Source organism: Pseudoclavibacter helvolus (assembly GCF_049707175.1).
Taxonomy (GTDB): domain Bacteria; phylum Actinomycetota; class Actinomycetes; order Actinomycetales; family Microbacteriaceae; genus Pseudoclavibacter; species Pseudoclavibacter helvolus_A.
Window position 1 is genome coordinate 1 of record NZ_JBNAFM010000016.1, and the last position, 56,037, is coordinate 56,037.

The following is a 56,037-nucleotide window of genomic DNA, read 5'->3' on the forward strand; positions in this document are numbered from 1 at the left end:
ACCCTCAACAGATCGGTCCGGCCCTCAAGAAGCGCATCCACAACCGCCGTCTCACGAGACGAACCCCTGAATGACTCTGATGCCACGATGACCTCCCCCAAGATCACCACCAGCCTACCACTGGAGCGCACCTCAAACCAGGTTTTGACCAGGATTTTTCAATGAATATCGAAACTAGTTTCGAAACAATTCCTGGCCGACGAAAACTCCCGGTGGGCAGAGCAAATCGAGACGGTTCATCGCCCAGACAGGCCTCGTGACCTGATGAGGAAGGTCGCGCAGGACACCTCGCGGCATCGTCGACCACCACAGCAACCACTGGTGACGTTCCTGATGCCGCGCACCTCCAGGCTGAAGTGGTGGCCGGCGAGCAAACATCCCCGCACGACCCGAGCCAACACCCAGGGCCCGGGCGCGCGCCGCAGGACCCGGGCGCCAGCCGCCAGCCGCAGCCGCCAGACCCGGGGCGCCACCCACCAACCACAGGTCCCAGACGCCAAATGCAGGCCCCCAGACGCCACCGCCAAGCGCCAAACGCCCGGCCCCGGGCGCGCACCGCAGGCCCCGGGCACCAGCCGCCGGCCGCCAGACCCGGGCGTCACCCACCAACCCACAGGCCCCAGACACCAAACGCCAGGCCCCCAGACGCCACCGTCAAGCGCCAAACGCCAGGCCCCCAGACGCCGGACCCAGATCCCCAGACACCAGGCCCAGGCCCCAAGCCCCCGGGCGCCAGACGTCACATGTCAGACGACAGACCCCAACCCCAACCCCAACCCCAACCCCAAGCCCCAACCCGCAAACGCCCAGCCCCAGGCCGAGCCCCAGGCCCAGGCCAGCCCAGCCCGCCCCGCGCGCCTATTCCCCGTTCCAGTGCCGGTCGCTGCGGTCGAGGAGCACGTAGACCGTGCGGATGAACGCCACGAACGCACCAACGGCACACGCCCCGCTGACGATCGCGGCTGCCCAGAACACCGCCTGTAGCGCCTCTTGCTGCTCGGTGCCCGCGGCGAGCTGCAAGGTGGCGAGCGAGACGACGATGCCGCTCAGCACGCCGATCAGCAGGAAGACCACCCACCACATGAACGCGGTCGCGGACGACCCGTCTGCGGCGGACCGGAACGTGCGCTGAGGCTGCGAGGTCATGCATCCAGTCTGCCGATCTGGCATACGCGTCGAATCCCCGGAGAGCGCCGCGGTCCCCGGGTCTCGCGCACGCGCCGCCTGCTCGCGCGTGCGAGGATGACCGCATGTCGCGCACCCCGACCGAGCTCCTGAGTCCTGCAGATCAGGAGCGTCGTCGCAGCCTTCGCGTGATGAAGGCCGTGGCGCTCGGAGCCCTGCTGTTCATGGCGGTCGTGTTTGTGGTCGCGTTTGCGTTGCAGCGCGAGGTGCCGGCGTTCGCGTATGTGCGCGCTGCCGCAGAGGGAGGAATGGTCGGCGCCCTTGCCGACTGGTTTGCGGTGACGGCCCTGTTCCGGCATCCGCTGGGCATTCCGATTCCGCACACGGCGATCATCCCGAAACGCAAGGACGAGATCGGCCGAACCCTTGGCGATTTTGTTGAGACCGAGTTCCTGCGCGGCGACGTGGTGCGCACCAAGCTGCAGGCCACGTCGATCGCGTCGCGCCTCGGCGAGTGGATCGAGCAGCCGGAGCATGCCGAGCGCATCGCGTCGGAGGCGTCTGTCATGGCGTCCGGCGTGCTTGAAGCCCTGAGCGACGACGACGTCCAGGGCCTCATCGCGGATCTTGCGCGCGAGCATCTCGTGGAGCCCGAGTGGGCGCCGCCGCTCGGCGAGTGGATGTCGCGGGTCGTCGCGACTGGCGCGCATCGCGGGGCTGTGGATCTCGCCGCGGACAGCGCGGCCGCGTGGCTCGCGGCGAATCAGAGCGCGTTCGACGGCCTCGTCTCGAGGCGCCTGCCGTCGTGGGTTCCGTCGGTCGCGACTCGGCTCGTCGACAACACCGCGTACAACGAGGCCGTCAAGTTCGTGGCGGCCGTTCGAGCGGACGACGCGCATCCGGCCCGCGCCGCCATCGACGGCTACCTGGTTCGCCTCGCCGACCAGTTGCAGCATGACCCCGAGCTCATCGCTCGCTTCGAGGGCGCGAAGGGCAACATCTTCGACAGCCCCCGCATGCGGGAGCTTGCGGCTGAGGCGTGGAACGCCGCGAAGACGGGCCTGCTCCGTTCGCTCGCAGACCCCGGGAGCGCGCTGCGCACGCGGGTCACGGCGGCTCTCGTCGACATCGGCCAGCGGTTGACGACGGATGCGCAGCTGCAGCAGCGCGTGGACACATGGGTCACGGACGCGGCCGTGTTCCTCGTCGACCGGTACCGTCACGAGATCGCGTCGATCATCTCGGATACCGTCGCCAGCTGGGACGCTGCCGAGACGAGCGAGAAGATCGAGCTCATGGTGGGCCGCGACCTGCAGTACATCCGCCTGAACGGCACGATCGTGGGCGCCCTCGCCGGGGTCACGATCTTCACGATCGCCCACGCGTTCCTCGGCTAGGGCGACGCCGCCTGGTCCGCGCGCTCAACCGTAGAGCTGGCGGTACCGTCGTTGTGCCGCGGGGTGCAGCGCGATCGGGGACGTGTCGATGAGGTTGGACGCCGTCAGGTACTGCACCCCCAGCGATCCTTCGGGGACGAGCTGGGCCGCGTCCCCGATGAGCACGTCGACGAGCGCTTCCGCGACGTCGTCGGGGAGGTCGGGACGCGCGAGCAGGTAGTTGGAGACGCCGATGGCGCGCACCGATTCGGCGCTGCCGTAGGTGCTCGCGGGCACGGCGGCGAGCGTGTACATGCCCGGGTGGTCGACTTCAAGAGCTGGCAGGGCGCTGGTGAGGTCGACGAGCTCGACTTCGGTCTCGAGGCTCTGCACGGCAGGCAGTGGCAGGCCGCCCGACCAGAAGATCGCGTCGACCGCGTTGGTCTCGAGCGCGGTCATGGCCTCGTCGAGGTAGAGCTCTGACACCTCGACGGCGTCGGCTCCGTCGAGCAGGCCGAGCGCGGTGAGCACTCGGCGGGCGGTGAGGGCGGCACCGGACTGGGGTGCGCCGATCGAGATGCGCCGCCCGGGGAAGTCCTCAAGGCCGCCGATCGGGCCGCCTCTGCGGACGAAGCACTGCAGGTAGTTCTGGTAGACGCGGCCGATGGCCACTTTGTTCTGCGCGTCGGTGGCGGCCGCGTCGGCGAGCACGATCGCGAGTTCGGCGTCGCGGTGCTTCAGCAGCTCCAGGTTGGCGACGCTGCCGCCCGTCGTCACCACTTCGAGGCCGGTCGTGCCAGCCCTGGTGAGGGCGTCGCGCAGCAGCTCGCCGAATTGCACGTAGGTGCCGCCCTGCTCACCGCAGGCCATGCGGATGCGCGTGGGAGCTTGCCCGAGCGAGCAGCCGCCGAGGGCGAGGGCAGCGGCCGCGGCTGCACTGGTTCCGACGCCGAGCAGCAGGCTGCGACGTGTGACGCTCACCATGCGCGCAGGAGACTCACGCGGGCGCGGAGCCCGCCTTCGGGCGCGAGGTCGTAGCCGACGCTCGCTCGGTTCGCTCTGGCCAGTTCACCGACGATCGCGAGGCCGAGCCCGGTCCCGGGCTTGCCGCGGTGCGCCGGCGACCGCCAGAACCGGGTGCCGAGCTGCGCGAGCTCGTCGTCGCCCACCCCTGCCCCGTCGTCGCTGATCTCGAGCACCGCCCTGCCCGCCACGACCTCGTACGCCAACTCGTTCTCCGACCCGGTCTCGCGCTCGTCCTCACGCTTCTCCCTCGCGAGGCCGTCCGGTCCTTTGCCGCCGTGCTGGCCGGATGCTCGCGCGCCGTCCGCCGAATACGGCCCGTCTTCGACCACGAAGCCGACCGAGACCGTCGCCCCTCGTCCCGCGTACTTCCTGGCGTTGTCGAGCAGCGTCTCCACGATCTCCTCCAGGTCGCTCTTGCGGCAGGCGACGCGAAGCTCGTCGTCGCCGACAACGCGCAGCCGCATCCCCTCCTCCGCGAAGCGCTCCTCGTGCGGCGCCGCGAGCATGGCAGCCGAGGTGACGTGCGCGCGGGCGCCCCCGTCGGCGAACCCGGTGCGCCGACCGCTCGCCTCGGCCGTCGCTCGATGCTCCGCGTCGGCGAGCACCAGCATCCGATCGACGACGTGCTCGAGCCGGTCGAGGTCGCTGCCGACGGCCTCGAGTTCGGCCTCGTCAGCCTCGTCGCGAGGGAGCGCATCGATGCGAAGACGGATCGCGGCGAGCGGATTGCGCAGTTGATGTGACGCCTCGGCGACGAAGCCCCGCTGCTGCTCGAGCGCGTCCTCGACCCCGCGTGACATGCGGGCGAACGACGAGGAGAGGCGTCGCAGCTCGAGCGGCCCGGTCGCTGCCGCCAGGTCGGGTTCGCGCTGCTCCGCGAGGGCGTTCGCCGCGGCGTCGAGGGCGCGGACGGGGCGCAGCACCCAGCTGGTCCAGAACTGCGACGCCGCGAAGAGCGCAAACAGGAGCAGCGCCCCCGCGAGCGCGACAAGAACCCACCAACCGGTGATCTGCGCCTTCGCCGCAGCCTGGTTCACCTCGAGCACGACGGCACCGGATGCGGCGCTCGAGCCGGTCGAGAACGGCTCGGCGACGAGGTGCGTGTCGTCGCTCCACGGGTAGATCGTCGGAATGGACCGCTGGGGCACCGTGCGGGAGGCGGCGAGCACGAGCGACGCGACCCTGGCATCCAACTCGACGCCGCCCACCGACGACACGACCTGCCCCTCGCCGTCGACGACAATCGCCGACTCGCCGTACGTGTCGGCGAACCGCTCGAGGTAGCGGTCGAGGCCCGTCGCGTCGCCGCTCGCGGCCGCGGTCTCGGCGCGGTGCACAATCTGGTCCATGGAGGTCGCCCGCTGCAGGGTCAGCTGCTGGGTGCGATTGACAGCGATGCCCTCGCTCGCCGGGACGATGATGGCGATCACGGTGAGCAGCCCGAACAGCATGAGGGGAAGCAGCACCTGCAGCTTCATCGCGTCGGCTTCGTCTCGAGCCGGTAGCCGAAGCCGCGGATCGTGGTGATCGCAACGGCAGGAAGCTTCTGCCGCAGCTGCGCGAGGTGCACGTCAAAGGACCGTGAGGTCGCCGCGTACGCGTCACCCCACACCTGATCGAGCAGCTCCTGCCGGCTGACCGCGCGGCCCACGCGCTTGGCGAGCACCGACAGCAGCTCGAACTCCGTCGGTGTGAGCGCGACCTCGTCGTCGCCCACCGCAACCCGACGCGAGAGCAGCTCGATGCGCGCATCCCCGACCTGCACCACCTCAGGCTCGGCCGCCGGCGCCCGGCGCCTGGCCACCGCGTCAATCCGTGCGAGCAGCTCGTGCATCCTGACGGGCTTCACGAGGTAGTCATCGGCCCCGAGACCGAGCGCGCGCACCGTCGACCGCTCGTCGCCGCGGGCCGTGACCACGATCACCGGAACCTGGCTCACCTGGCGGAGCCGCCGCAGCACCTCGAGCCCGTCGAGGTCCTCGAGCCCGAGATCGAGCAGCACGAGGTCGACGTCGCGGTGCTGCAGCAGCACGTCGCTGCCGCGGGCGACCTGAAGACAGGCGTGATCAGCGCGCCCGAGCACGGCCGCGAGGGCGGCGGAGACGGACGCGTCATCCTCAGCGACGAGCACACGCATGCCCCAATGGTAGGCGCGGGCGGGCTGGCGGTCACTCACGGCATCGCGCATCCGCTACCACCGCGCTCGCGCATCCGCCCCCCACGTAAAGGGAATGTAAGGATCCGCGCGCGCCCCTGGCGCACTGCCGAGAGTTGTCCAGTACACCAACACCGCGGCGGGGTCAGGCCTCGCCAGGCGGCAGACGCAGATCAACGACGATGGAGAAGTCAATGACGACGACACAAGTGCCGGGCAGCCTGCGCCGCTCGGTTTCCAACACGCTGAAGGGCTCGGCCGGCAACCTCGTCGAGTGGTACGACGTCTACGTCTACTCGGTCTTCGCCTCCTACTTCGAGTTCCAGTTCTTCGACTCCGAAGATAAGAACTCGCAGATCTACATCTGGGCCATCTTCGCCGTCACGTTCCTCATGCGGCCCATCGGCGCCTGGTTCTTCGGGCGGTTCGCCGACCGGCACGGGCGCCGACTCGCGCTCACCGTCTCGGTGTCGATCATGGCCGGATGCTCGTTCATCATCGCGCTGACCCCGTCGGCCGAGGTCATCGGCGCGGGCGCCGCGATCATCCTCATCATGTGCCGACTCGTGCAGGGCTTCGCGACGGGCGGCGAGTACGGCACGAGCGCGACCTACATGTCCGAGGCCGCGATCCAGGGACGCCGCGGCTTCCTGTCGTCGTTCCACTACGTGACCCTCGTTGGCGGCCACGTGCTCGCGCAGGCGACGCTCCTCATCATGGTGCTTCTCATGCCGACCGAAGCGATCTCAGAGTGGGGCTGGCGCATCGCGTTCGGCATCGGCGGCGTCGCCGCCATCGTCGTCTTCTACCTGCGCCGCACCATGGACGAGTCGCTCAGCGAGTCGGCCATCGAGTCGGTCAAGGACGGCACGTCGCGTTCCTCCGGCTCGATGAAGGAGCTCATCTTGCACCAGTGGCGCCCGCTGCTGCTCTGCTTCCTCATCACGATGGGCGGCACGGTCGCGTTCTACACCTACTCGGTGACGGGCCCGGGCATCGTCAAGAAGGCCTTCGCGGGTGACGACGTCGTGAACGGCACGATCCTCAACCTCATCGCGCTCACCGTGCTCATGCTGCTGCAGCCCATCGGCGGCTGGCTCTCCGACATCGTCGGCCGCAAGACCCTGCTCGTGTTCTTCGGCGTCGGCGGCGTGCTCTACACCTGGTTCCTGCTCACCTACCTGCCGCAGCAGACCAACGAGCTCGCGGCGTTCGCGATCCTCGTCGGCGGCTTCGTGATCCTCACCGGGTACACGTCGATCAACGCCGTCGTGAAGGCGGAGCTGTTCCCGACGCACATCCGCGCGCTCGGCGTCGGCTTCGGCTACGCCATGGCCAACTCGCTGTTCGGCGGCACGGCGCCCCTCCTCTACACGGCGGCCGGCGAGGCGCAGCAGGTGCCGCTCTTCATCGTGTACGTCACCATCGCGATCGCCGCGTCGCTCGTCGTGTACGTCTTCTTCCTCAACAACAAGGGAGTGAACTGGCTCGACGACGAGAAGGGCATGCGCGCGAAGATCGCCGCGCGCGACGAGCAGCGAAACGACCGCGAGGCCGCAGCCGTCCGCTAACCCGCCCAGGGAGGCTCTGCCTGGCCTCGGGCCAGGGGCATCCACACGAGTCGTGCAGGTTCGTTCACAAACGAGCCTGCACGACTCGTGTGCTTGCGGCCGAGAAGGGGCGGGGTGGCGGATGCGCGGGGCGAGCGGATGCGCGGCCGAGCGACGGCAGGAGCCCAGCGAACGCAGGAGCCCAGCGACGGCTGCGGCCCGCTCAGACCAGCGTCGGTCGCCGTGTGCTCTCAGCCCCGCCGTCGGCGTAGATGACCTGGCCAGTGACGTAGCCGTTGTCTTCGCTCGTGAGCCACGCGAGGAGGTTCGCGACGTGGCTTGCGTCTCCGCGCAGCTCGCCGGGATGCGACGCCTCGTCGCGCAGCAGCGCGGACGCACTCTCCTCGGTCTCGAGCGCGCCGGCCGTCATCGACATGAACGAGCGGCCCGGCGCGACGACGTTGAGCGCGATGCCCTGCCCGCCCCAGTCCGGTTGCGTCGCGGCGTGCCGCGCCCACCGGGCGACCGACTGCTTGGAGGTCGTGAAGAGCACCGACGAGCCGATGGGGGCCGCAGCCGAGGCGACCGTGTCGGCGTAGGCGAGCGCCGCCGCCTCATCGCCGGCTTCGATCAGCTCCAGCAGGCGCGCATCCACTTCCTCGAGCGCCACGAGCGTCGCGACCACCGCCGCCCGAGGCGCCTCGGAGAGCGACAGCAGCGGGCGGAGCCCCTCGAGCGTCGCGACGGCACCGAAGTGGTTGACGGCGACGGTCTCCGACGAGGGGCGCATGCGATCGGCGATGGCGAGCGCGCCGTCGAGGATGCCACCGCTCAGCTCGGTCGCCTGCGCGACGAGCTCGTCTCGGCCCTCCGCGCTGGTGAGATCGACGTTGATGTCGGCCCCGGCGAGGTCGACGCCGATGACTCGGTGCCCGTCCTCTCTGAGCTTGAGGGCGGCGGCTTTGCCGATGCCGGTTGCGGAACCTGTGACGACGTATGTTCGGGACATGGCTGAGGTCCTTTGACTCTGGGAGGAAGCTTCACGCGCTGACTGGGGAGTCTCGACCGACCACGGCGGACCATGCTGGGGACTGTGGTTCGCAGCGATCGGGTGTGAGGTGTCGAGGGGACACGATCAGCCTAGAACTGGCGCCCGCTCGTCCCCGGTTTTTAGTCCATGGCCGTAGGCCGACTGGCGCGCTGCGTGGGCGAGCGTGGCGGGGCGCGCACGCAGGCTTCCTCCGGGCGCCCGGACGTACATTGGCCAGATGACCTCCCGCCTGCCTTCGCTCCGCTTCGGAGACCAGACCGTGCTCGTCACGGGCGCGAGCTCTGGCCTCGGCGCCGAGTTCGCCCGTCAGCTCGCCGCCCGTGGCAGCGACCTCGCCCTCGTCGCGCGCCGGCTCGAACGGCTCGATGCGCTCGCCGGCGAGCTGCGTGACCGCTACGGGGTGACCGTGACAACGATCGCCGCCGACCTCGGCCAACCGGGCGCCGCCGCGGCGCTGGTCGCGGAGCTCGAGCGCCGAGAGGTGCGGGTGACGAGCCTCATCAACAACGCCGGGTTCGGCTCGAGCGGTGCCTTCCACGAGGAGGACCCGGACAGGGTGCGCGCCGAGATCGCCCTCAACGTCGCGGCCCTCGTAGACCTCACGCAGGCCTTCATCGGCCAGCTCCGCGCAGGCCAGGGCTTCCTCGTGAACGTCGCGAGCGTCGCCGGCTACCAGCCGACGCCTGGCTTCGCGATCTACGGGGCAACCAAGGCCTTCGTGCGCAGCTTCACGGAGGCGCTCTGGGCCGAGTCGGCCGACACGGCGCTGCGGGTCGTTGCTCTGGCCCCCGGCCCCACCTCGACGGAGTTCTTCGACGTCGCGGGTGAGGATATCGGCTCTGGCCTCCCCCGTATGAGTGCCCGCCGGGTTGTGGCGATCACCCTGCGCGAGCTCAAGAAGCCGAAGCCTGGCCCGTCCGTGGTGCCGGGACGCGCCAACACGCTGCTGACGGTCGCGTCGAAGCTCGCACCTCGCAAGCTCCTGCTGAAGGGCATGAGCCGCGCGGTGCGCGCTCGGTAGCTGGCCGCCCTCGAGGGGCCCCGCACCTACCGCAGCAGCCGGCCGATGCTCTCGAAGTGCGTGCTGTAGCCCTCGACGAGGCTACGGGCGACCCCGACGGAGTCGACGAGCGGATGCGCCGCGAAGCCACGCCAGGCGAGCTCGCGCGACCCCCGCGTGGCAGCTTCGATGATCAGGCGCTCTGACGCCTTCACCTGCGTCATGAGCCCCAGCATCTCGCCGCTGACCGGGGCGATCGGCCAGGGGTGAACGCCGTCGGCGTCCACGATGCATCCGACCTCGACCACCGCGTCCTCCGGGAGCTGGGGCACGAGGGCGCCGTTCGCCACGTTGAGGATCATCGTCGCCTCGGCGCCAGACGAGAGCGCCGACATGAGGTCGAGCGCGACGCTCTCGTAGCCACCGCCCGCGACATCCTCCACATCGCGCTCCTCCCCCTCCTCCCGGCTCTCCGCCATGTAGCTCGCCTCACGCTCGTGGCGCGTGCGCAGCCAGGATGCGTAGGGGTCGGCGCCCGGGTTCGCGAAGAATTCGCCCTGCTGTGCGTCGAGGTACTCGCCCCTCGTCGAGGCGGCGGCTCGGATGCTCTCGGTCGCCTCGCGCGTGAAAGAGTAGTAGTACAGGTACTCGTTGGGGAGCGCGCCGAGCGCACGAACCCAGTCGAACCCGAGGAGCCGCGCCTCCTCGATGCGCTGCAGCGCGGCATCTGAGGCGAGCAGCTCCGGCAGGCGGTCGACGCCGTCGACCTGCAGCGAGCGCAGCCAGCCGAGGTGGTTGAGCCCGACGTAGTCGAACGCGACGCGCGGGGCACCGCCGGAGTTGCGCTGGCTCGACGCGCCCGCCACCGCGGCCGCGCGACGCAGGAGCCCGATGGGGGTGTCGCAGATACCAACGACACGGTCGCCGAGCACGCGGCGCATGGCTTCGGTGACAACGCCGGCCGGGTTGGTGAAGTTGATGACCCACGCGTCGGGCGCCACCCGTCGGATCGTCTCGGCGAGCGACACCATGAACGGGATGGTGCGCAGCGCGTAGGCGAGCCCGCCAGGGCCGACCGTCTCCTGACCGAGCACGCCGAGGTCGAGCGCGACCCGCTCATCCGCAACCCGCCCCGCCGTGCCGCCGACCCGCACCGCGCTGAACACGAAGTCAGCGCCGCGCAGCGCCTCCTCGAGGTCCGTCGTGACGGTGATGCGAGGAGCGAAGCGCTTCTCGCTCGCGATGCGCTCGACGATGGCGCCGATGATCGCGAGCCGCTCGCGCGAGACGTCGTAGAGGGCGAGCTCGTCGATGCGCACCGGGGCATCGTCGGACGCGACCGCCTCGAACACCTGGGGCACGCGGAACCCTCCGCCACCGATGATCGCGAGCTTCACGAGCACATCACCTCAATCTCTGCATCGACGACCACCGCGTCCGTGCATGAGGGCGCGATGCACCACTGATCGAACATACTTGAAGCCAAGACACTGCCGCACGGCGCGAAAGGAACCGCGATGCCTTCGCCATACCCAGAGACTCCCACCCCGAACGCGCCCGCCGGGCCGCGCTTCGACGTGGTGCTCGCCGGCTCGGTGTTCTTCGACATCGTGTTCACCGACCTGCACGGCGTGCCGAGCGCCGGCACCGAGGTGTGGGCTGAGGGCATGGGATCGACGCCCGGCGGCATCGCCAACCTGGCCGTCGCGGCGAGTCGACTCGGGCTGACCACCTCGCTCGCCTCCGTCTTCGGCGACGACGTGTACGGCCGCTGGTGCTGGGAGCTGCTCGAGGACCACGAGGGCATCGATCTCAGCCAGTCCCGCCGCCTCGAAAACTGGCACACCGCGGTCACCGTCTCGGTCGCCCAGCACGGCGATCGCAGCATGATCACCCACGGGCACCCGAGCCCCATCTCCAGCGACGCGCTCCTCAGCGACGGCGTCTCGAGCCGCACCGCGCTTACCGAACTCGGCGTCATGTCGAGCCTCGAGCAGGAGCCGTGGTGGATCCGCGCGGCAAAGCAGGGCACCAAGATCTTCGCCGACGTCGGATGGGACGACACCGGCGTCTGGGACCGCGCGGTCCTTGAGCCGCTCGCCTCCTGCTACGCGTTCCTCCCCAACGAGCGAGAGGCAGTCGAGTACACGCGCACCGACTCCCCGATCGCCGCGGCGCGGGCGCTCGCCGCCCACGTGCCGCTCGTCGTGGTGACCTGCGGCAAGGACGGCGCCATCGGCATCGACGCCGCAACCGGCGAGGAGGTGCGCGTCCCGGCCGTCCCCGTTCGGGCGTACGACGCGACCGGGGCCGGGGACGTGTTCGGCGCATCCTTCGTGCTCGGAACGCTCCGCGACTGGCCGCTGCAGCAGCGCCTCGAGTTCTCGGCCCTCTGCTCCGCGCTCGCCGTGCAGCAGTTCGGCGGTTCGCTCGCCGCACCCGGCTGGGGCGACATCGCCGATTGGTGGGACGCGACTCGCGCATCCGGCGACACCCAGCTCATCGACCGCTACCGATTCCTGCAAGAGGTGCTCCCGCCGGAGCGTGCCGGAGCCGTGCGACGGGCAGAGGCGACGTTCCATCTCGTCGACCACTTCCCGACGGCCTGACCGCCGCGTCCTCCGTACCCGAGACCCAACACCCAACACCCAAGACCCAAGACCCAAGACCCCAGCGATATCTTTACCCCCTGCTCCCCCGCAGCCCGCAAGAGAAGGAAGCCGAACATGAACGAGAAGCACCGGAGAACCGCGGCGGCCGCCGGAGGACTGGCGTTGATCCTCGCGCTGGCGGGATGCGCGCCTGGCACGGGCCAGACGGATGCGCCCGCAGCCTCGGGCGGCGAGATCAGCACTGACATCTCGCAGGTCGGCGAGGTCACGCTCACCGTCTGGGACCAGGAGGTGCGCGGCGGGCAGAACGAGCAGATTGAGCAGCTGAACGCGGCCTTTGAGGAGAAGTACCCGAACGTCACCATCGAACGGAACTCGCAGGCGTTTGACGACCTCGCGACGACGCTCCGTCTGGCGCTCACCGACGAGAACGCCCCGGATGTGGTGCAGGCAAACAACGGCCGCAACACGATGGGCGCGTTTGTCGAGGCCGGGCAGTTGCGTCCGCTCGACGACTACGCGAAGGCGTACGGCTGGTTCGACCGCTACCAGGAGTCGATCCTGCAGTACTCGACCTACAGCGAGGACGCGAAGGTCTTCGGCGAAGGCCAGCTGTACGGGCTGCCACAGGTCGGCGAGGTCGTCGGCATCTTCTACTCGAAGGCGAAGCTCGAGCAGCTTGGCCTCGAAGTGCCTGGCACCTGGACCGAGTTCGACTCGGCGCTCGCGACAGCCAAGGCCGCCGGCGAGACGCCCATGCAGCTCGGCAACATCGAGCAATGGCCGGCGGGGCACGTCTTCGGGCCGCTGCAGGGCGAGTATGTGGACGCGGAGACCGTCACGAACCTCGGTCTCGGCAACCCCGGCGCGAGCTGGACCACGCCAGAGAACGTCGAGGCCGCGACGGAACTCAAGAGCTGGGTCGACGACGGCTACTTCAACAGCGGCGTGAACGGCACCGACTACGACGCGGCCTGGCAGGCGCTTGCCGACGGCAACGGCGTCTTCCTCATCGGCGGTTCCTGGCTGGCCGCCGACCTCGAGGCGAGCATGGGCGACGACCTCGGCTTCTTCGTGCCGAAGACCAGCGAAGGCGCCCTGGCGACGACCGGCGGCACGGGCCTGCCGTTCGCGATGACGTCCGCCGCCGACAACACCGACGTCGCGGCCGCCTACATCGACTTCCTCACCAGCGACGAGGCCATGCAGATCCTCGCCGACACGGGCAACCTGCCCGTCAACAACTCGGCTGAGCTCGCCCCGGAGTCCGGCGTCTTCGCCGACATCTACGGCGCCTTCGGCGAGGTCACCGAGTCGGGCAGCGTCCTCCCCTACCTGGACTACGCGACGCCGACCTTCGGCGAGACCATCGGGCAATCCCTGCAGGGGCTCATCGACGGGCAACTGACCCCCGAGCAGTTCACGGAGGCGCTCGAGACCGACTACGCCGCCTTCATCGCAGACAATGCGTAGCCGGGGCGTGCCGACGCATGTCTGACCCGAGCGCGACGGTTCGCGAACGCCGCCCGGCGCGGGCTGCCCGCCGGGGCACCCCAGCCTGGGTGCCGTTCGCGTACCTCGCGCCGGCGTTCCTCCTCTACGGAACGTTCCTGCTGTTCCCGCTCGGCCGGGCCGTGCAGTTCTCGTTCTACGAGTGGGACGGGCTCGGCGCATCCACGTTCGTCGGCTTCGACAACTACGTGCAGATCGTGCAGGACGAGCGGTTGCGGGAGGCGTTCGGGCACGCGTTCGTGCTCATCTTCTTCTACTCGATCCTGCCGCTCGCGGTCGGCCTCATGCTCGCGGCAATCCTCACTCGCGCGCAGGTGCGTGGGCTCGGATTCTTCCGGACGCTCATCTTCCTTCCGCAGGTCATCGCGATGGTCGTCGTCGCCGTGACGTGGCGTCAGATCTACGCGCCCGACGGCCCCCTCAACGGACTCCTGCGACTCGTTGGGCTCGAGAGTTGGACGCGCGCGTGGCTCGGCGACTACACGTTCACGCTCCCGGCCGTCGGCCTCATCGGCTCCTGGGTGTCGCTGGGTCTGGTGACCGTGCTGCTCATGGCGGGCATGAGCCGCGTGCCGAAGGAGCTGTACGAGGCCGCTCGGCTCGACGGGGCCGGCGCCGTGCGCGAGTTCTTCTCGATCACACTCCCGTCGGTGCGGGGCGAGATCACGGTGGCGCTGACGCTCACGATCGTCGCGGCGCTCAAAACCTTCGACCTCATCTACGTGACCACGAGCGGCGGCCCCGGCACGTCGACGACGGTGCCGAGCTTCGAGGTGTACCGGCGCGCGTTCGAGCTCGGTGAGGTCGGTGCGGCGACGGCGGTCGGGGCTGTGCTGACCCTCATCGTGTTCGCCATCAACTTCGTCGTGAACCGGGTCGGGGACCGCGCATGAGGGTCTCCGCGTTCGAGAAGGTCGCCAACTATCTGATCCTCGGCGTCTTCGGGCTCGTCATCCTCGGGCCGATCAGCGTCATCATCACGCTCGCGTTCGGTCCGGAGAATGCGACCGTCGCGCAGGAGGGGCGAGTCTTCCACTGGGAAAATTTCCCCACCGCGTGGGAGGTGGCGCGGTTCGGGCAGTACATGCTGACCTCGGTCGTCGTCGCGGTCATCGTGGTGGTTGTCGCTGTGCTCGCGTCGATCCTCGCGGGTTACGCACTCGGCACCATGAAGTTCCGCGGCGCGACCCCCATCTTCTACCTGTTCCTGCTCGGCATCATGGTGCCGACCGAGGCGTTCATTGTGCCCCTCTACTTCGACCTGCGTACCGTGGGACTCACGAACACGGTCTGGGGTGTCGCGTTCCCGCAGATCGCCATGTCGATCGCCTTCGGCACGTTCTGGATGCGCACCTACTTCCGTTCGTCGAGCCAGGCGCTCATCGACGCGGCCAAGCTCGACGGCGCGGGCTCCATGCGCATCCTCTGGCAGGTGCTCGTGCCGATCGGCCGCCCCGCGATCCTGACGCTCGTGCTGCTCACGTTCATGTGGACGTGGAACGAGTTCCTCATCCCCCTCGTCATGTCGCCGAACGGCAGCGTGCGCACGGCTCCCCTCGGCCTCGCGTTCTTCCAGGGGCAGTACACGCAGGGCACCGCACTGCTCGCGGCGGGGGCCATCATGGTCGCGCTCCCCGTGGTCGTGCTCTACGTGTTCCTGCAGCGACACTTCATCCAGGGCATGCTCGAGGGGGCCGTGCGGGAGTAGGCGCGGTGGGCCCTCGCTGGCCGTCGCGCGCTGTCCCGGCCTCAACCCTCGCCTGGCACATCCCGAGTGTGCTCCCCCGTGTAGTCGGCGAGGAGCGGTGGCGGGAGCGGGCCCTTGATGCGGCCGCCAGCCTGCTTCTCCTCCCACGCGTGGGCGAGGATGCCGACCGACCGCGAGAGCACGAACAGTCCGCGGGCGAGCTCTGGCTCCACGCCGAGCTCCGCGTAGACGATCGCGGAGATGCCGTCGATGTTCATGGGGATGCGCCGCTCGCCTCGCTCGAGCGCGGCCTCGACCGCGAGGCCCGCGGCGAGGTACCTGCCCGAGATGTCGCCGGCGGCGACCGCCGCTTCGACCAGGGCCAGAAGCGGGTCCCTGCGAGGGTCGCGCGGGTGGAAGCGGTGGCCGAACCCGGGAACGAATCGGCCGTGGCGCTTGTGCTCGCCGATCGCCGCACGGGCCAGGTCGTCGAGCGCCGCTCCGGTGGCCTCGTGCTCGGCGACCAGATCGTTCAGCAACTGCACGCACTGCTGCCCGGCTCCCCCGTGCGTGTCCCCGAGCACGTTCACTCCGTTCGCGATCGCGGAGTTCAGCCCGACGCCACACGTCGCTGCCATGCGTGCACTCGCGATCGAGGGCGCCTGCGGTCCGTGGTCGACGCTCGCGACGAGCGTCGCTTCCAGCAGCCTCGACACGGCGGGTGTCGGCAGCGAGCCCTTTGTGAGCAGCCAGATGGTGCTCACGAAGCCCACGTTGCCGATGACCTGCTCGATGGGGTAGCCGCGGAGCTCGATCTCGCCGGGTGCGATGCGGGTGACGCTCGTGCTCCACCACGCGGTCGCGTCGTCGAGGGTCGGTTGTGGCTTGGCGTTGCTGCCGGTGTCGCTCATACGGCTCCCTCGTCGTGCAGTGCGTGGATCTGGGCGGCGTCGTAGCCGAGCTCGCTCAGGACCTCGTCGGTGTGCTGGCCAAGCACGGGGGGCGGCGCCGTCGGGGCGCTCGCGCGGTCGTCGAGGCGGATGCCGTTGCCAAGCACGCGGAGCGTCTCGCCCGAGCGGCCCGGGAACGGCAGGTCGTGGACCAGCTCCCGTTCGACGATCTGCGGGCTCTCGAGCATCTCGGGCACCGTGAGCACGGCCGCGGCAGGGACCCCGGCCGCCGAGAGTCGCTCCTCCCAGTGCGCGGTGTCGTGCTCGCTGAGGGCCCTCTCGATCTCCGCGGTGAGCTCCGCCCTGAACCGCTTGCGGTCCTCGCGGTCGCGGAACCGCGCATCCTGTGCCAACTCGGGACGGCCGATGACGCTGGTGAGCGCTTCGAACTGCTCCTGCTTGTTGGCCGCGATGTTGAGGGCGCCGCTCGCGGTCTGGAAGGTGCCGGACGGGGCCGCTGTGCCGTTGTCGTTGCCGAGCGCCCGGGGCTCCTGGCCCGCGACGAGGTGGTTGGAGACGACCCACCCCATGGCGGTGACGGCGGTCTCAAGCATCGAGACGTCGATGTGGGACCCCTCGCCGGTGCGGTCTCTGCCGTGCAGCGCCGAGCTGATCGCGAAGGCAGCGGCCAGGCCCCCCAGCGTGTCGGCGATCGGATAGCCGGCCCGGAGCGGCGACGTGCCCGCGGTGCCGGTGACGCTCATCATCCCGGAGCCGCCCTGGATGATCTGGTCGTACGCCGGCTTCGACCGAAGCGGCCCCGTCTGCCCGAAGCCCGAGATGGCGCAGTAGACGAGCCTGGGGTTGATGCCTCGCAGCGTCTCCCAGTCGAAGCCGAGCCGTGCAAGGACTCCGGGTCGGAAGTTCTCGCAGAGCACGTCGGCCTCAGCGACGAGCCGCCGCATGACGGCTCGACCGCCCTCCGTCTTGAGGTCGAGCGTGATCGAGCGCTTCTGGGCGTTCTGCGCGAGGAACGAGACCCCCATCAGGTCGCCGTTGAGCTGCGCGTCCGACCCGAGCCTGCGTGCGAGGTCTCCCCCGTTGGGCACCTCGACCTTGGTGACCTCCGCTCCCATGAGGGCGAGCTGGTAGCAGGCGTAGGGGCCGGCGAGCACGTTGGTCATGTCGAGCACTCGCACTCCCGCGAGCGGACCTGATGGGGTCTCGGTCATGCCTTGACTTCCTTTCTCGCGCTCGCCTTGGCGCGGATCACGCGCACGATGACGAACGCCACGGTGATGGCGAGGACGGAGTAGAGCGTGATCGTGATGGGGCTGTCGATGAGGACGCCCGGGTCGCCCTCGCTGACGGCCATCGCGCGACGGAACTCGGTCTCGGCGAGCGGGCCGAGGATGATCGCGATCAGCATCGGAGCCACCGGGAGCCCGTAGCGGCGCATGGTGAAGCCGATGAGCCCAGTCACCACGACGAGCACGAGGTCGAGGATCTTGCCGCTCGTCGCGTAGACGCCGAGCATCGCGAAGAGCGTGATGCTCGCGTAGAGGTAGTGGCGTGGGATCTTGAGGAGCTTCGCCCAGAGCGGCGCGAACGGCAGGTTCAGGATGAGCAGCACGACCATGCCGATGAAGAAGCTCGCGAGCAGTGCCCAGACGAGCTCGCTCGAGCGCTCGAAGAGGAGCGGTCCCGGCTGCAGGCCGTACTGGCGGAACGCGGCGAGGAGAATCGCGGCGGTCGCCGAGGTGGGAAGCCCGAGCGCGAGGAGTGCGCCCATGGCGGTGCCGGCGGTCGCGTTCCCTGCCGCCTCCGGGCCCGCGACGCCCTGGATGGCGCCGAAGCCGAACATGGGCTTCTTGCGGCGCTTGTCGAGCCGACGCTCGGCACCGTAGGAGAGGAACGTCGGCACCTCGGCGCCGCCGACGGGGATGATGCCGAACGGCACGCCGATCGCGGTTCCGCGCAGCCAGGCCGGCAGGGCTTGGCGGAGCTCGCTGAGCGACAGCCAGAGGCGCCCCTTCGACTGGATGAGACCGGTGTCGTCGGAGTACCCGCGGCGACCGGCGACCGCGAAGACCTCGCCGAGCGCGAGCAGGCCGACCGTGATGACGACGATGTCGATGCCGTCGAAGAGTTCGGGGATGCCAGCCGTGAACCGCGAGGTGCCCGAGATCGAGTCGATACCGACGACGGAGATCGCGAGGCCGAGCACGAGGGCGGCGAGGCCGCGGATGATGGACTGCGTCACGACCGCCGAGATCGCGATGAACGCGAAGATGGCGAGCGCCAGATACTCGGCCGGGCCGAAGAGCGTCGCGAGTTCGGCGAGGCGTGGCGCGAAGAAGACGACGAGGATCGACGCGAGGATGCCGCCGATGAAGGCGCCGATGGCCGAGGTGGCGAGCGCCTGCGCCGCCCGCCCGTTCTTGGCCATGGCGTGGCCTTCGATCGATCCGGCGATCGCCGTGCTGTTGCCAGGTGTGTTCATGAGGATGCCGGCGATGGAGTCGCCGAAGAGCCCACCGAAGAGCACCCCGGCGAACATGATGAAGGCACCGATGGGGTCGAGCGAGAACGTGACGGGGAGCAGGAGCGCGACGGCCATCGCCGACCCGAGACCGGGGAGGACGCCGACGGCCGTGCCGAGCACGGCGCCGATGAGCACCCAGAGCATGTTGATGGGGGTGAGGACCGTGAGGAACCCTTCCCCGAGATTTGCAAGCGTATCCATCAGAGGACTCCTACGAAGATGCCGGGAGGGAGGTTGAGGCCGAGTCCGATCGAGAACGCGATCTGCACGATGGAAGACATCGCGAGCGCGAGGAAGATGTCGAACACGGGTCGGCGGCTGCCGAGCGCCCTGGAGATGCCCCAGAACAGGAACGCGCCGGAGAGCAGCCAGCCGAGCGGGGTGAGCGCGGCGATGAAGACGATCGTCGTGCCGAGCGCGCCCAGGAGGGAGCGGATGTTGGTGCGCGGCCTGATGTGCTCGGCCGCGAGCTCCTTGTCCTGCACGATCGCGAGTTCGTCGCGGTCGAAGTCGGAGAGCTCATCGGCCTCTTGGTCGACGACCTTCTTCTCGCCTCGCAGCTCCGCCAGGTCCGGCTCCGCCACTCGCTCCGGTTCGGGATTGCGGATGACGTCGATGGCCAGGAAGGCCGCGACGATGAAGATCGCGACGGAGATGATGGCCGGGAACACCTGCGGGCCTGGCTGCGAGACGTTGCTCGGCACGGCCATCGTGACGGTGCCGATGACCAGGCCGATCCCCACGAGGGTGAGGATTCCGGGCACGACGAGGCCCGTGCGGCGTCGCCACCAGCCGGGTCTCGCGGTGGTGTCGTGCTGTGTCCACGCTGAGGTGGGGATGACGCCGGTCATAGTCCGAGCTCCTCGATGATCTGGTCGACTCTCGCCTGGTCTTCTTCGATGAAGGCGGCGAAGTCGTCGCCCGTGAGCACTGCTGGCTCCCAGTTGTTGCGTTCGAGCGTGTCCTGCCACTCGGGGGTGGCGACCATCTCCTCGAAGATCGCGACGAGCTGGTCGCGTTCTGCATCCGTGATGCCGGGCGGGGCGACGATGCCGCGCCAGTTGGGGAGGTGCACGTCGACGCCCTGGTCCATGAGGGAGGGGATGTCAATGCCCTCGACGGGTTCTTCCGCAGACACGGCCAGCGCGCGGAGGTTGCCCGCCTCGATCTGGTCGCTGAACTCGTTGTAGCCGCTGACCCCGATGGCGACCGTGTTCGAGAGCAGCGCGGTGAGCACCTCGCCGCCTCCCGCGTACGACACGTAGTTGAGCTCGGCCGGGTCGATGCCGACGTCTTCCGCGACGAGGCCGGCGAGGAGGTGGTCGGTGCCGCCGACTCCACCACCGCCGACGGCCAACGCGTGCGGGTCCGTCTTCCAGTCGGCGATGAAGTCGTCCAGGGTCTCGTATGGCGAGTCCGCCGGCACGATGAACACCTCGTAGTCCTCGGCGAGCCGCACGATCGGTGTCGTGTCGGAGAGGTCGACGGCGGAGTCGTTGACGTTGATCGCGCCCATCATGACCGTCCCCGTCATCATGAGGTTCGTCGGGTCGGCGCCGAGGCCCACGAACTGCGACAGTCCGATGGTGCCTCCCGCGCCTGGCACGTTCACGACCTGGACGTTGTTGACGATCCCGTCTGCACGCAACGCCTGCTGCGCCTCTCGTGCCACACCGTCCCATCCGCCGCCTGGCGCCGCCGGCGCCATGAACGTGAGCTTCGTACTCGGGTCGGTGCCGGTCGTCGAGTCGCTGGCGTCGAATGCCGCGATCCCGACGAGCACGGCGGTCGCGGCGATGCCGAGCCCACCCATGAGCTTGCGTCTTGCAGTCACGATCACTCCCTTGTGATTGCGTGTCCGCACAGCGGACACTTCTGTCCGTCAGATGGTACGCTGTTCTGCACGAGCAAGCAAACGACCTCAGCCGGAGACGCCATGACCACCACTGCCGCCGAGTCCACAGGCCGCTCAGAAGCCGGCGGCATCCGCGCCGTGAGCAGGGCGCTCGCCGTCCTCGACTGCTTCGAGAACGAGGGCCAGTCGCTCACGCTCGCGGAACTCGTACGCCGCTGCGAGCTCCCGCGCACAACGGTGCTTCGCCTCGTCGACACGCTCGTGGGCGAGCGGATGCTGCAGCTGCTCCCCGACGGCCGCGTGAGCGTCGGGCCGCGCATGATCCGCTGGGGCGCCTTCGCGAAGGCGGCTTGGTCGGCGCCCGCCGCCACGCTCGCGAGACTCCAGCAGCTCGCCGACGAGACGGGCGAGACGGTGAGCCTCTACGTCCGCCGCGGCCTCACGCGCGTCGCCATCGCCCAGGCGCCAGGTCGCCACACGCTCCGCCACGTGGTGCAGGTCGGCGACGAGCTCCCCATCTGGCTTGGGGCCGCATCCACAACCCTGCTCAGCGGCGAGCGGCCCGAGGTCCTCGACTCCGTGCTCGCCGCGCTTGACGCGAACACCGCAATCGATGTCGACACCTCGGCACTGCGCGATCGAGTTGCCGCGATTCGCGAACAGGGCTGGGGGCTCAGCCACGGCGAGCGGGAGTCCGGGAACAGTGGCCTCGCCATGCTCGTGCCAGAGGTCGGCGATCGTCCGCTCCTGCAGCCGGTTGTTGTCGTGCTGGGCGGTCCGACCGCTCGCTTCGTCGACGCACGCATCCCCGAGTTCGTCGCGGCACTGCGCGCCTGCGTGCAGGACGTGCCGCAGACCGGGCTGCCACCCGCGCTCGAATGAGCCACCTGAGCAGCAGCCCGGCGATCGGGACCCCCGCAGATCATCAACCGACGAAGGAGACGGTGCAGTGAGCGTAACGGTATTCGTGACAGCCCCCAGACTCGGGAGAGCGGGGGTCCAGGCCCTCGAAGGCGCCGGGGCCCGCGTCCTCTACCTCCCCGACGGCGGTGGGAGCGCCGAGGTAGAGCAGATCATGTCGAGCGAGCCCATCGACGCCGTCATCTCGCGCACCGTCGAGCTCTCGGCCCGCGCGATCGAGTCGTGCCCCACACTGCGCGTCATCACGAAGCACGGCGTCGGCGTCGGCAACATTGACGTCGCCGCTGCCACGGCACGGAGCATCCCGGTCTTCACGACCCCGGGCGCCAACGCGCAGTCCGTCGCAGAGCTCACCATCGCCCTCATGTTCAACGCCGCTCGTCGAGTGTCCTGGATGCACGCGGAGCTGAGGGAGGGCCGTTGGAGCAGGGCGCAGGATGGTCGGCAGCTGGCGGGCGCGACGCTCGGTCTCGTCGGTGCAGGCCAGATCGGGCAGCGTGTCGCGCGCATCGCCGCGGCGACGGGGATGCGCGTGGTGGCGTTCGACCCTGGGTTCGGCCTGGCCTCCCCCACCCCCGAACTCAGCATGACCGCCAGCCTCGACGAGCTGCTCGAGCAGGCTGACGTGCTGAGCCTGCACGTTCCGCTCGGCGACCGGACGCGGGGCCTCATCGGCGCTCGGCAGCTGGCCCTGCTGCCGGCCGGAGCCATTGTGCTCAACACGGCACGCGGCGAGATCGTCGATGAGCCGGCGCTTGTCGACGCGCTCCGCAGCGGGCACCTGTTCGCGGCGGGTCTCGACACGACCTGGTCTGAGCCGATCGCGCCGGAGAGTCAACTGCTGACGTGCCCCAACGTCGTGCTGACGCCGCACGTCGGCGGTTCGACACCCGCCGCGCTCGACGCGATGGCCTCCGCTGCCGCCGAGAACATCCTCGGCTACCTGGATGGCCGCGCCCCCAACCCGCGCGCGTGCGTGAACCCCGAGACGCTCACCATCGAACGGAGCACCACATGACCGAGCCCACCACCACCGCCGCCGCCCAGTGGCCAACCGGCTACTTCATCGGTGAGCGCGCACCCGACCTTCCCCCGGAGCTCATCCAGGCTTTCCGGGACATCCCCGTCGCGGTCGCTGGCGACTGCCTCGGGCGCTCCGTCGGCGCGGTCGGCCTCCACGCCTATCACGGCGCCGCGCCGCTCTCCGGGCAGGCCGTGACGGTGAAGATTCGCCCGGGCGACAACCTCATGGTCCACAAGGCGATGATGGACGCGCACGAGGGCGACGTGATCGTGATCGAGGGCGGCGGCGACCTCAGCCAGGCGGTGATCGGCGGGCTCATCCGCACGAGCGCGCTCGCCAAACGACTCGGCGGGTTCGTCATCGACGGCGCGCTTCGCGACGTCGCAGAATGGCAGGAGGGCGGCATGCCGGCGTTCGCGCTCGGTCACACGCACCGCGGCCCCACGAAGGACGGTCCGGGACAGATCAACGTTCCCGTCGCCATCGCCGGCCTCGTGGTCAATCCAGGTGATCTCGTGCTCGGCGACCTTGACGGCGTGCTCGCGGTGCCCGCGAGCCGGGCCGAGTCGCTCCTCGCCGACGCGAGGAAGCACCTGGAACGCGAGGCGCGCATCCGCACACAGAACGAGCAGGGCACCGCCGACCCCGAGCGGTTCAACGCGCTGCTGCGCTCGAAGGGCCTGCCCGTCTGACCTCGCCTGTCAAGTGCTGCCGCCTCCCATCTGAGCCCGCGTACAGTGATGCGCTGGTCGTCGCGGCGCCCCCGAGCCGCGGCAGAAGAGAGGCTCCCCGTGCGACGGTTCGACTGTGATGTGTGCGAGAACGAGGTCTTCTTCGACTCGGTGTCCTGCGAGCGATGCTCGTTGAAGCTCGGCTACGTGCTCGCGCTCGACGATGTGCTCGTCGAGGACGGCGGGGTGGCACGCGACGCAGGGCTGCGCCGCTGCAGCAACGCTGAGCTGGCCGGATGCACGTGGCTGACCGCGCAGGCATCCGGCCTCTGCGAGAGCTGCCAGCTGACGCGCACGCGCCCGAGCGACGCTGACGCGAAGGGCCTGAAACTGTTTCCGGTTGCGGAGGAATCGAAGCGGCATCTTGTGCGGGACCTCACCCGCCTCGGATTCGCGACCCGGTCGAGCGACGGCGGCGAGCCCGCCACCGTCAGCCAGGTTCCGGTCTTCGACCTGCTCTCCAGCGTCGAAGCGAGCGTCACGATCGGCCACGCCAACGGCGTCATCACGATCGATCTCGCCGAGGGCGACGACAGCTACCGTGAGCAGGTGCGCCAGCGCCTCGCCGAGCCGTACCGCACGATGCTCGGGCACTTCCGCCACGAGAGCGGGCATTACTACGAGTGGCAGCTGGTCGAGCAGACCGACCGAATCGGCGAGGCGCGGGAGCTTTTCGGCGACGAGCGCGCCGACTACCAGGCGGAGATCGACCGCCACTACGAGGAAGGACCGCCCGAGGGTTGGCGGAACGATTACCTCAGCAGCTACGCCACCATGCACCCCTACGAGGACTTCGCGGAGACCTGGGCGCACTACCTGCACATTCAGGACACCCTCGAGACAGCCGTCGCCTTCGAACTACTGCCCCCGCCGAAGCCTGACGCCACGGCGCGCGACGTGATCATCGGCAGCTGGATGCCGTTCGCGACCGCCATGAACGTCGTCAACCGCTCGCTCGGGCAGCGCGACCTCTACCCGTTCGTGCTGCCGAACAAGGTCATCGAGAAGCTCGCGTTTGTGCACTCGCTGCGCGACCCATCTCGCCTGCCCGCCTGACGCGTGGGGGTCTCGTCCTTCGCCGGTCGAGCGCACGCATCCTGCGCCTCACCTCACCGGGGAGTGAATCGCAGGACACGCACGCACGGCGACCTCTCGGCTAGCGCGTGATGGAGAGCTGGCCGATCGCGGTCACCGGGGCGACGCGCCCGTCGGAGAGCTCGTACTGGCAGCCGACGATGCTGAGCTTGCCGCTCGCGACCGCGTCGCTGATGACGCGCGAGCTGCGGACGAGCGCGTTGATCGTCGAGTAGAGGTGGCGGCGGCCGACGGCGTCGGCGTCGATCTGCGACTCGTCCACGTAAGGGCTGGACTTGTCGCTGGTGAACCATTCCTCCTGCACCGACGGCTGGATGCGCGCGAGCTCGTCCTTGATGGCGGGGGTCACGTCGCGCGGGTGTGCGGTCGTCTGGTTGATCGCGGCCTTGACCGCTCCGCAGGAGCCGTGGGCGAGCACGACGATGACGGCCACGCCCAGCTCGGCGACCGCGAACTCCATGGTCGCCGTCGTGTTCTCGTTGGCGATCTGGCCCATGTTACGGGCGACGAAGAGGTCGCCGAGGCCGCAGTCGAAGAGGATCTCGGCCGCGACGCGCGAGTCTGAGCAACCGAGGAACGCCGCGTTGGGCGCCTGGCTGCCGGAAATCTCGGTGCGTCGCGCCGCGCTCTGCTGCGGGTGGAGGAGGTCGCCCTTGATGAACCGCTCGTTGCCCTGGACGAGGTCGTCCCACGCCTGCTGCGGTGTGACTCGTGCTGCCGCCATCGTTGCTCCTTCGTGCTGAAACCTGTGACTGCTTTCGTGCATCCGCTGCCGGATGCGCGCGCCGCGTTCGGGGCCGCCGCGCCGTTCAAGCGTACTCACCCTCTGAGCGGGCGATTCCTGCGATGCGTCGCGTTCCGCCCACACCCGCTCGAAAAATGTGAGAACGTCAGTTCCCAAGATCAGGCCGACGGGAGGTCACGCATGCGCCGTGGACACAACCTGCTCGCTGTCGGCGACTACAACCAAGCCGTCATTCTCGACTTCATCCGCCGCTCCCCCGACGGGGTGAGCCGCGTGGAAGTCGCCCAGGCGAGCGGCCTCTCCGCCCAGACGGTGTCGAACGTGACCCGCCGGCTCATCGATGGCGGCCTCGTGCGGGAGGGCGAACGCCTCATCACCGGGCCAGGCAAGCCACGGACCCGACTTCACCTCGACGCGACCAGCCGCTACGCCGTCGGAGTGCACCTCGACCCGACCGTGATCACCTATGCGGTGCTCGACCTGGCCGGCGCCGTCGTCACCGACCACCGCACGCGCACACCCACCGAGCCGGACCCTGGCGTCGTGATCGCCGACATGACGACCGAGATCGCCGCCATCCTCGACCGAGCGGGTATTCCCCGCGATCGGGTGCTTGGCGTCGGCATCGCGGCCCCTGGCCCGCTCGACTCGGCGCGGGGCGTCGTGCTCGACCCACCCATGCTCGATGGCTGGGAATCCGTGCCCCTTCGCGACGCGCTCAGCGAGGCGACCGGGTTTCCTGTCGTGCTCGAGAAGGACGTGACGGCCGCGGCGGTCGCCGAGCTGTGGCTCGATTCCGGGCCCCGCCGCGACAACTTCGCGTTTCTCTACTACGGCACCGGCATCGGCATCGGGCTCGTCATCAACCACGAGGTGCTGCGGGGGGCGAGCGACAACGCCGGCGACCTCGGGCACATCATGGTGCAGGCGGAGGGCCCCGTCTGCTCGTGCGGGCGGCGCGGCTGCGTCGGCGAGCTGGTCGTGCCGCACCGGCTCGTTCGGCACGCCGTTCGGGTCGGCGCCCTCCCGGGTGAGGCTGCCGTCGACCGCTCGGACTTCGACGAGGTCGACCGGCTCTTCACCGCGTTCGCGGCCGCCGCCGTGCGTGGGGAGACTGCTGCCAAGTCGGTCGTGGACGCGGCCGCCGCGCAGATCGCCAGGGCGCTCGTGAGCCTCATCAACCTCCTCGACATCGACACCGTCGTGTGCGGCGGGCCCTTCTGGCGCCGCATCGAACCGGCGCTGCGCACCCGCATCGAGGAGCTCGTGAACAACGACCCCGCGCTCATCCCGCACCACCCGATCTTCGTGCCCAACTCCACGATCGGCGAAGACGTCGCCGCCGTTGGCGCCGGTTGCCTGGTGCTCGACCAAACGCTCGCACCGCACACCTCAGCGCTCCTCATCTCCCTCTGAGCGAGCTGATCACGCGCCCTCCACAGGGCTGCAAGATTGTCTTGACATGAGTTAGTCCAATCGGTTTACTTAAAGGCAGGCCGAGGCGTGACACCGATGTCGCGCCGCACGGAGAACGGTCGTGGAGCAAGGGAGCACCATGAAAAATCGCACACTCGGGGTCTTGGCAGTCGCCGCCGCCTCTGTGCTTGCACTGTCCGCCTGCGCCGGAGGCGACTCCGGCGGGGGCGACTCCAACACCCTCAAAGTTGCGTACCAGAAGTTCGGGCAGTTCACGCAGATGGACGACCACATGCAGAAGGTCAAGGCCGAGTTCGAAGCCGCCAACGAGGGCATGACGGTCGAGCTCATCCCGATCGAAGCGCAGGAGGCCGACTACTTCGCGAAGCTCGCCCTCATGAACCGCTCCCCCGCCACGGCCCCCGACGTCATGTACGAGGACACGTTCATGGTCAAGACCGACGTCGAGGCCGGCTACCTCGCGCCCCTCGACGACTACGTCGCGGACTGGGCCGACTGGGAGCAGTTCCCCGAGAACGCGCGCCAGGCGGGGCTCGGCGACGACGGCAAGGTCTACGGGATCCCGATGGGCACCGACACCCGCGCCCTCTGGTACAACCAGGACATCCTGAAGGCCGCAGGCGTGCAGGTGCCGTGGGAGCCGAAGACCTGGGACGACATCATCGCCGCCGCCGAGGCCGTGAAGGCCTACGACCCTGCGATCCGTCCCTTCAACATCTACTCCGGCAAGGCCATGTCAGAAGGCGCCTCGATGCAGGGCTTCCAGATGCTGCTCACCGGCACCAAAGACGAGCTCTTCAACACCGACGAGCAGAAGTGGGTGACCGGCTCGCAGGGCTTCATCGACTCGCTCAAGTTCGTCGGCGACATCTACCAGGGCGGCCTCGGACCGACCCCGCAGGAGGCGCTCGACAAGAACGTCGGCACCAACATCAACACCGACTGGATCCCGAGCGGCCAGCTCGCAATGAGCCTCGACGGCTCGTGGGTGAGCGGCACTTGGCTCGAGACGGGCTCGAAGCCGTGGCCCGAGTGGTCCGACGTCATGCAGGTCACGCCGATGCCGACTCAGGACGGCCAGGACCCGGGCGTCACGAGCATGTCGGGCGGATGGACGCTCGCCATGGGCGCGGGCACGAAGAACCCCGACGCCGCCTGGGACTTCATCAGCCTCGCCCTCAACCAGGAGAACTCGCTGAGCTACGACGTGGCCGCCAGCCAGGTGCCGGTGCGCACCGACGTCGCCGAGGCGCCGGAGTACACGGAGGCCAACCCCACGTTCGGCTTCTTCGCGGACCTCGTGCCCGACACGAACTTCCGCCCCGCCAACTCCGACTACTCGCAGGTCTCTGCGGCGATCACGGTGGCCATGGAGGCCGTCATGACCGGACAGCAGACGCCCGAGGAGGCCGCGGCCGCCTACGACAAGGCTGTCATCGGCATCGTCGGCGAAGAGAACACGACGTCGGCGTCGAGCTGATGACCTCCACTCTCGCACCGGCCTCGGGGGCGCCCCGCGCTCCCGAGGCCGGGAGGCCAGCGCCGAAGCGGCGGAGGGCGATGACGCGCTTCACCCGAGGCGTGCCGCTGCTCCCCGCCGTCGGCCTCCTCGCCGTCTTCCTCCTCGGCCCCGTCATCTCGTCGTTCTACGGCTCCTTCACCAACTCTTCGCTGAGCGGTGTCGGCGCCTCGAGCGCAGAGTTCGTGGGCTTCCAGAACTACACCGACCTCTTCGCGAGCCCCGACTTCCCCAAGTCGGTACTCATCACGCTCATCTTCCTCGTCGCCTCCGCGATCCTGGGGCAGAACGTGCTCGGGCTCGGCCTTGCCGTGCTCATGCAGTCGTCCAACAAGGTCGTCCGCAGCACCGTTAGCACGATCGTCGTGACCGCGTGGGTGCTGCCCGAGATCGTCGCGGCTTTCGCCGCATACGCCTTCTTCAGCGACGCAGGGACGCTCAACACGATGCTCGCGGCGATCGGCATCACGGGCCCGAACTGGCTGTACACGCTCCCCCTCCTGAGCGTCATCCTCGCCAACACGTGGCGCGGGGCCGCGTTCTCGATGCTCGTCTACCGCGCGGCACTCAACGACGTGCCGCCGGAGATCACCGAAGCGGCCGAGGTCGACGGTGCGAAGGGGTGGCAGCGCTTCACACTCATCACGCTGCCCATGATCCGCCGCAGCATCTCGACGAACCTCATGCTCACCACCCTGCAGACGCTGTCGGTCTTCGCGCTCATCTTCGTGATGACCAACGGCGGGCCGGGCACCGACAGCACGACGCTGCCGCTGCTCGCCTACCAGGAGGCGTTCCGCTTCGGCCAGCTCGGCTTCGGCACCGCGATCGCCACCATGCTCCTGCTGGTCGGCGCACTCTTCTCGGTCGCCTACATCAGGGCGCTCAAACCGGAGGTGGACTGACATGTCAACCAACGCATCCGTGACGGCGGCCGAACCGGCCGTCACGACCAGGTCGATCGCGACCGGCAGCCACTACGTCGAGACCAGCGGCGCCGCCCCGCACGGGCGCGCCATGCGCTGGTTCGCGAACATCGTGCTCGTCGTCATCGGCGTCGTCTTCCTCCTCCCCCTCGTCTGGCTGGTGCTTGCCTCGTTCGACTCGACGGCGACGCTCTCGGTGAAGTGGCCGGAAGCCCCGTCGCTCGCCAACTTCGCGGCCGTCCTCACCCCCGAGATCTCCCTCATCCCGCTCTGGAACAGCCTCGTGCTCTCCGGCGGGTGCGCGATCGTGACCGTGCTTACGGCCATCCTCGCCGCGTATCCGCTCTCGAGGTACAAGTCGCGCATCAACAAGCCATTCCTCTACGGGGTGCTGTTCGGGACCTGCCTGCCGATCACCGCGATGATGGTGCCCGTCTACGCCCTGTTCGTGGCGTTCAACCTCATCGACAACATGTTCGGCACCATCTTGTTCCTCGCCGCGACCTCGCTGCCGATGGCCATCTGGATGATGAAGAACTTCATGGACTCGGTGCCCGTCTCCCTCGAGGAGGCGGCGTGGACCGACGGCGCGTCGGCCATGGCGACGCTGCGACTCATCGTCGTGCCGCTCATGCGGCCTGGCATCGCGGTGGTCTTCATCTTCGTCTTCATCCAGACGTGGGGGAACTTCTTCATCCCGTTCATCCTGCTGCTGAGCCCAGACAAGCTGCCCGCCGCCGTGAGCATCTTCTCGTTCTTCGGCCAGTACGGCGCGGTCGCCTACGGGCAGCTGGCCGCGTTCTCGCTCCTCTACTCCGTTCCCGTGCTGGCCCTCTACGTGCTTGTGTCCCGCCTCGGCGGCGGCTCGTTCGCGCTCGCCGGTGCGGTGAAGGGCTGACCCCGCCCGCCGAGGCTCCGCGGCACGTGCCGCACGAGCGGCGCCAGCGCGCCAGATTCCCTCGAACTTCCCACGTTCCACCCAATGCAGAAAGGCTCCTCATGCCTGACCCCACGCAGTTCGTCGACCTCCGCATCCGCCGGTTCGTCTCCGAGCGCCTCACCCCCGCCATCTACCGCAAGCGAGCACCTCTCACGGTCACGTCGTGGGACGTGCCTGGCGAGCCGGTCCCCTTCGCCGAGGCGATCACGCAGGCCTACGCGCCGTTCACGATCGGCGACGAGTGGAGCCGCCCATGGGGCACCACCTGGTTCCACGTGACCGGCATTGTTCCCGCCGAGTGGGAGGTGACGGATGCACGCGTTGAGGTGCTGGTCGACCTCGGCTTCGTGAGCGGCCACCCCGGCTTCCAAGCCGAGGGCCTCGTCTGGACCCCCGAGGGGCACATCCTGAAGGCCATCGAGCCGCGCAACACGGCCGTGCCGCTCGAGATCGGCCCCGGCGACCGCATCGACCTCTATATCGAGGCGGCCTCGAACCCGGATGTCCAGGGCGAGTCGGTCTACGCGCCCACCCCGATGGGTGACCTCTCCACCTCGGGCGACACCCCCATCTATCGCACGCGGGTACTCGACATCGCTCTTCGGGACATGCCCGTCTGGGAGCTTGCGCAGGACGTGTGGACCCTCGACGGCCTCTGGCGCGAGCTCGGCGAGGAGCAGCCACGCCGCGCCGAGATCCTTCGCGGGCTCGAGCGCCTCATCGACACGCTCGACCCCGATGACATCTCCGCCACGGCGAAGGCCGGCCGCGAGGTGCTCGCGCCCCTCCTCGCCTCCCCCGCGCACGCGAGCGCCCACCACGTCGTCGCGGTTGGCCACGCGCACATCGACTCGGCCTGGCTGTGGCCCGTGCGCGAGACGATCCGCAAGTGCGCCCGCACCTTCTCGAACGTGCTCTCGCTCATGGACGAGAACGACGACTTCCTGTTCGCCTGCTCGTCGGCGCAGCAGTTCGCGTGGATGAAGGAGCACTACCCCGACCTGTTCGAGCGCATCAAGGTGCGCGTCCTCGAGGGACGCTTCGTGCCCGTCGGCGGCATGTGGGTGGAGTCGGACACGAACCTCCCAGGTGGCGAGGCGATGGCCCGCCAGTTCGTCGCTGGCAAGGGCTTCTTCCTCCGCGAATTCGGCATCGAGCCGCCTGAGGTGTGGCTGCCCGACTCCTTCGGCTACTCTGCGGCGCTGCCCCAGATCGTGAAGGCTTCCGGCTCGAAGTACTTCCTCACGCAGAAGCCGTCGTGGAACGAGACGAACGTCATGCCGCACCACACCTTCAACTGGGAGGGCATCGACGGCTCGCAGGTCTTCACCCACTTCCCACCCGTCGCCACCTACAACTCGGTGCTCTCGCAGGAGGAGCTGCACAAGGCACAGCGCGACTACAAGGAGAAGGGCGAGGCCAACTCGTCGCTTGTTCCCTTCGGCTACGGCAACGGCGGCGGCGGACCGACCCGCGAGATGGTCGCGGCGGCCGAGCGCACCCGCAACCTGGAGGGTTCCCCAACGGTCGAGATGACGAGCCCCCAGGCGTTCTTCGAGCAGGCCGAGGCCGAGCTCGAGCAACCGCCGGTGTGGTCTGGCGAGATCTACCTCGAGTTCCACCGCGGCACCTACACCTCGCAAGCCCGCACGAAGCGCGGTAATCGCCGCAGCGAGCACCTGCTGCGCGAGGCGGAGCTGTGGGCGACCGCGGCGGCCATCCGCGAGGGCGCCGCGTACCCGTACGCGGAGCTCGACTCGGCGTGGCAGACGGTGCTCCTGCAGCAGTTCCACGACATCCTGCCCGGTTCCTCAATCGCCTGGGTGCACCAGGTCGCCGAGGAGCATTACGAGCGCGTCGCCGGCGAGCTTGAGACGCTCATCGCCTCGGCCCTCGACGCGCTGACGGGAACGGGCGACACGGTCCTGTTCGCGAACGCGGGACCGTACGCGGTCGACGGCGTGCCCGCCCTCGGCGGAGGCGCATCCGGTGCCGACGTGAACGCAGCCCCTGCGCCCGTGACGCTCACGCGATCCGGCGACGACCTCGTGCTCGACAACTCGCTCGTGCGGGTCACGATCGACGCCAACGGCCTGGTGTCGTCGCTCTTCGACGTGGACGCCGATCGCGAGCTCGTGCCGGTCGGCGCGCGCGCGGCCGAGCTCTGGGTGTACCGCGACACCCCCGCGCAGTGGGACGCGTGGGACATCGACGTGCACTACCAGCGCCACGGCCGCCCGATCCGCTCGGTCGATTCGATCGAGGTCGTCTCGGAAGAATCGGACAAGGTCGTCGTGCGGGTCTCGCGCTCGGACGGCTCGAGCACGTTCGCGCAGGAGCTCTCGCTGAGCGCCGGCCGCCCGACGCTCGACCTGACGACCGACGTCGACTGGCACGAGCGACAGAAGCTGCTGAAGCTCGCGTTCCCGCTCGACGTGCACGCCGAGCGGTCGTCGTCGGAGATCCAGTTCGGACACGTGAACCGGCCGATCCATCGCAACACGTCGTGGGATGTGGCGCGGTTCGAGACGAGCGCGCACCGCTGGGTGCACGTCGGCGAGACCGGCTACGGGGTGGCCGTTGCGAACGACTCGACGTACGGCCATGACGTGACGCGCACCACGCGCGACGGCGGCGGCACGACGACGCTCGTGCGCGAGTCGCTGCTGCGGGCACCGACGTTCCCCGACCCGCACGCCGACCAGGGTCGGCACGTGCTTCGCACATCGGTGCGTGTGGGCGCGGATGTGCTGGATGCGGCCGCCGAGGGGTACCGACTCAACGTCGGCCCGCGCGAGGTGACGGGGTCCGAGGCCATCGATCCGCTGCTCACGGTCGACAACCCGGCGGTTGTCGTCGAGGCCGTGAAGTTGGCGGAGGACAGGAGCGGCGACGTGATCGTCCGCTTGTATGAGGCTCGCGGTGCGAAGGCTCGGGCGGTTGTGACGCCCGGGTTCGCGTTCGAGTCGGTCGGCGAGACCGACCTGCTCGAGCGAGACGTCGACCAGACGGCGATCGTGGATGCGGAGGGCGCGCTCGCGATCTCGGTGCGCCCGTTCCAGCTGGTCACGCTGCGCTTCCGTGGGGTGTCAGCTCTGAGCTGACCTGGGGAGACCGAGCGGCGCAGGCTGCGCTGCCCGCCCGGTCCGACGCTGTGGCGAATCGCACCCTCTGACTCCTGGGGTGCGGTTCGCCACAGCTGTGCGTGGGCCGCGACGCCCGACGGCGCGCCGAAACGGCGCCCTCCTTCGGCAGAACTCGTGGCCTCCCTCCCCCGGCGGGACAGTTGTGGGAAAGTGCGCCCAGGAAGCGGCGCCACCGCACTTCGCCACAACTCTCAGTGCATCCCGCGGCTCTCAGTGCATCCCGCGGCTGTCACCCGGCGACTGCATGCTGGAACTTCCCAGCGGCACGGGTGTGGAATGGCCTTCTGAGCGCGCGACCCCCACGCGCAGGAATGAGCGATGATGCCCACCTTCACGAACTTCCATCACCTCGCGGTGACCGTGCGCGACCTCGACGCGAGCGTCGACTTCTACGAGCAGGTCTTCGGCTTCGAGCCGGCGACCGAGATCGACGACGAGCAACTGCACCGGAAGCTGTTCGCGCTCCCCGGCGGCACGAACCTCGGACTCACCCAGCACGATCGCGGCGCGGAGGGCGACGGGACCGACGGCTTCTCGCCGTTCTCCCCCGGGCTCGACCACATCGGCTTCACCGTCGAGAGCCGCGACGAGCTCGACGCGTGGGCCCGGCACCTGAGCGAGCACGGTATTGAGCACAGCGGCGTCGTCGAAGCACCGTACGGGTACGCCCTGAGTTTCAAAGACCCAGACCAGATCGCGCTGGAGTTCTTCGTCTCGAAGTAGGCGGCGCCTGCTCTGCGCAGGCGGCGCACGGGCGCAGGGTTGTGGCAACACGCGGTTCCGCGCATCCGGAACAGCACAACGCCACAACCCTGAGGCCCGAAGCACCCGGCAAGCAGCGGATGCGGTGCCTACGCCGGCAGGAGCACCGAGAGCGTGTAGCTCCACACGCAAATGAAGGCGAGCATCCCGAGGCTGTATCCGATCGAGCTGCGGAGAATCTCGCCTTCGCGGCCGGACAGCCCGACGGCGCCCGCCGCGATGGCGATCGACTGCGGCGAGATGACCTTCGCGGTGGTGCCGCCTGCTGTGTTCGCGGCGACGAGCAGCTCGGGTGCGACGCCGATGCGCCCGGCCGTCGCGACCTGGAGGGGCCCGAACAGGGTGTTGTTGTTGACGACCGAGCCCGTGAGGAACACGCCGAGCCAGCCGATGATCGGTGCAAGGAGCGGGAACAAGGGACCAGCCGCGGAGAGCGCCCCGCCGATGCTCGCGGACCCGCCCGAGTAGTTCGCGATGTTGGCGAGCACCAGGATGAGCGCGATCAGTACGAGCGCCTGCCACAGCTCGCGGAGGGTCGCGGCGAGCTCACCCCAGAGGTCGGCCGCCTTGAGGCTTGGGGTGGTGAGGAACGAGACGATGACGGCGAGCAGGATGGCGGTGCCGGTCGCGCTGACGGGTGCGAAGTCCCAGGTGCTGGCGACGAGGTCGCCGCTGGGGAGCGTGATCTGGCCCGTGAGACCGGGGATGGGGACCTTGATGACGGCGGCGGCGAGTGGGCCGTCGGCGGCGAAGAGTTGCTTGAAGGCCGGGATGCTCCACACCAGGATGAGGGCGGTGAGGATGTAGAAGGGGCTCCAGGCGACGCCGATCTCGCGCAGGCTGTGGCGCTCGATCGCCGGCGCCTCTCCCCCGCCTTCGAGGAAGATGCGCTTCGGTTGCCACACGCGACCGAAGGCGAAGAGCGCGAGCATCGCGGCGAGCCCGGAGCCGAGGTCGGCCAGCTCGGGCCCGAGGAACCAGAGCACTGCGGCTTGGACGCCGCTGAAGACGACGCTCACGATGAGCGTGGCGGGCCAGGTTTCGCGGAGTCCTCGCATGCCGTCGAGGATGAGCACCAGCAGGAACGGCACGAGGAAGGTCAGCGGCTGCAGGAGCAGCATCATGGTGCGGGACATCTCGAGCACTTCGACGCCGGCGACCTGCGCCCCGACGATGACGGGGATGCCGATGGCCCCGTAGGCGCCGGCGGCGACGTTGGCGACAAGAGACAGCATCGCCGCCTTGACGGGTTTGAACCCGAGCTGCACGAGGAGGGCCGCGCAGATCGCGATGGGCACGCCGAAGCCGGCGGCGCCTTCGAGGAAGGCGCCGAAGGCGAAGCTGATGAGTAGCACTTGGATGCGCTGGTCCGGCGAGATGCCGGAGATGGATGCTCGGATCACGTCGAAGCGTCCGCTGGCGACGGCGAGGCGGTAGAGCCACACGGCCATGACGATGATGTAGGCGATCGGCCAGATGGCGGTGAGGATGCCGAGAAGCCCGGACCCTGCGACGGCTGTGGCGGGCATCCCGAACGCGAGGAGCGCGACGACGATCTCGGCGACGACGGCGATGCTCGCCGCGAGCATCCCTTTCATCTTCAGCGTGGTGAGGCAGACGAGGAAGATGACGATGGGGATGGCGGCGACCAGCGCTGAGAGCCACGGGTTCCCGAACGGATCGGTGTTCTGCATCCACAACTCTTGAATGATCACGGGAGGCTCCGTTCGCCGCGGGTACTGGACCGGCTCTGATGGTCAGAGTAGTGGCCGCGGGTGTCACTGGGCGAGCGTTTCGTGGCGCGGGCGCCGCCGTCTCGCGCGCGCTGGACGCATTCGCGTCCGGGATCCGACGCGGCCAGCGCTAGCGTTCCCCGCCCTTTTCGCGCTCACATCCCCTGCCTGCGAGACTGCTCGCATGACGCGCATCATTGCAGTTCTGGGTGACATCACTGAGCAGGACGTCGACGCGGTCGTGAACGCAGCCAACACCGGGATGCGCGGCGGCGGCGGGGTCGACGGCGCCATCCACCGCGCGGGCGGGCCAGCGGTGCTGCAAGACTGCATCGAGAGGTTCCCCGACGGGCTGGCGACCGGCGACGCCGGATACACGACCGCGGGCGACATGAAGGCGCGGTGGGTCATCCACACCGTCGGGCCCGACTACGACTCTGGCCAGCGCGACCGCGCGCTCCTCACCTCCTGCTATCGGCGCTCGCTCGAGGTCGCCGACGAGCTGGGCGCCACCTCGGTCGCGTTCCCGCTCGTCAGCGCCGGCATCTACGCGTGGCCGCTCGACGACGCGATCGCCGCCGCAGTTGACACCATCGCAGGCTCGGGCACGCACGTCGATGAGGTGCGCATCGTCGCGCGCGATCCGGAGATCCTCGCCCTCGTGGAGAACGCGATTCGCGATCGCGCGACGGGCGCCTGATGTCACCTCTGTCGTTGAGGGGATCTGACGTGGAGGGGATGTGTCATCTCGCGAATCCACTGAACAGTGTTCAGTGGATCTGTAGGAACACACCCCTCCCCTTTGCCCTGGCTCCTGACCCCGGGGCCTCAAACCTCAGACCGGAGACCTCAAACCTCAAACCGCAGGCCTCAGACCTCGAGCCCCACTGCCGCGCTCACAACTCGACCGCGCGCGCCATCCGCTCCCCCGCGACCTCGAGCCAGTCGAGCGTCGCGTCCATGGCGCGCTGCCCTGAGCCCGCGAGCTCGGACAGCGAGAGGATGCTCACGCCGCCCTGAGCGAGCGCCGCACGTTCCTCGACCCCGAGGCCAACTCGGCCGGCGATGACGCCGAACCGCGCGCCCTCCTCCTGCGCCAGCCTGCGCACGAGTGACGGGACCTTGCCCGCCTCGGACTGCGCGTCGAAGCTCCCCTCGCCCGTGATCACGAGGTCGGCCCCGCGGAGCAGTTCACGCAGGCCGACCGCCTCGGCGACGGCCACGGCGCCTGCGGAGAGCTCGGCCCCGATCGCGAGCAGACCGAAGCCCGTCCCACCCGCGGCACCGGAACCCGGCTCGGTGGCGAGCGCGAGCACGTCTCCGCTCGCTTCCGGCGCACTGTCCAGCACCTGGGCCAGGCGCGCGAGCCCGGCGTCGAGCGCGGAGACGTCCTCGGGTAACGCGCCCTTCTGCGGCCCGAAGACGGCGGCAGCGCCGAGCTCGCCGAAGAGCGGGTTCACGACGTCGGTCAGCGCGACGAGGCCGTCGGCGGGCAGCGGCACCAGCCCGGAGAGATCGACGCTCTCCAGCGCGTGCAGGCCGCCGTTCCCGAGTGGAATCTCAGCGCCGTGCGCATCCAGGAATTGCACACCGAGCGCAGTGAGCATTCCAGCGCCGCCGTCGGTGGATGCGCTGCTCCCGAGCCCGACGAGCACACGCGTCGCCCCGTGCTCGCTCGCGTACCGGATCGCCTGCCCGAGCCCGATCGTCGAGGCGCGGAACGCCGTGTCGCGGTCGACGCCGTCAAGGAGCGCGATGCCGCTCGTCTCGGCGAGCTCGACCACCCACGTGCCGTCCGGCAGCTCGACGAGCTCCGCATCCACCGGCACCCCGATAGGGCCCTCAACCGGCACGCTCACCACCCGCGCGCCGGAAACCGAGCCCGCGATCGCCGCCGTCGTGCCCTCGCCGCCGTCGGCCATCGGCACCTCGACGCAGTCGTCGCCGGGCCTGGCCCTCAACCACCCCCGCCTAATCGCTGCGGCGACCTCGGCCGCCGAGGCGGTGCCCTTGAACGAGTCCGGTGCGATGACGGTGCGGCGCTGCATGGCACCAATCTAGGCGCTGACACGGACCGCACTCGTGAAGCCCTCCCAGCCCTCGCCCGATCTCGCTTCGTAGCCTCGTGGTCATGAGCGCATACGACTACCTGATCATCGGCGGCGGAATGGTGGCGGACGCGGCGGCCCGCGGCATCCGGGAACTGGACGACACGGGCACGATCGGCATCCTGAGCGCCGACGTCGACGAACCGTACGCGCGGCCAGCTTTGTCGAAGAAGCTCTGGGTCGACCCCGACTTCACCTGGGACCAGACGCCGCTCGGCACGAGCGACGCGACGGGCGCCGAGATCACGCTCAGCACGCTCGTCACCGGCATCGACCGCGAAGCGAAGACCGTCACGACCGACGGCGGCGACACGGTGTCCTACGGCAAGCTGCTCCTCGCGACCGGGTCGAAGCCCATCGAGATCGACGTGCCAGACAGCTCCCGCATCCTCTTCTTCCGCTCAGCGAGCGACTACCGCAGGCTGCGCGAACTGAGCGAAGACGGCGCCCACGCCGTCGTCGTCGGTGGCGGGTACATCGGCACCGAGATCGCGGCCGCCCTCGCCCAGAACGACGTCGAGGTCGACCTCGTGTTCCCCGACGAGGTACTCGGCGCGTCCACCTTCCCGCCGGCGCTCGCCGAGCGGTTCCAGGAGCTGTTCGTCGAGCACGGGGTCGGGCTCGTGCCCGGGCGCCGGGTCGAAGGGGTGCGCGCCGAGGTGCGGGCCCCGTTTGATGAGGCAGCGGATGCAGCGGATGCAGCGGATGCAACTGCAGAACACGCAGACGCTGACGCAGCGGCGGACACTCCCGCGAGCGCATCGGACTCCCCCGAGACCTCGCCGGCGGGCGTGACCGTGGTCTTCGACAACGGCGCCGAAACCGAGGCGGATTTCGTCGTCTTCGGGCTCGGGGCCACGGCCGTGGTCGACCTGGCGGAGGAGTCGGGGCTGGTCGTCGACGAGGGCGGGGTGGTCGTCGACGCGCAGCTGCGCACCATCGACCCGTCGATCTGGGCGGCCGGTGACATCGCCGTCTACCCAGACCCGGTGCTCGGGCAAACTCGGGTCGAGCACGTCGACAACGCCAACGAGATGGGTGCCGCCGCGGGCCGCTCCATGGCGGGGTCGGCGGAGCCCTACTCGCATACGCCCTACTTCTATTCGATGGTCTTCGGCACCAGGTGGGAGGCCGTCGGCACGCTCGACCCCGAGCTCGATGTGCTCGAGGCGGAGCTGCCGGAGTCGGGCGAGTCCGACGAGAGTCGCGTGCTCTACTTCCGTGACAAATCCGGGGCGCCCGTCGGGGTGCTGCTTTGGGATGTGGGCGAGGACGAGGCACTCCGCGACGCCGCCCGATCGGTCATCGATGACGGCGTGACGTCGACCGACGAGCTGCGCACGCGCATCCGCTGACCAGCGTTCGCGCGCGCCACGCGGGGCGCACGGGCCGCGCGGGCGAACGCCCGGCAGAGCGTGACCTCTGCCGGGCGTTCGTGCGCGAGACGGCGGGCGTCAGCCGCTGACGGTGCGGCGCACGCGCTCCTCGGAGAGCGATCGGCCGAGCTGCGCGAGCTGCATCGCTGCGCCGAGCGGAAGCACGTACAGCAGCAGGCGTGCGTCGAGCGACGTCCACGCGAAGACCCCGGCGAGCGCGACGCTCGCCGCGACCGCGATCACGAAGTACGTGAGCCCAGAGCGCACCGTGGCGGCGGCCGGCCGAGCGCGCGCCACCCAGGCGGTTGCCGCGAACAGGATGGCGGAGATCACGACGGGGCCCGCGAGGAGGGTGTCCGCCCACCCCGCGGTGCTGTGCACTGCCGACGCGGCACTGGTGCCGATGAGGAAGGCGGCCGCTGCAGCGAGGGCGAGCCAGCTGCCGCCGCGCGGTTGGGTGTTGCCGTTCATGTTGGACTCCTCTGCTTGGTCGTCGCCGATGCGGCTGAGCGCCGCGGTGCTGCCCAGTTCGGTTTAGCTCTCGCCGCCGAGCGCGAGAATGAGGGCCGAGTTCGCGCCAAGGCCGAGCGCCTTCAGGCCCGAGATGACAAGCGGCTTGTTGGCGTTGATGAGCGTCACGACGACTGGCTTCGCGGCCGCGCCGAACGGGATGCAGCCGATGACGGTCTGGGCGATGAAGTCGACCGGGTCGCCCGACTTGTAGCTCGAGTACGCGCCGTAGCCTGCCGAGCCGATGCACGCGGCAACGACCGCGAAGGGAATCAGGGGGACGGCGGCGCGACTCTCGTCACCAGCCGCGTCCGCGTTGGCTTCGGCGAGGAGTTGCTCGACTCGTGCGTCCTGCTGCTCCGGGCTGAGGGATGCCGTGTACTCGACCTCGGCCGCGAAGGCCTCTTGCGAGTATCCGGCGCTGTCGGCGGCGCTTGCCGCGACGGTGGCGACTGGTGCTTGGGCGGCGTTCGCGGCGGTGCTGCCCGCGACGCCGAGGGCTCCAGCGACGACGATGGATGTGGCCAGGGTGACGGTGTTCTTCAGCTTCATGATTCCTCCGTGAGTGTGCTCATCGAGTGCATGTTGCGTGACTGCCGGTTATGGCCCGACGTCTTCGACCCTAGGAGGCTGGGTGCGGGGTCAGTCAAACGTTTTCACCGGACGCCCAGGGTCATTGATGCTCCGCTCAGGAACGGGAGGTGCGGTCACGGCGGCAGGGCCCGACCGCGTCGGACTCCCGGGCACCGAGGCCCGCAGACACCGACGCCCGCAGACACTGCGACTCGCGGTCAGGCGGCTGGTACGGTGCTCCCCCGGCTGGCGCGAAGCGCCGCCAGCTCGAGGCCGCGCTCGGTGCTCGGGAACCGTTCGGCGGCCGCGCGCACCTCGTCGGCTGGGAAGTTGGCGCCGAACAGCTCGCTGCCCGGCTGCAGCAGGAAGCTGTCGTGCAGGGTGCCAACGCGCACAGGGTCGAAGCCGGCTGCATCCACGAGCGCCGCCGCGGCTTCGACGTCGGCGGCGACGTCACCGGCGACCCCGATGCCGCGCCGGCCCGGGGCTCCGGCTGGGGCTGGCCCCTCGTCGAGGTCGTGGTAACCCATGTGGTTGAAGGCCTTCACGACGCGCGATTCGGGCAGCAGTTGCTGCACGAGCTCGCTGCTGGCGAGGAACGGGTCGTTGAGGTCGTCGCGGACGCCGTCGATCTCCCACCAGTAGTTCATGGCGTCGATGACGAGCTTGCCGCGCAGTGCGTCGCTCGGGATCGCCTCGTGGCCGTCGACCGGCAGCGCCTTGCCGAGCGGCAGGGCAAGCACGACGATGTCGGCCTGCTCGGCCACCTCGGCGCTGATGCCGGTCGTGGCACCCGGCACGAGCACGTCGATGATGAGGTCGATCTTGCTCGGCGACCCCGAGCCCGCGATGAGCACGCGGTAGCCGCGGTGGATGAGGAGGCGCGCGAGCACAGTGCCGACCTTGCCTGCGCCGAGGATGCCGATCGTGGGGAGCGTCGTGGTTGGCTGCATTCCCGCCGTCGTGGTGGTGTCGTGCTGGGCGTTAGACATTGATGGCCTCTTTCGCGAGCAGGGCCCGGACGCGGGGTGCGACCTCGGTGCCGAGGAGGGTAATGGTCTGCGAGCGCGCATCCGTCGGCAGGCCGATGACGTCGTACTTGAGGTCAAAGCGGCTGATGCGCAGGGCGTCGACCATGCGGACGATCTTCTTCGCGACCGTGTCCGGTGAGCCGACGAAGAGGGCGCCCGACTCGAGCTCCATGAGGTAGCGCTCCTTGGTGGGCGGGTAGAAGCCGCGCTCTCTGCCCATCATCTCAACCATGGGCTTCCACGCCTCCCACCACGTCTCGGCGGCTTCCGCATCGGTCTCGGCGACGAGGCCCAGCGCGTGCTGACCGACCCGGCCCGGGGGCATCCCGAACTTCTCGAGCGCCCGGTGGTAGAGGTCGACGTGGCCGGCGAAGCGCTCGGGCTGGCCGCCGATGATGGCGAGCATGAGGGGCAGGCCGTAGCGGGCCGCGCGCACGACCGAGTCGGGGCTGCCTCCGACGCCGACCCAGGTGGGGATGCCGCCTGGCCGCATGCGGGGGTGCAGGGTCTGGTCGACGAGCGGGCTGCGAACGGTGCCTGACCAGGTCACCGAGTCGTTCCGCTGCAACTGCATGAAGAGGTCGAGCTTCTCTTCGAAGAGCTGCTCGTAGTCGGCGATGTCGTAGCCGAAGAGCGGGAACGATTGGGTTTGGGATGCGCGCCCCACGACCATCTGCGCGCGCCCGTTCGAGAGGGCGTCGAGGGTGGAGAACTCGTTGTAGAGGCGCACGGGGTCGTTGGTGCTGAGCACGGTGACGGCGGACCCGAGGCGGATGCGCTCGGTCGCGGTCGCGATGCCAGCGAGGATCACCGGGGTCGCGGAGTCGACGAAGCCCTCGCGGTAGTGCTCGCCGATGCTGAAGACGTCGAGGCCGACCCGCTCGGCGAGGCGGGCTTCGTCGACGAGGAGGCGCACGGTCTCGGCGTCGGACATCGGGCGGCCGCCGACGTTGGGCACGTCGCCGAACGAGTTGAGGCCGATCTCGAACTCAAATCGGGCCGCATCCGCTGCATCGGTTGCATCCGCTGCGCTCATCGCGTCTTGCACGCTCATCAGGACCTCCAGGTAGTTGACGCGTCAATAATGCACCCCAGTAGTTGATGTGTCAACTATGTGGCATGATGGGCGCACGAGCGAGCGGAGCACCCCATGAGCAAGCAGCAGCGAACGCAGATCAGCGCCGAGGAATTACGCGTGTGGCGCGGGTTCATCGAGACCACCGGGGTACTCAACGCGCGCCTGGCGAGCCGCATGCAGAGCGAGTCGTCGATGTCGACCGGCGACTACAGCGTGCTGCTCGCGCTACGTGAGGCGCCCGGCCGTTCGCTGCGCTCGTCGGAGCTCGCGGCGTCAATCGGCTGGGAACGCAGTCGCCTCTCGCATCAGCTCGGCCGCATGGAGAAGCGGGGCCTGCTGCGCCGCGACCCCTGCCCTGAGGACACGAGGGGGTCGGTCGTGAGCTTGACCGAGGAGGGGGCGACGGCGTTCCGGCGTGGCTCGGTGCCGCACCTGTTGGCAATCCAGGAACTGTTCCTCGAGGCCCTCTCTCCCGAGCAGCTGGCGCAGGTCGAGTCGTTGACGGATGCGCTGCGCGGGCACCTGGGGCTCGACGAGCCGGAGGGCGGCCCTGAGCGTGACTGACGAGGCACGACTGTCGGGCGACGGCGTGCGGTTCGCGACGGTGGTCGTGATCGGAGCCGGCCAGGCCGGGCTGTCGGCGGGATTCCACCTGCAGCGGCGGGGATTCGCGAGCGCGCTCGGCGACCCCGCTTCGCGTGATGCCGCGCCCGACGCCCAGCGCACCTTCGTGATGCTCGACGCGAACCCGCGCGCGGGTGGCGCGTGGCAGCACCGCTGGGCGTCACTGACGATGGCGACGGTGAACGGCATTTTCGATCTGCCGACGTTCGCGCGGACCCCCGGCAGCGACGACGAGCCGAGCCGAGATGCGGTGCCGCGGTACTTCGCCGAGTTCGAGGATGCGCATCCACTGCCCATCCTGCGGCCAGTGCGGGCGCTCGAGGTGTCTCCCGCAGACGGCGAGCCCGGTGGGGACTTCCTCGTGCACACCGACACGGCGGGCACGTGGCGTGCCAGCGCGATCATCAACGCCACCGGCACCTGGAACAACCCGCTGCTCCCGCACATCCCAGGTCAGGAGACGTTCGAGGGGCGCCAGTTGCATACGCGCGACTACGTGTCGGCGGAGGAGTTCGTGGGCCAGCGCGTTGGGATCGTCGGTGGCGGCATCTCGGCCGTGCAGCAGCTCGAGGAGATCTCGCGCGACGCGACGACGTTCTGGTACACGCGGCGCGAACCGGTGTTCCTGGAGGGCGGCTTCACGCCGGAGGTTGAGGGGCGCCGCACCATCGAACGGGTCACCGCGGATGTGGAGGCGGGTGAGCCGGCCAGCAGCGTCGTCTCGTACACGGAACTCGGCTGGACGCCGTACGCGGTCGCGGCCCGCGATCGGGGCGCGCTCGTGCGCAGGCCGATGTTCACGTCGATCGAACCGGAAGGCGTGCGGGAAGCCGACGGCTCGTTGACGCCCGTCGACGCGATCCTGTGGGCGACGGGGTTCCGCGCCGACCTCGCGCACCTCGACGGGCTCGGGCTTCGGAACAGCCGCGGCGGCATCACCATGCGGGGCACGCAGGTGGCCGCCGACCCACGCATCCACCTCATCGGCTTCGGCCCCTCGCAGTCGACGGTCGGCGCGAACCGGGCCGGGCGCGATGCCGTTCGGGGGATTGAGAAATTGACACTTACTTCACCTTTGATACAACAAAAGTGAACAATGAAAGATAGTGAACCGGACATTCCCCGGTGAATGCAGAATAGCCCTGTTTTTACAGAGCAAAATGCCCGAAAGGCTAATGCAAATACTGCTCTCTGCGGGTTAGATTCGGTGCGTTGAACCGTTCAGACCCTGGGGGCAATCGTGTCGTCCGCCGTGTATCGACGTCGCCGCGCGGCGGTGCTCGGCGCGCTCGTAGCCGCCGCGGTCGTGCTGGTCGTCGCGACGAGCCTCGCCTCTCGCACCGGGGCCGAGTCGCGGATCTGCGAGGTACTTCGCGAGCACGCAGACACGAGCGCGGTGCTCGGTAGCCCGGTGGTTCCGTCGTTCCATGACGCGGAGAGCGTGGAGCGTCGCATAGAGCTCATGGACCTCGTCGACCCGCCGGCCTCCGCGAGCGAGGCGTGGGCGTCGTGGCGCGCGCATCTGGGGCGGGCGCACGCTGACTTGCAGGCGGGGGTGACGCAGACGCAGGGGCTGATCTGGTTCCCGGCGTCGCCCGCGGTCGCCCGGGCGGGGGCGGACGTCGCGGCCGTGTACTCGGCCTGCACGTAGCCGGCGCGCATCCGTTGACCAGGCTCGACGCGTACCGTCCCCGCATGACTACGCCACAGGATGTCTCCCCAAGTTCCGACGATTCGACGGGCGACGAGCGCCTGCACAAGCTCATCGAGGAGGTCGAGAGCGAGCACGGCGATGAGGGTGCAGCCGCGATGGCCGACGAATTGCGCGACCAAACCGAAGAGACGCAGCAGGAGAACGAGGATCCGGCCGAAGAACAGAACTAGGTGGATGCGCGGAGCAGTCACGCAGTCGAGGCACCTAGCCTCGACGCATGACTCGTCCCAGCGCCACCGAAACCGTCCAGGTCGACGACGAGCGATTCCGCGTCACCGAGTGGCGTTTCTCGCCCGGGGCGGAGACCGGGTGGCACACCCACGAGCTGCCGTACGTCGTCGTTCCGCAAACGACGGGCACCCTCACGGTAGAGACCTCCGAAGCCGAACCGTTCGCCATGGACTGCATAGCCGGTGTCAGCTACAGCAGGGCGCCGGGCGCGCACCACAACATTGTCAACGACCGCGACGAGGCGTTCACCTTCGTCGAGATCGAAGCGAAACCCGCGCCGGTGGCGTGAGGCTTGGCCCCGCTACTCCGTGGGGCGCTTCAGGACGTCCTTCGCGGCACGAATACCAACGCGCGCGCCGTAGAGCACGAAGCCGAGCAGGGCAGCGCAGCCGGCGAGGACGACGACGATCATGGCGGGCCCGGACAGCGGGAACAGCACGATCAGTCCGGTCACGAGCGCGAAGATGCCGGCGATCATCGTTGGCCGCTTCGATCGCACGTGCGCCGCACTCCACGCCACCTCGCTGGACATGGTGCTGGGAGTGCGGATGCCAGCGAGGTCGTTGCGCTTGAGCTGGCCGGATGCCGCGGCCTGGGCCATCCACATGACGAGGAGCCCGGAAGCGAGCATGACGATGGCGAGCACGAGCCTGATCGCGAGGGGAGCATCCATCTGCTCCACCCTAGGACAGACGACCGACGGGGTCGGAGCCCGCGGCCGCCATCAGCACGACACCCTCGCGACTACACCTGCTCGGGTCGGCGGATGGCTTCCGCTCCCCCGTCGATGAAGATGACCTGGCCGGTGACGTAGCCGTTGTCTGCGCTCGTGAGCCAGGCGAGCAGGTTGGAGACCTGGATGGGGTCGGCTGCTGGGCCTCCGTAGGGGGCCGGGGCACCCGCATCCAGTGCCGCGCGCCCCTCTTCGGTCTCGAGGGCGCCGGCGGTCATGGGCGTGAGGATCACGCCGGGAGCGACGGCGTTGAGTGCGATGCCGGCCTTCGCCCACTCTGCCGTGGGCGCGTGCTTCCGAACCCAGCGCGCGATGGAGAGCTTCGAGGTGGTGTAGAGCACTGAGGATCCGGTTGCGTTGGCGGTCGCGCCGAGCGAGTCGGCGTAGGCGAGGGCGGCGGCCTCATCGCCGGATTCGATGAGCTCAAGCAGCTTCTCGTCGACCTCTTCGAGGGCGGCGAGAGATGCGACGACGGCGGCGCGCGGGGCGTCCGACTTCGCGAGCAGCGGCCGGAGCCCCTCGAGGGTCGCGACGGCGCCGAAGTGATTCACGGCAACCGTGACCGGGGCCGGGACGACGAGGCCGGCGATGGCAAGGACGCCGTCGACGACTCCCCCGCTGAGTTCAGTGGCGCGGGTGACCAGCTCGGCGCGCCCTTCCTCGGTGGTGAGGTCGGCGTTGATGTCGGCGCCCTTGAGGTCGACGCCGATGACGGTGTGCCTGTCGGCGCGGAGCTTGTCTGCGGTGGCTTTGCCGATGCCGGAGGCCGAGCCGGTGACTACGTAGGTGCGGGTCATGAGGGGGTGTCCTTATCGTCGTTGATGAGCCAGGCAGGGAGGAGCGCAAGCAGCTGCTGCTGCACGCGCTCGGTGGGTTCGGGGGTGTCGCTGAGGAGCCATGCGGTGAGTACGGCGAGGGAGCCGCCCGCTACGTAGTCGGCGGCGACCTTCGGGTCGAGGCCGTCGGGGACAGTCAGCCGCATGGTGCCGAGGGCCTGCTCGGCGAAGGCCGCGCGCACGGCACGGGCCGCCTCGGCGGTGGTTCGGCTGCCGAGAACGCCGGCGTAGAGGGTGCGGCGCTTCGCGAACTCGGCGACGAGGTGCGAGGTGGTCGCTCGGGCCGTCTCGATGGGGCGCGCCGTCTCGCGCAAGCGCAGGTCGAGGGCTTCGATGTCGGTGAACACCTCGGTGAGGATTCGCACGGCGAGGGCGTCGAGGTCCTTGAACTGCGCGTAGAACGTCGAGCGGCTGACGCCGGCTTCGGCGACGATCGCCGGAACCGTGACCTCCTCGCCGCGGGCCGAGAGTCGTTCGACGGCGGCGACGATCGCGGCCTGCGTCCGTGCGGGACGCGGGTCGGGCGAGCGAGGTGTGGCGGTCGTTGGCACAGGACCAGCGTAGCAAGTTTCGGACTGTTGTCCAGAAAATCAGCTGCCCAGCACTCCTTGGAGCCACATCGGGTGGAACATCACTTGGCTCTTACGATCAGCCCTGTCCGACGGAACTCTTGTAGGCAACGAGGTCGGCGCTTGTTCTCGTCCGCGAGCACGAGCATCCACTCGTCGAACTCGAGACGGTCGGTTGCTCCGGCCGCCGTGGCAGCAGCTCGCATCTCAAGTAGCGCCGCCGCTGCAATCGGATACATGCTGACGTCGGCATGCTTCAGGAACTTCGTCACGAGTCGCCGGTAGTGGGGTAGCGTGTCGGCCGGATGCGTGCGCACCCGTGCTACGCAGAGCTGCTGCCAGAGCTTGTCCCGACCAGAAGGGCCGAGCATGTATTGCGGCTCGTCCGCCGGGTAGTGCTCAGTCGCGAACTGCCACGCCTCGTCGTCGCGGCCTTCCTCGAGCAGATATCTGATGAACGAGTCGCTAGCGCTGGCCGCCAGGTGCTTTTCGGCGAATGCACGCGCCGCATCCCAAAGACCCGCGGAGGCGGCCGCGGAGCGGTATCGCTTGAGCGACTCGTGGCTGGGAAACTTCCGGAACCAATCTCGTTGCAGTGTGACCTGAGCCGCCTGGTCGCCTCGCGACTGCGCATCCGCGATCAGGAATTCGAGTAGCCGCTCACCGCCGCCGTAGCTTCGATCGTTGACCTCGAGTCCCCGGCGAGCCCAGTCGACGGCATGGTCGTGGTGTCCAGCTTCGACGAGGTCAACGAGAAGCGGCGCAATCTGAAAGGCGTTCAGTGAGGGCCCGCCGTGGGCGGCGACGATGGCTTCGGCGTCACGATCGAGGACGGCGAGTCGCCGCAACGGGTAGCTACCGTACTCGCCGATGTCAGCCTTAGCGATGGCCGCTCGATACTGCTCGATCGACTTCGGAGTGAGCGCTGGCGCGTAGGCGACGATGTCTGGGTCGAAGAAATCCTGTTGCCCTCCGTACCGAAAGTTGATCAACCACTTCACGAGGCGCGTCTGCTGGGCCTGGGTAAGTGGCGGGCTGGAGGTGATTGTGGCCCGTTCGTGCGCATCCATCAGTTCGCCGACGAGCTGCGACTGGAGGCCTGACGAGTCGTCGGACCTGAGGATGGCGCGCGTCGCGAGGGTGAGCGCGCGTTCGATGATCGAGAGCAAGGCTGGTGTTGACTCCTCTGCCAGATTCCGGAGGAGTTCCACGACTTCTTCACCGTCGTCGGCATAGTCGTTTGCGTCGCGGTAGTCGTAGAACTGTCGTGTGGGCGTGAGGACATCGTTGACCAGTTCGAGCGCGGCCGAGAGCCGGTTGTCGTAGATACTTGCCACGCTGGTCCCGACTGGGGCGGTGCCCCGTTCCCGATGGCGTTCCATGCGCTCGTAAGCGCCTGGAACGTTGTCCGCGACGTCAGCCACCATGTCGAGAAGCTCAGCTTGGTTGAGTTGCCGCAACCAGGCGGCGAACGGGTCTGCGTCGACGGGCTTGATCATGGCAGCGATTCTGTCAGCCGGTGCATCCGATTGGGCAAGATCCGGCTTTGCACGGATGCGATACCTCGCGTTCCCCCACCCCGACAGTGATGTCGGTGGCTGGTCAGTCGCCCCAGGCGCCCGTCCCGAGGAAGCCGTGCATCCGCTCGAGGTGTGGCTCGAGGTCCCAGCCCTGCGCCGCAACCCAGTTGTCGTCGTAGTACGTGTTGGCGTAGCGGGCTCCCCCGTCGCAGATGAGGGTGACCACGCTGCCCTGCTCACCGGCGGCGAGCATCCGCGCGATCACCTGGAAGGCGCCGACGAGGTTCGTGCCCGTGGACCCGCCCGCCCAGTGCTGGGTGCGTTCGCGCAGGATGCGGATCGCGGCGATCGAAGCAGCGTCTGGCACCTGAATCATGTCGTCGATGACGGTCTCGATGAAGGACGGTTCGACGCGTGGGCGCCCGATGCCTTCGATCTTCGAGCCGCGGCCGGTGGCGTGGGTGCGGTCGCCGGTCTTCCAGGCTTCGTAGAAGGCGGAGCCTTCGGGGTCGACCACGGCGAGCCGCGTGTCGTGTCCGCAGTAGCGGGCGTAACGACCGAACGTGGCGGAGGTGCCGCCGGTGCCTGCGCTGACGACAATCCAGCTCGGGATGGGAAATCGCTCGAGCGTCATCTGCGAGTAGACGCTCTTGGCGATGTTGTTGTTGCCGCGCCAGTCGGTCGCGCGTTCGGCGTTTGTGAACTGGTCGAGGTAGTGCCCGTCGACGTCGGCGGCGAGGCGTTCAGCTTCGGCGTAGACGTGCAGGGGTTCGTCGACGAAGTGGCAGCGGCCGCCGTAGAACTCGATGAGTTCGATCTTCTCGCGGCTCGTGGTGCGGGGCACGACCGTCACGAACGGGAGGCCGAGCATGCGGGCGAAGTACGACTCGGAGACGGCGGTGGAGCCACTGGATGCTTCGACGAGCGTGGTGCGCGGCCCGACCTGTCCGTTGACGATGGCGTAGAGGATGAGGGAGCGCGCGAGGCGGTGCTTGAGGGAGCCGGTCGGATGCACCGACTCGTCCTTCAGGTACAGGTCGATGCCCCACTCCCGCGGGAGGGGGAAGACGTGGAGGTGGGTGTCGGCGCTGCGGTTGGCGTCGGCCTCAAGCATGCGGATCGCGTTCTGCATCCAGCGGCGGTCGGAGGAAGCGTCGTGGGGCATGAGTTCAGTATGACGGGGCTGGCGGTCACTCGGCGGGCGGGGTGCCCGCCGCATTCCGCGCGGCGCAGTCGCTCAACGTGACGAGGTCGGCGGCGCCGAGGCTCGGCCAGCCGTGGATCCGCTCGACGAGCGAACCGGGAAGCGCATCAGCGCCGGCGACTGCCCCGGCGAGTGAGCCGGCGATGGCCGCGACCGTGTCGGTGTCGTTGCCGCCGCGCACGGCGCGCTCGAGCGCATCCACTGCCGAAGTGGCACCTGCGACCGCGGCCAGTGCTCCTTGGAAAGCCCGGACGACCCATCCGTTCTGCTCGGAGAAGTCGCGCGGGTGCGCGCCTGGCGCGAGCGCCGCTTCGATGAATCTTCGCCATCGCTCACGCCGGTCGCTCTGGACGGCGTCGAGCTGCCCGAGCACGTCGAGTTCGCCGGTGACGATGGCGTGGCGGATGCTCAGGCACCACAGCACGCATGCGTCGATGTTGTCGTCTTCCCAGTGCGTGAGCTGCGCGACCCGGGTGGCGGCGTCCACGAGTGCGGCTTGGCGCCCGTGTCCGAGGTAGCCGAGTGGGAGCGGGCCTGTGCGCATGAGGGCACCGTTGCCGCCGCTGCGACCGGATCGCTCGTGAACGTTGCGCGCGGCTTCGCGAGCCCGCGATTCGGTGACATCGCCTTGGAGCGCCGACAGGACTGTGCGCGTCTGGGCACCCACGTCCTTGGCATCGCGCGCCCACTCGCGCCACGCAACGACAACCCGGGCAAGCGTGTCGGCCTCGTTCAGCGAGTCCCCCGCCGCGATGGCCTGGAGGATCGGCATCGCCATCGATGTGTCGTCCGTCCACTCGCCGACTCCGTGCCCGAACACCCCGACCCCGAACATGACCGGCGTCTCATCAGACAGTGGCGGCCCGAACTCGTACTGGGAGCCGAGAGCGTCACCGACAGCGGATGCGAGCACGGCGCCGCGGGCGCGGTCGAGTTGGGCTGGCGTGAGGGTCATGCAGCAATGATGACCAGCACAACCGACATTTTCGCTGAGGCGGAAGCCGTATACCCGTCCTGCCCGGATCGCGAGCCGAGCAAGGGCTGCAATTCGATCAGACGCGTCGCGTCGCCGGGATGGGTGAGTATATGAGCATGAGGTCTGTTCGAGTGGTCGCGGCCGTGTTCGTCGCAAGCGCTGCCTTGGTGTCGATGGCCGCGTGCCAGCAGCTTTCGCAGCTCACCAACTCCGGTGACCCAGCGACGTGGCGGCTCGTGGAGCCGTCCACGGTCTCCGCTTCGAGCGACGAGCTTCACATTGAGGTCACACGCCTTGGTTGCTCCGGAGGCGAGACCGGTGAGGTTCTCGAGCCGCAGGTCACGTACGAGGCGGAGCATATCGTCATTCGCGTCGACGTCGTGCCGGTTTATGGGCTTCAAACTTGCCCGGGCAACGATGCGGTTCCGGTCGTCGTCCAGCTCACGGAACCGATCGGTTCGCGCTCGCTGATCGACGGCGGGTGCGCACTCGAGGGCGTCGGCACGACTGTGGAGTGCGTCGATTCTGCGCTTCGCTTCGAAGGCGAGTAGTCGGAAAGGCAAGCAACCGCACGGGCGGGCCTCAGCGTTTCCTCGGCACCAGTATCCCGACCGCGAAGAACCCGGCGAGCACCGCGCCCCAGATGATCGCGGCGATCACCCCACCGACGAGGAACGGGAAGTTCCAGATCGCGATGACCAGCACCAGGACGAGCCCGATGCCACCGGCTAGCGACGCGACAGTGACCCACGACGAGGCCGTGCCCTCGGCCGCATCCCGTTTCAGGCGTGCTCGGAAGGCGACGACGGCGAAGCTCGCGAGGGTCATCATGACAATGACACCCACCGCGCCGGCGCCGGAGTACCAGGTGTAGATCTGCAGCACGGGGTCGAGCTGAGCGAGCGCGGAGACGACGACCACGATTGCCGTAATGATCGTCACCCACAGGGATGCGCGTGACGGCGCCGAGTGATTCGGGTGCACGGCGGCGAGGCTGCGCGGGAGCACGTCCCGCTCCCCCAGCGTGAACAGGTAGCGGGTGACGATGTTGTGGAACGCGAGCATGCACGCGAACATGCTCGTCACGACGAGCACCTGCACGATGTCGGCCATGATCGGCGCGACCACGTCGCCGGCAAGGCCGACGACGACGCCAGCCGGGTCTTCGTTCGAGAGGGCAACCGCGTTGTCGGCGCCGAGGCCCGCGATGACGAGCCAGGACGAGACGAAGTAGAGCGCACCCACCGCGATGACGGCGATATAGGTCGCGCGGGGCACGGTGCGCTCGGGGTCACGGGCCTCGTTGCGGAATACGGCGGTCGCCTCGAAGCCAAAGAAGCCGAGGAACGCGAACAGCAGGCCGAGGCCCGGCGTGCCGGAGACGGCCTCGCTCACGCTGAACGGCAGCGTCGTGAGCTCGCGCCCGGATGCGAGCACGCCCACGTCGATGACGATGACCGCGACGACCTCGAGCACGAGCACGACGCCGAGCACCTTCGCGGAGAGGTCGATGTTGCGGTAGCCGAGGAACCCGACGATCGCGATCATGAGGCCCGAGATCAGCCACCAGGGCACCTGCATCCCAGTCCACAACTCGAAGAGGTTGCCTGCCTGCACGCCGAGGTAGCAGGTCATCGAGACGGTGAGCAGTACGTAGGAGAGCAGGGCGATGGATGCGGTACCCAGCCCCAGGCGTCGCCCGAGTCCGCGGTCGACGTACGAGTAGAAGGCGCCCGCGTCGGGCACGTGCGGGGTCATCCACGCGTAGCCGACTGAGAACAGCAGCAGGATCGCGGTGGCGACGAGCACCATGAGGGGTGCGCCGACGGAGCCGGAGACGCCGAAGATGATCGGGAAGTTCGCGGCGACCACGGTGATGGGCGCGGCGGCCGCGATCACCATGAACACGATTCCGGGCACGCCGAGCTTGCGGGTGAGTGTCTGCGTCAAGGGTGGGGTCCTCTTCTCGGGCGAGCTGAGACGGGGGCGGGCTCGCGCGGGTACCTGAGAACTGTAGTGGGGTTGGGCGCACACGGATGCGCGGAGCCGAGTAGTGCGCGCTGGGGTTCGGGCTCTTCCGGCGCCGTGACGGACGGCTGCGGTGAAGAAGGAGGCGTCAGTCGACTCTGAGGTTCCCGACGACGCCGCGATCGGGAGCGTCCGGCCCGCGTGGTGGAGTCCGGCCGGCGGTGTCCGCGCCCCCTACCCGGTTGCTGCGTTCGGTGAGGGCGACGAGTGCCAGGTGTCGGTCGGCACTCCAGCAGACGACGCGCCCCTTCTGGTCCGTGTTACGGGAGAGCACCCCGGCGTCGCACAGCTGCGTCAGAGCTTTGTGGGCGGCAACGTTGGACACTCCGTAGGCGGCAGCAACGGAGTCGGCGGTGACAACTGGCTCGGTTGCCAGCCGGCCCAGGATGCGCAGCGCGACCGCGTCGCGCCTGGGGCGTGCGGGCGACAGTCGCTGCTGGGTGCGCCATTCGATGAGCTGCTCGAGAGTCTCGGCGTCGAGTCGTTGCACGTCGTCCGCGAGCCGAACTGCATTGGCGGCCGCCAGCTCCGCGGCCTCAGAGAACGCGATGATCCATTCGTCGACGCGTCCCGATCGGTACTCGGTGAGACCGTCGATGTACGCGTTCTTGGCGCCCGCAAAGACCGTGCTGATGGGGATGAGGATGTTGCGAAGGGCATCCGCGCGCTTGAGGACGGTGTGGATGAGGGCACGGCCTGTGCGCCCGTTGCCGTCGACGAAGGGGTGGATCGTCTCGAACTGCGCGTGCGCGATGGCGGCGCGCACGACGGGGTTCCCGTCGGTGGCGGTCACGAATTCGGACAGGTTGCCGATGAGGCGACGAACTTCCGTTTCGGGCGGCGGGATGAAGTCGGCGCGGAGGGGTGAGTACCCCGGGCCGCCGACCCAGTTCTGCTCGGTGCGGATGCCGAGCGTGAGGCTGGGTTCGATCGTGTGCTGGAGCGCCTCGATGTCGGCGACGCGGATGGGTCGCGTGTGATCGGCGAGGGCGGCGATCGCGTCTTCCGTGGCGCGTACGTTCGCGACCACGTCGAGCGCGACGGGCTTGCCTTGGCGCAAGAGCTCGGCGATTGCGAGGCGCTTTGGCGTGACGCGGTTCCCTTCGATCCAGGATGAGGAGATGCTCTCGGATCGAATGAGCAGGTGGTTGAGGAATTGACCTTTCGTTCCTACCCGCTCGTCTGCGCGAGTGAGCGCCTGGAGCGCGTCCTGCGCGGCGCGTTCGGCTGCTGCGGAGAGAGGCGCAAGGTCGGGGTCGAGTTCGTCGGGCACGAAGGCGCGGTAGCGGCCGCCTGCGCGGTCTTTTCGGCTCACACCAAAGGTGTCCTGTGGTTCCCAGATTTGATCGACGTAGACCATTGGCCACTCCTCTCCACGATTTGGCGCGAGAGCCCTTGCATAACTTTAGAGTGTTTAAAGTTAAAAGTCACGGCATTGTGTCCAAGGTTCCGTCTGGGAAGGCCCTGGCGGCCGCAGGTCAATCGTCGGCATCCCGTTGGCCTCTGCCCCCATCTTGGCGAGCAACTCGAGCATGTCTTCCTGGCGCGGCTGACCGAGCGTCAGCCGGTACATCGTCAGCGCTTTCCGCAACCGCTCGTACTTCACCGCGTCGCGGCTGAGCGGGTACTGAGCGATCACACGGTGGATGCGTGCGTCTCCCGGGTACATCCACCACGGCGAGAACTCACCCAGGCCGTTATCGACGTCCTCGGCCGCTTCGAACGCGGCCCGCCAGGCGCGCGCATCCGTCGATGCGAGGGCATCAGCCCAGTGCGCGGCGGCGACGTTCTTGCGCACGGCGTGGCCGGCGAATCGGTTCACGCGCCCTTCACGCTGCTCGAAGTCGACGGGATTCGACGGCAGGTTCCAGTGGACAACGGAGTGGCTCCACCAGTGGAAGTCGATGCCCTCTTGTCCGACGCTCGTCGAGGCGAGGACGAACGGCGCGAAGGGGCTGTTAAAGGCCCCTCGCACCTCGCCCTGGCGGGCACCGGTCTTCGCATCCGCGTCGGTGTTCTGCTTGCCTCCGTAGCGCAGCGCGAATCGCGCCGTCAACGGGATATCTTCTCGCTCAAGGGTGGTGTCGTGGGCCACGTACCGAGCTGGGCGCAGCGTCATCGCCTCAACCGCGCGTCTGGCCAGAGCGAGCAAGTCATCGTCCCCAGCCTCTTCTCCACCGTTCTCGCTGTGCAGTTGGAAGAGGTACTCGTCGAGCACGGCGCGCAGGTTGCCGTCGGCGCAGTAGTCGAGCACTCGGCGCCACTGCGTTTCGTCTGGGTCACGGGCGCCCTCCCCGTTCCTGGCGTACAGGGTCTCGAGCAACGCGATGCTCTCCGGTCGATTGAAGAGTGAGCGGATGCCCTCCGCGAGCGCGAATGCCGCCCGCCATGCGCCGCCCTCAGTGACGAGGGGCCCGGCGACCGACCAGATCGCACCGAGAGCAGCATTACCGGGTGCGAATGCGGCAAGGCGGGCAAGGTCAGTTCCGCCAACGCTCGGGTCCGTCGCGGCCCCGTGGGCGCGACCAGCCACCTCGTCGCTGGTCTCGCGCCCGCGGGTTGCAGGGCCAGCCGTCCGAGCGAGGTCCAGCGCCTCCGCGACGTGCAGTGTGAGTCCCTTGGAACCACGTTCGGTCCCACGGAGTTCACCTTGCCCCTCGCCATCGTCGCCTGGGTCGTGCAGTTCGCGGATGAGGCTCGACGCCGAGGCTGAGGAGAGATCGCTGGGCACGGCGCCGGGGTAGGCGAAGTAGGCGTTTGCCCCGGTCGCGGAGCTCCTCCCGGCCAGTCTGCGTTCGACTTGTTCGAGCAGCTCGTCTGCCCCGAGGAGCGCCCCAGCGGAGCCTGCGAGCGCAGTTTCCGCGGAGCGTGCCCCGGCGAGCGGGTCGCCGATACTGGCGAGGGCGGGATGCGGCCAGAACAGCGCAAGCGTGGACATCGCGGCGGGTCGCTCGCCCTCGCTGAGGTTGTAAGCGAGCCGTCGCGCGGCGACTCCCTTGCGCCCGTCGGCGGAGTTCTCGCGGAACAGCGAACGCTCGCCTGCCATGTGCCGCTCGGCTTCGTAGCTGAGGAGTCCAGCGACGGCGCCAGGCACGGCGGACCAGGCCGAGAAGATGACCTGCTTCGTCACCGAGCCGTCAGCGAAGGGCTCGTAGACCACGCCCGGAGTCACGTAGGGCATCGTCGGCGGCACCCACAGTAGCCGCCACCAGCCGCGACCGACGGTGTCGTCGGCGAGGGCTCGCAGGTGGCTGTTGCCGAGATCCACGGGCTCGAAGCGACGCAACGCGTCCGGGTCGAGAGAGCGAGTCGCCCCGAGCGCGGCTGCAATGGCGGTGTGGTCGATGGTCTGCGAGCGGCGAGTGGATGCGCAGCTTTCGACCACGGCGCCCTCGCCGTCCGACGCGCGCTGGGTCGCCTGCACACCTTGATCGGCCGGGGCGTCGCCCCCGGTCGAGGCGTTGGTGGCAGCCGCCGCCGGAGCAGCATCCCGAGCCGCGGTGAGCCGTGCTGCTGGCTTGTAACCGTCCATGAAGTTCGAGAAGTACGGGATCGACTTCCAG

The 56,037-nt window shown here is 68.9% G+C and carries 52 protein-coding genes (1 of these 52 only partly in view); 25 read left to right on the top strand and 27 right to left on the bottom strand.

What is annotated here, in order from left to right:
• Positions 1-858: 858 nt before the first annotated feature.
• The gene (locus ACPYN9_RS13105) at positions 859-1,146 is read right to left on the bottom strand and encodes a hypothetical protein (RefSeq protein ID WP_424466982.1); all 288 of its coding nucleotides are present in this window, start codon (positions 1,144-1,146) and stop codon (positions 859-861) included.
• Between the two features lie 104 nt (positions 1,147-1,250).
• Between ACPYN9_RS13105 and ACPYN9_RS13110 the strand changes: the two genes are divergently transcribed.
• Positions 1,251-2,522 (top strand): DUF445 domain-containing protein, encoded by a 1,272-nt coding sequence (locus ACPYN9_RS13110; protein WP_424466983.1) that lies wholly within the window; start codon positions 1,251-1,253, stop codon positions 2,520-2,522.
• 24 nt (positions 2,523-2,546) lie between these two features.
• On the opposite strand, the gene ACPYN9_RS13115 is transcribed toward ACPYN9_RS13110, so the two are convergent.
• Genes ACPYN9_RS13115 through ACPYN9_RS13125 form a run of 3 tightly spaced genes read right to left on the bottom strand, consistent with a single transcriptional unit; the run spans position 2,547 to position 5,664 of the window.
• Positions 2,547-3,485, bottom strand: coding sequence for a TAXI family TRAP transporter solute-binding subunit (locus ACPYN9_RS13115; protein ID WP_424466984.1), 939 nt, complete (start codon positions 3,483-3,485; stop codon positions 2,547-2,549).
• Positions 3,479-5,005: a sensor histidine kinase gene (locus ACPYN9_RS13120; protein ID WP_424466985.1), complete on the bottom strand. Its 1,527-nt coding sequence runs from the start codon at positions 5,003-5,005 to the stop codon at positions 3,479-3,481. The genes ACPYN9_RS13115 and ACPYN9_RS13120 overlap by 7 nt, the downstream gene beginning before the upstream one ends.
• Entirely contained in the window at positions 5,002-5,664 is a 663-nt protein-coding gene (locus ACPYN9_RS13125; protein ID WP_424466986.1) for a response regulator transcription factor, read from the bottom strand. Before ACPYN9_RS13125 ends, ACPYN9_RS13120 begins: the two co-directional genes overlap by 4 nt.
• 212 nt (positions 5,665-5,876) lie before the next feature.
• On the opposite strand from ACPYN9_RS13125, the gene ACPYN9_RS13130 reads away from it, so the two are divergent.
• Complete coding sequence (locus ACPYN9_RS13130) at positions 5,877-7,253, top strand: MFS transporter (RefSeq protein ID WP_424466987.1); 1,377 nt, start codon at positions 5,877-5,879, stop codon at positions 7,251-7,253.
• A 202-nt stretch (positions 7,254-7,455) separates the two neighbouring features.
• On the opposite strand, the gene ACPYN9_RS13135 is transcribed toward ACPYN9_RS13130, so the two are convergent.
• On the bottom strand, positions 7,456-8,241 hold the full coding sequence (locus ACPYN9_RS13135) for an SDR family oxidoreductase (protein ID WP_424466988.1): 786 nt from the start codon (positions 8,239-8,241) through the stop codon (positions 7,456-7,458).
• Between the two features lie 259 nt (positions 8,242-8,500).
• On the opposite strand from ACPYN9_RS13135, the gene ACPYN9_RS13140 reads away from it, so the two are divergent.
• Positions 8,501-9,304 carry an SDR family NAD(P)-dependent oxidoreductase gene (locus tag ACPYN9_RS13140; RefSeq protein ID WP_424466989.1) on the top strand — a complete coding sequence of 268 codons (804 nt, stop codon included), beginning with the start codon at positions 8,501-8,503 and terminating at the stop codon, positions 9,302-9,304.
• Between the two features lie 26 nt (positions 9,305-9,330).
• On the opposite strand, the gene ACPYN9_RS13145 is transcribed toward ACPYN9_RS13140, so the two are convergent.
• Positions 9,331-10,680, bottom strand: coding sequence for a 6-phospho-beta-glucosidase (locus ACPYN9_RS13145; protein ID WP_424466990.1), 1,350 nt, complete (start codon positions 10,678-10,680; stop codon positions 9,331-9,333).
• A gap of 120 nt (positions 10,681-10,800) precedes the next feature.
• Between ACPYN9_RS13145 and ACPYN9_RS13150 the strand changes: the two genes are divergently transcribed.
• From ACPYN9_RS13150 to ACPYN9_RS13165, 4 genes are all read left to right on the top strand, one after another.
• Positions 10,801-11,892, top strand: coding sequence for a carbohydrate kinase family protein (locus tag ACPYN9_RS13150; RefSeq protein WP_424466991.1), 1,092 nt, complete (start codon positions 10,801-10,803; stop codon positions 11,890-11,892).
• 117 nt (positions 11,893-12,009) lie between these two features.
• Positions 12,010-13,368, top strand: coding sequence for an ABC transporter substrate-binding protein (locus tag ACPYN9_RS13155; protein ID WP_424466992.1), 1,359 nt, complete (start codon positions 12,010-12,012; stop codon positions 13,366-13,368).
• Positions 13,369-13,385: 17 nt separating this feature from the next.
• Complete coding sequence (locus ACPYN9_RS13160; RefSeq protein ID WP_424466993.1) at positions 13,386-14,300, top strand: carbohydrate ABC transporter permease; 915 nt, start codon at positions 13,386-13,388, stop codon at positions 14,298-14,300.
• Positions 14,297-15,115, top strand: coding sequence for a carbohydrate ABC transporter permease (locus ACPYN9_RS13165; protein WP_424466994.1), 819 nt, complete (start codon positions 14,297-14,299; stop codon positions 15,113-15,115). Before ACPYN9_RS13160 ends, ACPYN9_RS13165 begins: the two co-directional genes overlap by 4 nt.
• Positions 15,116-15,156: 41 nt before the next feature.
• Here ACPYN9_RS13165 and ACPYN9_RS13170 read toward each other — a convergent pair whose 3' ends face one another.
• The 5 genes from ACPYN9_RS13170 to ACPYN9_RS13190 are packed head-to-tail and all read right to left on the bottom strand — an operon-like array spanning position 15,157 to position 20,363.
• Positions 15,157-16,005 carry a citryl-CoA lyase gene (locus ACPYN9_RS13170; protein ID WP_424466995.1) on the bottom strand — a complete coding sequence of 283 codons (849 nt, stop codon included), beginning with the start codon at positions 16,003-16,005 and terminating at the stop codon, positions 15,157-15,159.
• On the bottom strand, positions 16,002-17,216 hold the full coding sequence (locus ACPYN9_RS13175) for a CaiB/BaiF CoA transferase family protein (RefSeq protein WP_424466996.1): 1,215 nt from the start codon (positions 17,214-17,216) through the stop codon (positions 16,002-16,004). The genes ACPYN9_RS13170 and ACPYN9_RS13175 overlap by 4 nt, the downstream gene beginning before the upstream one ends.
• Positions 17,213-18,730: a tripartite tricarboxylate transporter permease gene (locus ACPYN9_RS13180; RefSeq protein ID WP_424466997.1), complete on the bottom strand. Its 1,518-nt coding sequence runs from the start codon at positions 18,728-18,730 to the stop codon at positions 17,213-17,215. Before ACPYN9_RS13180 ends, ACPYN9_RS13175 begins: the two co-directional genes overlap by 4 nt.
• Positions 18,730-19,380, bottom strand: coding sequence for a tripartite tricarboxylate transporter TctB family protein (locus tag ACPYN9_RS13185; protein WP_424466998.1), 651 nt, complete (start codon positions 19,378-19,380; stop codon positions 18,730-18,732). Before ACPYN9_RS13185 ends, ACPYN9_RS13180 begins: the two co-directional genes overlap by 1 nt.
• On the bottom strand, positions 19,377-20,363 hold the full coding sequence (locus ACPYN9_RS13190; RefSeq protein WP_424466999.1) for a Bug family tripartite tricarboxylate transporter substrate binding protein: 987 nt from the start codon (positions 20,361-20,363) through the stop codon (positions 19,377-19,379). Before ACPYN9_RS13190 ends, ACPYN9_RS13185 begins: the two co-directional genes overlap by 4 nt.
• A 102-nt stretch (positions 20,364-20,465) precedes the next feature.
• On the opposite strand from ACPYN9_RS13190, the gene ACPYN9_RS13195 reads away from it, so the two are divergent.
• From ACPYN9_RS13195 to ACPYN9_RS13210, 4 genes are all read left to right on the top strand, one after another.
• Positions 20,466-21,266, top strand: coding sequence for an IclR family transcriptional regulator (locus ACPYN9_RS13195; RefSeq protein ID WP_424467000.1), 801 nt, complete (start codon positions 20,466-20,468; stop codon positions 21,264-21,266).
• 67 nt (positions 21,267-21,333) lie between these two features.
• Positions 21,334-22,323 (top strand): hydroxyacid dehydrogenase, encoded by a 990-nt coding sequence (locus ACPYN9_RS13200; RefSeq protein ID WP_424467001.1) that lies wholly within the window; start codon positions 21,334-21,336, stop codon positions 22,321-22,323.
• Entirely contained in the window at positions 22,320-23,021 is a 702-nt protein-coding gene (locus tag ACPYN9_RS13205; protein ID WP_424467002.1) for an RraA family protein, read from the top strand. The genes ACPYN9_RS13200 and ACPYN9_RS13205 overlap by 4 nt, the downstream gene beginning before the upstream one ends.
• A 120-nt stretch (positions 23,022-23,141) precedes the next feature.
• A complete protein-coding gene (locus ACPYN9_RS13210; RefSeq protein WP_424467003.1) occupies positions 23,142-24,116 on the top strand; it encodes a zinc-binding metallopeptidase family protein in 975 nt (324 codons plus the stop codon).
• Positions 24,117-24,216: 100 nt separating this feature from the next.
• Here the strand turns inward: ACPYN9_RS13210 and ACPYN9_RS13215 are convergent, their stop codons facing one another.
• The gene (locus ACPYN9_RS13215; RefSeq protein WP_424467004.1) at positions 24,217-24,879 is read right to left on the bottom strand and encodes a carbonic anhydrase; all 663 of its coding nucleotides are present in this window, start codon (positions 24,877-24,879) and stop codon (positions 24,217-24,219) included.
• Between the two features lie 201 nt (positions 24,880-25,080).
• Here ACPYN9_RS13215 and ACPYN9_RS13220 point away from each other — a divergent pair, with 201 nt between their 5' ends.
• The 6 genes from ACPYN9_RS13220 to ACPYN9_RS13245 all read left to right on the top strand — a co-directional run bounded on the left by ACPYN9_RS13220 (position 25,081) and on the right by ACPYN9_RS13245 (position 33,591).
• On the top strand, positions 25,081-26,316 hold the full coding sequence (locus ACPYN9_RS13220) for an ROK family transcriptional regulator (RefSeq protein WP_424467005.1): 1,236 nt from the start codon (positions 25,081-25,083) through the stop codon (positions 26,314-26,316).
• Positions 26,317-26,455: 139 nt separating this feature from the next.
• Entirely contained in the window at positions 26,456-27,817 is a 1,362-nt protein-coding gene (locus tag ACPYN9_RS13225; RefSeq protein ID WP_424467006.1) for an extracellular solute-binding protein, read from the top strand.
• Positions 27,817-28,761: a carbohydrate ABC transporter permease gene (locus ACPYN9_RS13230; protein WP_424467007.1), complete on the top strand. Its 945-nt coding sequence runs from the start codon at positions 27,817-27,819 to the stop codon at positions 28,759-28,761. Before ACPYN9_RS13225 ends, ACPYN9_RS13230 begins: the two co-directional genes overlap by 1 nt.
• A gap of 112 nt (positions 28,762-28,873) precedes the next feature.
• On the top strand, positions 28,874-29,680 hold the full coding sequence (locus ACPYN9_RS13235) for a carbohydrate ABC transporter permease (RefSeq protein WP_424467063.1): 807 nt from the start codon (positions 28,874-28,876) through the stop codon (positions 29,678-29,680).
• 101 nt (positions 29,681-29,781) lie between these two features.
• Complete coding sequence (locus tag ACPYN9_RS13240) at positions 29,782-32,826, top strand: alpha-mannosidase (RefSeq protein WP_424467008.1); 3,045 nt, start codon at positions 29,782-29,784, stop codon at positions 32,824-32,826.
• A 363-nt stretch (positions 32,827-33,189) separates the two neighbouring features.
• Positions 33,190-33,591, top strand: a complete 402-nt coding sequence (locus tag ACPYN9_RS13245) for a VOC family protein (protein WP_424467009.1) — start codon at positions 33,190-33,192, stop codon at positions 33,589-33,591.
• A gap of 128 nt (positions 33,592-33,719) precedes the next feature.
• Here the strand turns inward: ACPYN9_RS13245 and ACPYN9_RS13250 are convergent, their stop codons facing one another.
• Complete coding sequence (locus ACPYN9_RS13250; protein ID WP_424467064.1) at positions 33,720-35,330, bottom strand: L-lactate permease; 1,611 nt, start codon at positions 35,328-35,330, stop codon at positions 33,720-33,722.
• Between the two features lie 217 nt (positions 35,331-35,547).
• On the opposite strand from ACPYN9_RS13250, the gene ACPYN9_RS13255 reads away from it, so the two are divergent.
• Entirely contained in the window at positions 35,548-36,063 is a 516-nt protein-coding gene (locus ACPYN9_RS13255; protein WP_424467010.1) for an O-acetyl-ADP-ribose deacetylase, read from the top strand.
• Between the two features lie 196 nt (positions 36,064-36,259).
• On the opposite strand, the gene ACPYN9_RS13260 is transcribed toward ACPYN9_RS13255, so the two are convergent.
• Positions 36,260-37,411, bottom strand: a complete 1,152-nt coding sequence (locus tag ACPYN9_RS13260) for a glycerate kinase (protein ID WP_424467011.1) — start codon at positions 37,409-37,411, stop codon at positions 36,260-36,262.
• Between the two features lie 83 nt (positions 37,412-37,494).
• Here ACPYN9_RS13260 and ACPYN9_RS13265 point away from each other — a divergent pair, with 83 nt between their 5' ends.
• Entirely contained in the window at positions 37,495-38,826 is a 1,332-nt protein-coding gene (locus ACPYN9_RS13265) for an NAD(P)/FAD-dependent oxidoreductase (protein ID WP_424467012.1), read from the top strand.
• Positions 38,827-38,925: 99 nt separating this feature from the next.
• Here ACPYN9_RS13265 and ACPYN9_RS13270 read toward each other — a convergent pair whose 3' ends face one another.
• From ACPYN9_RS13270 to ACPYN9_RS13285, 4 genes are all read right to left on the bottom strand, one after another.
• Complete coding sequence (locus ACPYN9_RS13270) at positions 38,926-39,318, bottom strand: hypothetical protein (RefSeq protein WP_424467013.1); 393 nt, start codon at positions 39,316-39,318, stop codon at positions 38,926-38,928.
• A 63-nt stretch (positions 39,319-39,381) separates the two neighbouring features.
• Positions 39,382-39,909 carry a hypothetical protein gene (locus ACPYN9_RS13275; RefSeq protein ID WP_424467014.1) on the bottom strand — a complete coding sequence of 176 codons (528 nt, stop codon included), beginning with the start codon at positions 39,907-39,909 and terminating at the stop codon, positions 39,382-39,384.
• Between the two features lie 239 nt (positions 39,910-40,148).
• On the bottom strand, positions 40,149-40,922 hold the full coding sequence (locus ACPYN9_RS13280; RefSeq protein ID WP_424467015.1) for an NADPH-dependent F420 reductase: 774 nt from the start codon (positions 40,920-40,922) through the stop codon (positions 40,149-40,151).
• Positions 40,915-42,015: an LLM class flavin-dependent oxidoreductase gene (locus tag ACPYN9_RS13285; protein ID WP_424467016.1), complete on the bottom strand. Its 1,101-nt coding sequence runs from the start codon at positions 42,013-42,015 to the stop codon at positions 40,915-40,917. The genes ACPYN9_RS13280 and ACPYN9_RS13285 overlap by 8 nt, the downstream gene beginning before the upstream one ends.
• Positions 42,016-42,111: 96 nt before the next feature.
• On the opposite strand from ACPYN9_RS13285, the gene ACPYN9_RS13290 reads away from it, so the two are divergent.
• The 5 genes from ACPYN9_RS13290 (at position 42,112) to ACPYN9_RS13310 (ending at position 44,897) form a co-directional block, all read left to right on the top strand.
• Positions 42,112-42,603, top strand: coding sequence for a MarR family winged helix-turn-helix transcriptional regulator (locus ACPYN9_RS13290; RefSeq protein WP_424467017.1), 492 nt, complete (start codon positions 42,112-42,114; stop codon positions 42,601-42,603).
• The gene (locus ACPYN9_RS13295) at positions 42,596-43,756 is read left to right on the top strand and encodes an NAD(P)-binding domain-containing protein (RefSeq protein ID WP_424467018.1); all 1,161 of its coding nucleotides are present in this window, start codon (positions 42,596-42,598) and stop codon (positions 43,754-43,756) included. The genes ACPYN9_RS13290 and ACPYN9_RS13295 overlap by 8 nt, the downstream gene beginning before the upstream one ends.
• Before the next feature lie 147 nt (positions 43,757-43,903).
• On the top strand, positions 43,904-44,314 hold the full coding sequence (locus ACPYN9_RS13300) for a hypothetical protein (protein WP_424467019.1): 411 nt from the start codon (positions 43,904-43,906) through the stop codon (positions 44,312-44,314).
• A 44-nt stretch (positions 44,315-44,358) separates the two neighbouring features.
• Entirely contained in the window at positions 44,359-44,547 is a 189-nt protein-coding gene (locus tag ACPYN9_RS13305) for a hypothetical protein (protein WP_424467020.1), read from the top strand.
• A 47-nt stretch (positions 44,548-44,594) separates the two neighbouring features.
• Positions 44,595-44,897, top strand: a complete 303-nt coding sequence (locus ACPYN9_RS13310; RefSeq protein ID WP_424467021.1) for a cupin — start codon at positions 44,595-44,597, stop codon at positions 44,895-44,897.
• Positions 44,898-44,909: 12 nt separating this feature from the next.
• Here the strand turns inward: ACPYN9_RS13310 and ACPYN9_RS13315 are convergent, their stop codons facing one another.
• From ACPYN9_RS13315 to ACPYN9_RS13340, 6 genes are all read right to left on the bottom strand, one after another.
• The gene (locus ACPYN9_RS13315) at positions 44,910-45,281 is read right to left on the bottom strand and encodes an SdpI family protein (protein ID WP_424467022.1); all 372 of its coding nucleotides are present in this window, start codon (positions 45,279-45,281) and stop codon (positions 44,910-44,912) included.
• 71 nt (positions 45,282-45,352) lie between these two features.
• Positions 45,353-46,138: an SDR family oxidoreductase gene (locus ACPYN9_RS13320; protein WP_424467023.1), complete on the bottom strand. Its 786-nt coding sequence runs from the start codon at positions 46,136-46,138 to the stop codon at positions 45,353-45,355.
• Entirely contained in the window at positions 46,135-46,728 is a 594-nt protein-coding gene (locus ACPYN9_RS13325) for a TetR/AcrR family transcriptional regulator (protein WP_424467024.1), read from the bottom strand. Before ACPYN9_RS13325 ends, ACPYN9_RS13320 begins: the two co-directional genes overlap by 4 nt.
• An 80-nt stretch (positions 46,729-46,808) precedes the next feature.
• Entirely contained in the window at positions 46,809-48,245 is a 1,437-nt protein-coding gene (locus ACPYN9_RS13330; protein ID WP_424467025.1) for a hypothetical protein, read from the bottom strand.
• Between the two features lie 103 nt (positions 48,246-48,348).
• On the bottom strand, positions 48,349-49,431 hold the full coding sequence (locus tag ACPYN9_RS13335) for a PLP-dependent cysteine synthase family protein (RefSeq protein ID WP_424467026.1): 1,083 nt from the start codon (positions 49,429-49,431) through the stop codon (positions 48,349-48,351).
• 25 nt (positions 49,432-49,456) lie between these two features.
• Positions 49,457-50,425 (bottom strand): ADP-ribosylglycohydrolase family protein, encoded by a 969-nt coding sequence (locus ACPYN9_RS13340; protein ID WP_424467027.1) that lies wholly within the window; start codon positions 50,423-50,425, stop codon positions 49,457-49,459.
• Positions 50,426-50,562: 137 nt separating this feature from the next.
• Here ACPYN9_RS13340 and ACPYN9_RS13345 point away from each other — a divergent pair, with 137 nt between their 5' ends.
• The gene (locus ACPYN9_RS13345) at positions 50,563-50,997 is read left to right on the top strand and encodes a hypothetical protein (protein WP_424467028.1); all 435 of its coding nucleotides are present in this window, start codon (positions 50,563-50,565) and stop codon (positions 50,995-50,997) included.
• Positions 50,998-51,028: 31 nt separating this feature from the next.
• On the opposite strand, the gene ACPYN9_RS13350 is transcribed toward ACPYN9_RS13345, so the two are convergent.
• From ACPYN9_RS13350 to ACPYN9_RS13360, 3 genes are all read right to left on the bottom strand, one after another.
• On the bottom strand, positions 51,029-52,396 hold the full coding sequence (locus ACPYN9_RS13350; RefSeq protein WP_424467029.1) for an APC family permease: 1,368 nt from the start codon (positions 52,394-52,396) through the stop codon (positions 51,029-51,031).
• A gap of 166 nt (positions 52,397-52,562) precedes the next feature.
• Entirely contained in the window at positions 52,563-53,834 is a 1,272-nt protein-coding gene (locus tag ACPYN9_RS13355) for a Fic family protein (protein WP_424467030.1), read from the bottom strand.
• A 60-nt stretch (positions 53,835-53,894) separates the two neighbouring features.
• Positions 53,895-56,037: the 3' portion of a helicase-related protein gene (locus ACPYN9_RS13360; protein WP_424467031.1), read on the bottom strand. Its footprint extends 1,274 nt past the window's final position; 2,143 of the gene's 3,417 nt are visible here — the last part of the coding sequence; its start codon lies beyond the right edge, outside the window; its stop codon occupies positions 53,895-53,897.

Coding starts and splice junctions, on each gene's coding strand:
- ACPYN9_RS13105 (WP_424466982.1), bottom strand. CDS start 1,146: ATGACCTCGCAGCCTCAGCGCACGTTCCGGTCCGCCGCAGACGGGTCG.
- ACPYN9_RS13110 (WP_424466983.1), top strand. CDS start 1,251: ATGTCGCGCACCCCGACCGAGCTCCTGAGTCCTGCAGATCAGGAGCGT.
- ACPYN9_RS13115 (WP_424466984.1), bottom strand. CDS start 3,485: ATGGTGAGCGTCACACGTCGCAGCCTGCTGCTCGGCGTCGGAACCAGT.
- ACPYN9_RS13120 (WP_424466985.1), bottom strand. CDS start 5,005: ATGAAGCTGCAGGTGCTGCTTCCCCTCATGCTGTTCGGGCTGCTCACC.
- ACPYN9_RS13125 (WP_424466986.1), bottom strand. CDS start 5,664: ATGCGTGTGCTCGTCGCTGAGGATGACGCGTCCGTCTCCGCCGCCCTC.
- ACPYN9_RS13130 (WP_424466987.1), top strand. CDS start 5,877: ATGACGACGACACAAGTGCCGGGCAGCCTGCGCCGCTCGGTTTCCAAC.
- ACPYN9_RS13135 (WP_424466988.1), bottom strand. CDS start 8,241: ATGTCCCGAACATACGTCGTCACAGGTTCCGCAACCGGCATCGGCAAA.
- ACPYN9_RS13140 (WP_424466989.1), top strand. CDS start 8,501: ATGACCTCCCGCCTGCCTTCGCTCCGCTTCGGAGACCAGACCGTGCTC.
- ACPYN9_RS13150 (WP_424466991.1), top strand. CDS start 10,801: ATGCCTTCGCCATACCCAGAGACTCCCACCCCGAACGCGCCCGCCGGG.
- ACPYN9_RS13155 (WP_424466992.1), top strand. CDS start 12,010: ATGAACGAGAAGCACCGGAGAACCGCGGCGGCCGCCGGAGGACTGGCG.
- ACPYN9_RS13160 (WP_424466993.1), top strand. CDS start 13,386: ATGTCTGACCCGAGCGCGACGGTTCGCGAACGCCGCCCGGCGCGGGCT.
- ACPYN9_RS13165 (WP_424466994.1), top strand. CDS start 14,297: ATGAGGGTCTCCGCGTTCGAGAAGGTCGCCAACTATCTGATCCTCGGC.
- ACPYN9_RS13170 (WP_424466995.1), bottom strand. CDS start 16,005: ATGAGCGACACCGGCAGCAACGCCAAGCCACAACCGACCCTCGACGAC.
- ACPYN9_RS13175 (WP_424466996.1), bottom strand. CDS start 17,216: ATGACCGAGACCCCATCAGGTCCGCTCGCGGGAGTGCGAGTGCTCGAC.
- ACPYN9_RS13180 (WP_424466997.1), bottom strand. CDS start 18,730: ATGGATACGCTTGCAAATCTCGGGGAAGGGTTCCTCACGGTCCTCACC.
- ACPYN9_RS13185 (WP_424466998.1), bottom strand. CDS start 19,380: ATGACCGGCGTCATCCCCACCTCAGCGTGGACACAGCACGACACCACC.
- ACPYN9_RS13195 (WP_424467000.1), top strand. CDS start 20,466: ATGACCACCACTGCCGCCGAGTCCACAGGCCGCTCAGAAGCCGGCGGC.
- ACPYN9_RS13205 (WP_424467002.1), top strand. CDS start 22,320: ATGACCGAGCCCACCACCACCGCCGCCGCCCAGTGGCCAACCGGCTAC.
- ACPYN9_RS13215 (WP_424467004.1), bottom strand. CDS start 24,879: ATGGCGGCAGCACGAGTCACACCGCAGCAGGCGTGGGACGACCTCGTC.
- ACPYN9_RS13220 (WP_424467005.1), top strand. CDS start 25,081: ATGCGCCGTGGACACAACCTGCTCGCTGTCGGCGACTACAACCAAGCC.
- ACPYN9_RS13225 (WP_424467006.1), top strand. CDS start 26,456: ATGAAAAATCGCACACTCGGGGTCTTGGCAGTCGCCGCCGCCTCTGTG.
- ACPYN9_RS13230 (WP_424467007.1), top strand. CDS start 27,817: ATGACCTCCACTCTCGCACCGGCCTCGGGGGCGCCCCGCGCTCCCGAG.
- ACPYN9_RS13235 (WP_424467063.1), top strand. CDS start 28,874: ATGCGCTGGTTCGCGAACATCGTGCTCGTCGTCATCGGCGTCGTCTTC.
- ACPYN9_RS13240 (WP_424467008.1), top strand. CDS start 29,782: ATGCCTGACCCCACGCAGTTCGTCGACCTCCGCATCCGCCGGTTCGTC.
- ACPYN9_RS13245 (WP_424467009.1), top strand. CDS start 33,190: ATGCCCACCTTCACGAACTTCCATCACCTCGCGGTGACCGTGCGCGAC.
- ACPYN9_RS13255 (WP_424467010.1), top strand. CDS start 35,548: ATGACGCGCATCATTGCAGTTCTGGGTGACATCACTGAGCAGGACGTC.
- ACPYN9_RS13260 (WP_424467011.1), bottom strand. CDS start 37,411: ATGCAGCGCCGCACCGTCATCGCACCGGACTCGTTCAAGGGCACCGCC.
- ACPYN9_RS13265 (WP_424467012.1), top strand. CDS start 37,495: ATGAGCGCATACGACTACCTGATCATCGGCGGCGGAATGGTGGCGGAC.
- ACPYN9_RS13270 (WP_424467013.1), bottom strand. CDS start 39,318: ATGAACGGCAACACCCAACCGCGCGGCGGCAGCTGGCTCGCCCTCGCT.
- ACPYN9_RS13275 (WP_424467014.1), bottom strand. CDS start 39,909: ATGAAGCTGAAGAACACCGTCACCCTGGCCACATCCATCGTCGTCGCT.
- ACPYN9_RS13280 (WP_424467015.1), bottom strand. CDS start 40,922: ATGTCTAACGCCCAGCACGACACCACCACGACGGCGGGAATGCAGCCA.
- ACPYN9_RS13285 (WP_424467016.1), bottom strand. CDS start 42,015: ATGAGCGTGCAAGACGCGATGAGCGCAGCGGATGCAACCGATGCAGCG.
- ACPYN9_RS13290 (WP_424467017.1), top strand. CDS start 42,112: ATGAGCAAGCAGCAGCGAACGCAGATCAGCGCCGAGGAATTACGCGTG.
- ACPYN9_RS13305 (WP_424467020.1), top strand. CDS start 44,359: ATGACTACGCCACAGGATGTCTCCCCAAGTTCCGACGATTCGACGGGC.
- ACPYN9_RS13310 (WP_424467021.1), top strand. CDS start 44,595: ATGACTCGTCCCAGCGCCACCGAAACCGTCCAGGTCGACGACGAGCGA.
- ACPYN9_RS13315 (WP_424467022.1), bottom strand. CDS start 45,281: ATGGATGCTCCCCTCGCGATCAGGCTCGTGCTCGCCATCGTCATGCTC.
- ACPYN9_RS13320 (WP_424467023.1), bottom strand. CDS start 46,138: ATGACCCGCACCTACGTAGTCACCGGCTCGGCCTCCGGCATCGGCAAA.
- ACPYN9_RS13330 (WP_424467025.1), bottom strand. CDS start 48,245: ATGATCAAGCCCGTCGACGCAGACCCGTTCGCCGCCTGGTTGCGGCAA.
- ACPYN9_RS13335 (WP_424467026.1), bottom strand. CDS start 49,431: ATGCCCCACGACGCTTCCTCCGACCGCCGCTGGATGCAGAACGCGATC.
- ACPYN9_RS13340 (WP_424467027.1), bottom strand. CDS start 50,425: ATGACCCTCACGCCAGCCCAACTCGACCGCGCCCGCGGCGCCGTGCTC.
- ACPYN9_RS13345 (WP_424467028.1), top strand. CDS start 50,563: ATGAGGTCTGTTCGAGTGGTCGCGGCCGTGTTCGTCGCAAGCGCTGCC.
- ACPYN9_RS13355 (WP_424467030.1), bottom strand. CDS start 53,834: ATGGTCTACGTCGATCAAATCTGGGAACCACAGGACACCTTTGGTGTG.